51 protein-coding genes and 2 pseudogenes (1 of these 53 only partly in view) are annotated in these 57,282 nt (G+C 60.8%); 33 read left to right on the plus strand and 20 right to left on the minus strand.

Annotated features, from left to right (window positions below):
- Positions 1-109 precede the first annotated feature (109 nt).
- Complete coding sequence (locus PKE98_RS20445; protein WP_271197237.1) at positions 110-580, minus strand: hypothetical protein; 471 nt, start codon at positions 578-580, stop codon at positions 110-112.
- 147 nt (positions 581-727) lie between these two features.
- Positions 728-1,279 (minus strand): TetR/AcrR family transcriptional regulator, encoded by a 552-nt coding sequence (locus PKE98_RS20450; protein WP_271197238.1) that lies wholly within the window; start codon positions 1,277-1,279, stop codon positions 728-730.
- 283 nt (positions 1,280-1,562) lie between these two features.
- Between PKE98_RS20450 and PKE98_RS20455 the strand changes: the two genes are divergently transcribed.
- Positions 1,563-2,342, plus strand: a complete 780-nt coding sequence (locus PKE98_RS20455) for a bestrophin-like domain (RefSeq protein WP_271197239.1) — start codon at positions 1,563-1,565, stop codon at positions 2,340-2,342.
- Between the two features lie 10 nt (positions 2,343-2,352).
- Here PKE98_RS20455 and PKE98_RS20460 read toward each other — a convergent pair whose 3' ends face one another.
- Positions 2,353-2,841 carry a GFA family protein gene (locus PKE98_RS20460; protein ID WP_271197241.1) on the minus strand — a complete coding sequence of 163 codons (489 nt, stop codon included), beginning with the start codon at positions 2,839-2,841 and terminating at the stop codon, positions 2,353-2,355.
- Positions 2,842-3,018: 177 nt separating this feature from the next.
- Here PKE98_RS20460 and PKE98_RS20465 point away from each other — a divergent pair, with 177 nt between their 5' ends.
- The 6 genes from PKE98_RS20465 to PKE98_RS20490 all read left to right on the plus strand — a co-directional run bounded on the left by PKE98_RS20465 (position 3,019) and on the right by PKE98_RS20490 (position 9,478).
- Positions 3,019-5,376, plus strand: a complete 2,358-nt coding sequence (locus PKE98_RS20465) for a DNA polymerase II (RefSeq protein WP_271197242.1) — start codon at positions 3,019-3,021, stop codon at positions 5,374-5,376.
- A 239-nt stretch (positions 5,377-5,615) separates the two neighbouring features.
- On the plus strand, positions 5,616-6,269 hold the full coding sequence (locus PKE98_RS20470; RefSeq protein ID WP_271197243.1) for a hydrolase: 654 nt from the start codon (positions 5,616-5,618) through the stop codon (positions 6,267-6,269).
- Between the two features lie 244 nt (positions 6,270-6,513).
- Positions 6,514-6,792: a hypothetical protein gene (locus tag PKE98_RS20475; RefSeq protein WP_271197244.1), complete on the plus strand. Its 279-nt coding sequence runs from the start codon at positions 6,514-6,516 to the stop codon at positions 6,790-6,792.
- Between the two features lie 102 nt (positions 6,793-6,894).
- The gene (locus PKE98_RS20480; RefSeq protein ID WP_271197245.1) at positions 6,895-7,803 is read left to right on the plus strand and encodes a LysR family transcriptional regulator; all 909 of its coding nucleotides are present in this window, start codon (positions 6,895-6,897) and stop codon (positions 7,801-7,803) included.
- Entirely contained in the window at positions 7,800-8,720 is a 921-nt protein-coding gene (locus PKE98_RS20485) for an ABC transporter ATP-binding protein (protein ID WP_271197246.1), read from the plus strand. Before PKE98_RS20480 ends, PKE98_RS20485 begins: the two co-directional genes overlap by 4 nt.
- Complete coding sequence (locus PKE98_RS20490) at positions 8,717-9,478, plus strand: ABC transporter permease (protein ID WP_271197247.1); 762 nt, start codon at positions 8,717-8,719, stop codon at positions 9,476-9,478. The genes PKE98_RS20485 and PKE98_RS20490 overlap by 4 nt, the downstream gene beginning before the upstream one ends.
- Before the next feature lie 13 nt (positions 9,479-9,491).
- Here PKE98_RS20490 and PKE98_RS20495 read toward each other — a convergent pair whose 3' ends face one another.
- A complete protein-coding gene (locus PKE98_RS20495; protein WP_271197249.1) occupies positions 9,492-9,764 on the minus strand; it encodes a hypothetical protein in 273 nt (90 codons plus the stop codon).
- Between the two features lie 12 nt (positions 9,765-9,776).
- On the opposite strand from PKE98_RS20495, the pseudogene PKE98_RS27240 reads away from it, so the two are divergent.
- The 6 genes and pseudogenes from PKE98_RS27240 to PKE98_RS20520 form a co-directional block, all read left to right on the plus strand.
- Positions 9,777-10,106: pseudogene (locus PKE98_RS27240) on the plus strand (PAS domain-containing protein); the annotation flags it as partial.
- Positions 10,107-10,220: 114 nt separating this feature from the next.
- Positions 10,221-11,366, plus strand: coding sequence for a methyl-accepting chemotaxis protein (locus PKE98_RS20500; RefSeq protein ID WP_373877894.1), 1,146 nt, complete (start codon positions 10,221-10,223; stop codon positions 11,364-11,366).
- 250 nt (positions 11,367-11,616) lie between these two features.
- Entirely contained in the window at positions 11,617-12,534 is a 918-nt protein-coding gene (locus tag PKE98_RS20505; RefSeq protein ID WP_271197251.1) for a LysR family transcriptional regulator, read from the plus strand.
- A gap of 14 nt (positions 12,535-12,548) precedes the next feature.
- Positions 12,549-13,970, plus strand: coding sequence for a mechanosensitive ion channel domain-containing protein (locus tag PKE98_RS20510; RefSeq protein ID WP_271197252.1), 1,422 nt, complete (start codon positions 12,549-12,551; stop codon positions 13,968-13,970).
- A gap of 91 nt (positions 13,971-14,061) precedes the next feature.
- Positions 14,062-14,661 carry a nucleotidyltransferase domain-containing protein gene (locus PKE98_RS20515; RefSeq protein ID WP_271197253.1) on the plus strand — a complete coding sequence of 200 codons (600 nt, stop codon included), beginning with the start codon at positions 14,062-14,064 and terminating at the stop codon, positions 14,659-14,661.
- On the plus strand, positions 14,651-15,073 hold the full coding sequence (locus tag PKE98_RS20520; RefSeq protein WP_271197254.1) for a hypothetical protein: 423 nt from the start codon (positions 14,651-14,653) through the stop codon (positions 15,071-15,073). Before PKE98_RS20515 ends, PKE98_RS20520 begins: the two co-directional genes overlap by 11 nt.
- 77 nt (positions 15,074-15,150) lie before the next feature.
- Here PKE98_RS20520 and PKE98_RS20525 read toward each other — a convergent pair whose 3' ends face one another.
- Positions 15,151-16,167: an alpha/beta hydrolase gene (locus PKE98_RS20525; protein WP_271197255.1), complete on the minus strand. Its 1,017-nt coding sequence runs from the start codon at positions 16,165-16,167 to the stop codon at positions 15,151-15,153.
- A gap of 258 nt (positions 16,168-16,425) precedes the next feature.
- Between PKE98_RS20525 and PKE98_RS20530 the strand changes: the two genes are divergently transcribed.
- The 8 genes and pseudogenes from PKE98_RS20530 to PKE98_RS20565 all read left to right on the plus strand — a co-directional run bounded on the left by PKE98_RS20530 (position 16,426) and on the right by PKE98_RS20565 (position 23,073).
- Positions 16,426-16,638 (plus strand): hypothetical protein, encoded by a 213-nt coding sequence (locus tag PKE98_RS20530; RefSeq protein ID WP_271197256.1) that lies wholly within the window; start codon positions 16,426-16,428, stop codon positions 16,636-16,638.
- Positions 16,619-17,212, plus strand: a complete 594-nt coding sequence (locus PKE98_RS20535) for an MliC family protein (protein WP_271197257.1) — start codon at positions 16,619-16,621, stop codon at positions 17,210-17,212. Before PKE98_RS20530 ends, PKE98_RS20535 begins: the two co-directional genes overlap by 20 nt.
- Positions 17,213-17,287: 75 nt before the next feature.
- Positions 17,288-17,539, plus strand: coding sequence for a helix-turn-helix transcriptional regulator (locus PKE98_RS20540; RefSeq protein ID WP_271197258.1), 252 nt, complete (start codon positions 17,288-17,290; stop codon positions 17,537-17,539).
- Complete coding sequence (locus PKE98_RS20545) at positions 17,536-18,735, plus strand: type II toxin-antitoxin system HipA family toxin (protein WP_271197259.1); 1,200 nt, start codon at positions 17,536-17,538, stop codon at positions 18,733-18,735. Before PKE98_RS20540 ends, PKE98_RS20545 begins: the two co-directional genes overlap by 4 nt.
- A 9-nt stretch (positions 18,736-18,744) precedes the next feature.
- Positions 18,745-18,852, plus strand: a pseudogene (locus PKE98_RS20550) (RrF2 family transcriptional regulator); the annotation flags it as partial.
- 87 nt (positions 18,853-18,939) lie between these two features.
- On the plus strand, positions 18,940-19,449 hold the full coding sequence (locus tag PKE98_RS20555; RefSeq protein ID WP_271197260.1) for a sigma-70 family RNA polymerase sigma factor: 510 nt from the start codon (positions 18,940-18,942) through the stop codon (positions 19,447-19,449).
- 3 nt (positions 19,450-19,452) lie between these two features.
- The gene (locus PKE98_RS20560; protein ID WP_271197261.1) at positions 19,453-20,397 is read left to right on the plus strand and encodes a FecR domain-containing protein; all 945 of its coding nucleotides are present in this window, start codon (positions 19,453-19,455) and stop codon (positions 20,395-20,397) included.
- Between the two features lie 276 nt (positions 20,398-20,673).
- Positions 20,674-23,073, plus strand: a complete 2,400-nt coding sequence (locus tag PKE98_RS20565) for a TonB-dependent siderophore receptor (protein ID WP_271197332.1) — start codon at positions 20,674-20,676, stop codon at positions 23,071-23,073.
- A gap of 70 nt (positions 23,074-23,143) precedes the next feature.
- Here PKE98_RS20565 and PKE98_RS20570 read toward each other — a convergent pair whose 3' ends face one another.
- The 4 genes from PKE98_RS20570 to PKE98_RS20585 all read right to left on the minus strand — a co-directional run bounded on the left by PKE98_RS20570 (position 23,144) and on the right by PKE98_RS20585 (position 24,598).
- Positions 23,144-23,380 (minus strand): hypothetical protein, encoded by a 237-nt coding sequence (locus tag PKE98_RS20570; RefSeq protein ID WP_271197262.1) that lies wholly within the window; start codon positions 23,378-23,380, stop codon positions 23,144-23,146.
- A 134-nt stretch (positions 23,381-23,514) separates the two neighbouring features.
- Positions 23,515-23,859 carry a type II toxin-antitoxin system RelE/ParE family toxin gene (locus PKE98_RS20575; protein WP_271197264.1) on the minus strand — a complete coding sequence of 115 codons (345 nt, stop codon included), beginning with the start codon at positions 23,857-23,859 and terminating at the stop codon, positions 23,515-23,517.
- Positions 23,859-24,134 (minus strand): type II toxin-antitoxin system Phd/YefM family antitoxin, encoded by a 276-nt coding sequence (locus tag PKE98_RS20580; protein ID WP_271197265.1) that lies wholly within the window; start codon positions 24,132-24,134, stop codon positions 23,859-23,861. The genes PKE98_RS20575 and PKE98_RS20580 overlap by 1 nt, the downstream gene beginning before the upstream one ends.
- A 95-nt stretch (positions 24,135-24,229) precedes the next feature.
- Entirely contained in the window at positions 24,230-24,598 is a 369-nt protein-coding gene (locus PKE98_RS20585) for a hypothetical protein (RefSeq protein ID WP_271197266.1), read from the minus strand.
- A 42-nt stretch (positions 24,599-24,640) separates the two neighbouring features.
- On the opposite strand from PKE98_RS20585, the gene PKE98_RS20590 reads away from it, so the two are divergent.
- Positions 24,641-24,889, plus strand: coding sequence for a hypothetical protein (locus PKE98_RS20590; RefSeq protein ID WP_271197267.1), 249 nt, complete (start codon positions 24,641-24,643; stop codon positions 24,887-24,889).
- A 457-nt stretch (positions 24,890-25,346) separates the two neighbouring features.
- The gene (locus tag PKE98_RS20595; protein ID WP_271197268.1) at positions 25,347-26,033 is read left to right on the plus strand and encodes an NYN domain-containing protein; all 687 of its coding nucleotides are present in this window, start codon (positions 25,347-25,349) and stop codon (positions 26,031-26,033) included.
- 13 nt (positions 26,034-26,046) lie between these two features.
- On the opposite strand, the gene PKE98_RS20600 is transcribed toward PKE98_RS20595, so the two are convergent.
- Entirely contained in the window at positions 26,047-27,006 is a 960-nt protein-coding gene (locus PKE98_RS20600; protein WP_271197269.1) for a GlxA family transcriptional regulator, read from the minus strand.
- A gap of 105 nt (positions 27,007-27,111) precedes the next feature.
- Here PKE98_RS20600 and PKE98_RS20605 point away from each other — a divergent pair, with 105 nt between their 5' ends.
- Both PKE98_RS20605 and PKE98_RS20610 read left to right on the plus strand, forming a co-directional pair.
- Positions 27,112-27,651: an acyl-CoA thioesterase gene (locus tag PKE98_RS20605; protein WP_271197270.1), complete on the plus strand. Its 540-nt coding sequence runs from the start codon at positions 27,112-27,114 to the stop codon at positions 27,649-27,651.
- 148 nt (positions 27,652-27,799) lie between these two features.
- A complete protein-coding gene (locus tag PKE98_RS20610) occupies positions 27,800-28,873 on the plus strand; it encodes an NAD(P)-dependent alcohol dehydrogenase (protein ID WP_271197271.1) in 1,074 nt (357 codons plus the stop codon).
- 38 nt (positions 28,874-28,911) lie between these two features.
- Here the strand turns inward: PKE98_RS20610 and PKE98_RS20615 are convergent, their stop codons facing one another.
- The 3 genes from PKE98_RS20615 to PKE98_RS20625 are packed head-to-tail and all read right to left on the minus strand — an operon-like array spanning position 28,912 to position 32,113.
- Positions 28,912-29,733 (minus strand): SDR family NAD(P)-dependent oxidoreductase, encoded by an 822-nt coding sequence (locus PKE98_RS20615; protein WP_271197272.1) that lies wholly within the window; start codon positions 29,731-29,733, stop codon positions 28,912-28,914.
- Positions 29,730-30,635, minus strand: coding sequence for an alpha/beta fold hydrolase (locus PKE98_RS20620; protein ID WP_271197273.1), 906 nt, complete (start codon positions 30,633-30,635; stop codon positions 29,730-29,732). The genes PKE98_RS20615 and PKE98_RS20620 overlap by 4 nt, the downstream gene beginning before the upstream one ends.
- Positions 30,632-32,113, minus strand: coding sequence for a flavin-containing monooxygenase (locus tag PKE98_RS20625; RefSeq protein WP_271197274.1), 1,482 nt, complete (start codon positions 32,111-32,113; stop codon positions 30,632-30,634). The genes PKE98_RS20620 and PKE98_RS20625 overlap by 4 nt, the downstream gene beginning before the upstream one ends.
- Before the next feature lie 83 nt (positions 32,114-32,196).
- Between PKE98_RS20625 and PKE98_RS20630 the strand changes: the two genes are divergently transcribed.
- A complete protein-coding gene (locus PKE98_RS20630; protein WP_271197275.1) occupies positions 32,197-32,868 on the plus strand; it encodes a TetR/AcrR family transcriptional regulator in 672 nt (223 codons plus the stop codon).
- 170 nt (positions 32,869-33,038) lie between these two features.
- Positions 33,039-33,923, plus strand: coding sequence for a LysR family transcriptional regulator (locus PKE98_RS20635; protein WP_271197276.1), 885 nt, complete (start codon positions 33,039-33,041; stop codon positions 33,921-33,923).
- 37 nt (positions 33,924-33,960) lie between these two features.
- Here the strand turns inward: PKE98_RS20635 and PKE98_RS20640 are convergent, their stop codons facing one another.
- From PKE98_RS20640 to PKE98_RS20650, 3 genes are all read right to left on the minus strand, one after another.
- Positions 33,961-35,061 (minus strand): alkene reductase, encoded by a 1,101-nt coding sequence (locus PKE98_RS20640; RefSeq protein ID WP_271197277.1) that lies wholly within the window; start codon positions 35,059-35,061, stop codon positions 33,961-33,963.
- Positions 35,062-35,206: 145 nt separating this feature from the next.
- A complete protein-coding gene (gene phnX, locus PKE98_RS20645) occupies positions 35,207-36,034 on the minus strand; it encodes a phosphonoacetaldehyde hydrolase (protein ID WP_271197278.1) in 828 nt (275 codons plus the stop codon).
- Positions 36,035-36,060: 26 nt separating this feature from the next.
- Positions 36,061-37,164, minus strand: coding sequence for a 2-aminoethylphosphonate--pyruvate transaminase (locus PKE98_RS20650; RefSeq protein ID WP_271197279.1), 1,104 nt, complete (start codon positions 37,162-37,164; stop codon positions 36,061-36,063).
- A gap of 106 nt (positions 37,165-37,270) precedes the next feature.
- On the opposite strand from PKE98_RS20650, the gene PKE98_RS20655 reads away from it, so the two are divergent.
- Positions 37,271-38,131 (plus strand): LysR substrate-binding domain-containing protein, encoded by an 861-nt coding sequence (locus PKE98_RS20655; protein ID WP_271197280.1) that lies wholly within the window; start codon positions 37,271-37,273, stop codon positions 38,129-38,131.
- A 48-nt stretch (positions 38,132-38,179) separates the two neighbouring features.
- On the opposite strand, the gene PKE98_RS20660 is transcribed toward PKE98_RS20655, so the two are convergent.
- From PKE98_RS20660 to PKE98_RS20670, 3 genes are read right to left on the minus strand one after another with little or no spacing between them, the layout of a single operon-like run.
- A complete protein-coding gene (locus PKE98_RS20660) occupies positions 38,180-39,199 on the minus strand; it encodes a putative 2-aminoethylphosphonate ABC transporter substrate-binding protein (protein ID WP_271197281.1) in 1,020 nt (339 codons plus the stop codon).
- 41 nt (positions 39,200-39,240) lie between these two features.
- Positions 39,241-40,953 carry a putative 2-aminoethylphosphonate ABC transporter permease subunit gene (locus PKE98_RS20665; RefSeq protein WP_271197282.1) on the minus strand — a complete coding sequence of 571 codons (1,713 nt, stop codon included), beginning with the start codon at positions 40,951-40,953 and terminating at the stop codon, positions 39,241-39,243.
- Positions 40,950-42,035 carry a putative 2-aminoethylphosphonate ABC transporter ATP-binding protein gene (locus PKE98_RS20670; protein WP_271197283.1) on the minus strand — a complete coding sequence of 362 codons (1,086 nt, stop codon included), beginning with the start codon at positions 42,033-42,035 and terminating at the stop codon, positions 40,950-40,952. The genes PKE98_RS20665 and PKE98_RS20670 overlap by 4 nt, the downstream gene beginning before the upstream one ends.
- A gap of 507 nt (positions 42,036-42,542) precedes the next feature.
- Here PKE98_RS20670 and PKE98_RS20675 point away from each other — a divergent pair.
- Complete coding sequence (locus tag PKE98_RS20675; RefSeq protein WP_271197284.1) at positions 42,543-43,379, plus strand: EamA family transporter; 837 nt, start codon at positions 42,543-42,545, stop codon at positions 43,377-43,379.
- Here PKE98_RS20675 and PKE98_RS20680 read toward each other — a convergent pair.
- Complete coding sequence (locus PKE98_RS20680) at positions 43,376-44,233, minus strand: LysR substrate-binding domain-containing protein (protein WP_271197285.1); 858 nt, start codon at positions 44,231-44,233, stop codon at positions 43,376-43,378. The two genes, PKE98_RS20675 and PKE98_RS20680, sit on opposite strands and share 4 nt — an antisense overlap.
- A gap of 451 nt (positions 44,234-44,684) precedes the next feature.
- Between PKE98_RS20680 and PKE98_RS20685 the strand changes: the two genes are divergently transcribed.
- The 4 genes in view from PKE98_RS20685 to PKE98_RS20700 are tightly spaced (at most 15 nt apart) and all read left to right on the plus strand, a layout consistent with a single transcriptional unit that may run on beyond the window.
- Complete coding sequence (locus PKE98_RS20685; protein ID WP_271197286.1) at positions 44,685-46,295, plus strand: ABC transporter transmembrane domain-containing protein; 1,611 nt, start codon at positions 44,685-44,687, stop codon at positions 46,293-46,295.
- Entirely contained in the window at positions 46,285-48,495 is a 2,211-nt protein-coding gene (locus PKE98_RS20690) for an ATP-binding cassette domain-containing protein (RefSeq protein ID WP_271197288.1), read from the plus strand. Before PKE98_RS20685 ends, PKE98_RS20690 begins: the two co-directional genes overlap by 11 nt.
- Positions 48,488-49,834, plus strand: a complete 1,347-nt coding sequence (locus PKE98_RS20695) for an HlyD family type I secretion periplasmic adaptor subunit (RefSeq protein ID WP_271197289.1) — start codon at positions 48,488-48,490, stop codon at positions 49,832-49,834. Before PKE98_RS20690 ends, PKE98_RS20695 begins: the two co-directional genes overlap by 8 nt.
- A 15-nt stretch (positions 49,835-49,849) precedes the next feature.
- On the plus strand, positions 49,850-57,282 hold the 5' portion of the coding sequence (locus tag PKE98_RS20700) for a VCBS domain-containing protein (RefSeq protein WP_271197290.1). Its footprint extends 2,518 nt past the window's final position; only the first 7,433 of its 9,951 coding nucleotides appear in the window; its start codon is at positions 49,850-49,852; its stop codon lies off the right edge, out of view.

Genomic DNA, 57,282 nt, shown 5'->3' on the forward strand with positions numbered 1-57,282 from the left:
GCAAGCTGCTGCACATCGCCTATGGTGTACTCAAATCGGGACAACCCTTCGATGTGCAAAAGGCGCTTGCCCACTGATGGGCAAGACGGTATCTACCCACAGCAAACGCTCAAACGTAAACGCTGATCCCCGCCTTGCTCTGCAACCAGTCGCGGTAAGTTTCCAGCGAGTCGGTCTGCTGGTCGGCGTTAAAGCCGGCTACCGACACCGAGTCGCCCAGGCCCTTGTCGATCAACTTCTGCACCTGGGGGAGCAGGCTCGCCGCATCGTCGCGGCTCATGCTGGCCACATCCGGCAACTCAATGGCGCTGCTGGCGCTGAAGTTGGAGGTCGGCGACTGGCTGGCGCTGGTCTGCTCCACACCGGCCATGGCACTGAATAACCCACCACGCGACTGCGCCACGATGGCGGCAGCGTATTTACGCAGATCGCCGATCGGGTCCTGGCTTTGTTCCGTGCTGGTGTCTGTCGCCGTGCCGGCACTGGTGCCGGTGGCGGCCTTTGTGCTGTCGCTGGAATCGGACTTGGAGATGGAGCTGATATAGCTCAGCAGCGAGAGGTTGCTCGATACGCTGGTCATGGGGGCATTGCCATTGGCTGAGGGGTGTAGCACCGATTGCACATCACGGGCCAACTTCAGTGATGGCTCTATATCGGGGCTTTCAGCCGGCGTGTGCGTGTGTTGGCGGCGCCGCTTTGCCAAATGCGGCAAGCGCTTGCCGCCTCGTCAGGGCAGGCAGCCGAGCAGCAAGGTCTGCGCGTGCGCTTCATCCACCGGCTCGGGGGTGAACAGCAGCCGGTAGACCACCGGCGCCACGAAGCGGTCCATTACCAGGCGGGCAGAGGGGACCTTTTCCCCACGGGCCACGGCGCGGTCGAGCATGATCTGGATAAGGCTTTCGGTGTAGGCATAGCACTGGCAGGGCGAGTCGTTTTCGCCGCTGCCGAGCACATCGCGGATCATCGCCTGGCCGGGCCCCGAGGCCGTTTCCTCGCGGTATTGTTCGCCCCAGGCCAGCAGATCACCGCGCAGGCTGCCGGTGTCCAGTGGCTCGGCGTCCGGGCGCAGACGCTCAACCGCTACGTCGGCCAACAGCGCCGTCAAGTCGCCCCAGCGCCGGTAGATGGTCGAAGGGGTTACGCCCGCTTGCGCGGCAATCAGCGGCACTGTGACCTCATCGCGGTCGCGCTCGGCCAGCAGGGCTTGCACGGCCTGGTGTACAGACTGTTGCACACGGGCGCTGCGCCCGCCCGGGCGAAGGGTTTCTCTGATGGCCATAATCGCCTTAGCTCAACGTACTTGGTTGGGTGGGTCGGAAGTTTTAGCACCGTAAAGGCTAAACATTAGCTTTAGAAGCCTCGAGATGATAGCCGCTTCAGCAACGATCCGTTCCGCGGATTGTTGGCGCAGCGCAGCGCACTCAGCCAGGGCCGGTCTGAGCGCCGATTTCTCTCGGCAGGTTGGCCGTTAGCCGACGCGATGCTGGGCCGTAGGGGATTTCGCAGCCAGGTGCTGTACAGCAGGCTAGCGCCGCTCAATAGGTGCGCGGAATAACCCTGCCATGCAGCTCTACCTTCTCAGTTTTCCCCTTTGGATATTGTTTGTTGTGCTGGTGCTGGGCGGTGCGCTGCTGGCTGCGGGAGCTTCCTGGCTGGCAGGCCGGCATCTGAGGTGCCAGCCCGATGAAAACGATGTAGGCGTGGCAATTTTCCAGATGGTGGGGGCAATTTTCAGTATCACCCTGGCCTTCACTATTTCGGCGGTATACGAAGAATTCGAGAACGCACGTAACAACGTTTCCCAGGAGTCCAACGCCATCGTCACGCTCTTGCGCCTCTCAAAAGAGTTGCCGGAGCCGCAAAGCTCGACGCTACAAGCGGCTCTGCATACCTATACCCAGCAGGTGGTGGAACGTGAATGGCCACTGATGATGAATGGCCAGCCCAGCGACGAGGTCAGCAAGGCGCTTCACCAGCTGTGGAATTTGCAGCGCGACCTGCCTGAAAACAACCATACCCAGCAGGTACTGGAGCAACGGGTGTACGAGAACCTGCAAAACCTGACCGGCCACCGTCGTATCCGCATATTCGATAGCCGCGAGCAGCTAGCCCCGATGATGTGGGGGCTGCTGCTGGGTGGGGGCTTTATTACCGTGGCGTTTGCGATATCGCTGCGCACGGGTAACAACCGCAGTCAGGCGCTGATGGTCGGTTCCCTGGCCGCTGCAATCTGTTTTTGTCTGCTGCTAGTGATGGCCCTGGACAGCCCGTTCAGCGGTAGCCTGCAGGTCACGCCAGACGCTTTCGACGAGGCCTTGAAGCTGTTTCAGGACGACCTCTGAAGCCACCGTTTCAGCATTCCAACCCCAATCGCTGGTGCCACTGGGCAATGGATTCCTGTGGATAACCTTCGAACGTCTTGTCACCTTTGCGCTTATCCATCTCTACCCAGCTGGCCTTGGAATCAAGCAACAGGTGGGTGTGCTCAGGTGGCACTGGCAACTCGCTGTCAATGGCGCTGGCAAACGGGTGAATCAACTCCGGCCACTCCGGGCTATACAGCCACAGGGCGCTGCCACACTGGCTGCAAAAATGCCGTTCGGCGCTGCTGGTATGGGCGCGAGCGCCGCCAGCCGCTTTGATTTTGGCGTGGTAGATGTTGATGTGCTTGCGCCCGCGTACTTTCATGCTGCGTGCGTCGCCGCTGAGGTTGATGGCATAGCCGCCGCCACCTTGGGTTTTGCGGCAAATGGAGCAGTAACAGCGCTGATAAGGGTACGGATGGGCGCTGGTGAGGCTGAAGGCGACGGCGCCGCAGTGGCAGGAACCTTTGAGCTGCATGGGCAATTCTCCTGGAAGGGCTGCAAGGTGCTTTCCGTTTTCTAGACCGCCTAAGGGCTAGTTTGGCCAATACGTCGGTCGGATAACCTCTCATGTGTGAGTAGTTGCCGAGGAAAATCTGTCTGCTATCTGTATATCGATACAGTAGAATCGCCCCATCTTCCTCAAGGCGTTTCCATGGCAGAGCAACCCCTACAGCAGGGCTTTTTATTGTCGCGGCATTGGCGCGACACCCCGGCGGGCACTCAGGTGAGTTTCTGGCTGGCCACCGATGAGGGGCCGCGTCTGCTGCGCTTGCCGTTACAGACTTCGGTGGCCTTTGTGCCCGCCGAACAGCGCTTGCGCGTGGAAGGCATGCTCGGCAAAGAAAAGGACGTGGAACTGCGCGAGCTCGAGCTGCAGGATTTCCACCACCGCCCGGTGCTGGGTCTGTACACCCGCCAGCATCGTCAATTGATGAACATCGACAAGCTGCTGCGCAGTGTCGGCGTGGACGTGTATGAGGCCGATGTGCGGCCGCCCGAGCGCTATCTGATGGAGCGCTTTATCACCGCACCGGTGCTGTTCTCCGGCACCCCGGATGGGCAAGGCGGTTTCGATGACGCCCAATTGAAACCTGCGCCCGATTACCGTCCGCAGCTCAGGCTGTGCTCGCTGGATATCGAAACCACCCGCCATGGCGAGCTGTATTCCATTGCCGTTGAAGGCTGCGGCCAGCGCCAGGTGTATATGCTCGGCCCGGCCAACGCCGATGACAGCCAGGTGGTTTTCGACCTGGAGTATTGCGCCTCCCGCGCTCAGCTATTGGAGCGCCTGAACACCTGGCTGGCCACCCACGACCCGGACGCCATCATTGGCTGGAACCTGGTGCAGTTCGACCTGCGGGTGTTGCTTGAGCACTCGCAAAAACTGCAAGTGCCGCTACGCCTGGGCCGCGATGGCGAGGCCATGGGCTGGCGTGAACATGGCAGCCGCAACAATCATTTTTTTGCCGAGGCCGCCGGCCGGTTGATCATCGACGGCATCGAAGCGTTGCGTTCGGCAACCTGGAGTTTTCCTTCGTTCAGCCTGGAAAATGTGGCGCAAACTTTGCTCGGCGAGGGCAAGGATATTTCCACGCCTTACCAGCGCATGGACGAAATCGACCGCATGTTCGCCGAGGACAAGCCCGCCCTGGCGCGCTACAACCTCAAGGACTGCGAACTGGTCACACGCATCTTCGCCAAGACCGAGCTGCTGAGCTTTTTGCTGGAGCGTGCCAGCGTCACCGGGTTGCCGGCTGACCGCAGTGGCGGCTCGGTGGCGGCCTTCACCCATTTGTATATGCCGCTGATGCACCGTCAGGGCTTCGTGGCGCCTAACCTCGGCGAAAAACCGCCCGAGGCCAGCCCCGGTGGTTTTGTCATGAACTCGCAACCGGGGCTGTATGAGTCGGTGCTGGTGCTGGATTACAAGAGCCTGTACCCCTCGATCATTCGCAGCTTTCTCATCGACCCGGTGGGCTTGGTGCAAGGGCTGCGCGAGCCTGATGAACGTGCCAGCGTCGAGGGCTTTCGTGGGGCGCGCTTTTCCCGCGAGCGGCATTGTTTGCCGGCCATTGTTTCGCGCGTCGCCGAGGGGCGCGAGCAGGCCAAGCGCGAGGGCAACAAGCCGCTGTCGCAGGCGCTGAAAATCATCATGAACGCCTTCTACGGTGTACTGGGTTCCAGTGGTTGCCGGTTCTTCGATCCGCGCCTGGCCTCGTCCATCACCCTGCGTGGCCACCAGATCATGCATAAAACCCGCGAGCTGATCGAGGCTCAGGGCCATACCGTGATCTATGGCGACACCGACTCCACCTTCGTCTGGCTTGGGCGCGAGCACGGTGAAGACGAGGCCGGCGTTATCGGCCGGGGGCTGGTGCAAATGGTCAACGACTTCTGGCGTGAACACCTGCAACGCGAGTTCGGGCTGACCAGCGCGCTGGAGTTGCAGTACGAAACCCACTTCCGCCGCTTTCTGATGCCGACCATCCGTGGTGCGGAGGAGGGCAGCAAGAAGCGCTACGCGGGGTTGATGGGCGAGCAGATGGTCTATAAGGGCCTCGAAAGCGTGCGTACCGACTGGTCGCCGTTGGCTCAGCAGTTCCAACAGGAACTGTATTCGCGCATTTTTCGCCGCCAGCCCTATCAGGCTTATGTGCGCGACTACGTGGCGGCCACCTTGGCCGGCGAGCACGACGATTTACTGGTGTACCGCAAACGCCTGCGCCGCCCGTTGGCCGACTACGAACGCAATGTGCCGCCGCATGTGCGGGCGGCGCGGCTGGCCGATGAATACAACGCTGAGCAGGGGCGGCCCCGGCAATACCAACGCGGTGGCTGGATCAGCTACCTGATCACGCTGGCAGGTCCTCAGCCGCTGGAAGCCATCACCTCGCCCATCGACTACGACCACTACCTCACCCGCCAACTGCAGCCGGTGGCGGATGCGATTCTGCCCTTTGTCGACGACGACTTCGGCACCTTGGTGGGCGGCCAGCTGGATTTGTTCTAACGCAAATCCGTGGGGCGAATATCTGTGCAACGGATATCCGCCACGCTTCATCTGGTTGTCATTTTCTACGCACAAATCGTCCATCCAGGCCCTTTGCATTTGTGCAAAGTGGCCGTGCAACCCTGTCTATTCCGCGCTTTTCAGCAACGGGTCATCATGGCTCCACGGTTTGCAAACAAACCAACGACTGCAAATAAACCCGTTACTCACACCATTAAAACTGAAAAGGAAATTTACCCATGGCAATCGCAAAAGCAGCTCCAGCCAAGACCCTCCTGAACCACGACGATCACACCCTGATCATGATCGATCACCAGTCGCAGATGTCTTTTGCCACCAAGTCGATTGATGCAGTAACCCTGCGCAACAACGCCGCGCTGGTAGCCAACGCAGCTCGTGAATTCAAGGTGTCCACCATCCTTACCACGGTTGCCGCCAAAAGCTTTTCCGGGCCGATCTTCGATGAAATCAAGTCGGCATTTCCCGACCACACCATCATCGACCGCACCAGCATGAACACCTGGGAAGACGAGCGCATTGCGGTAGAAGTGAACGCTGCCGGCAAACAGAAAATCGTCCTGGCCGGCCTCTGGACATCGGTGTGCATCGTTGGCCCGGCACTGTCGGCACTGGACCAGGGCTTTGAGGTGTACTTCATCGCCGACGCCTGTGGCGACGTATCGGTGGAAGCCCATGAAATGGCGATTCAACGCATGATCCAACTGGGCGCCCGCCCCATGACCTCGCTGCAATACCTGCTCGAACTGCAACGCGACTGGGCCCGTGGCGAGACCTACGACGAAACCGTGAAAAACTCCATCGCCTACGGTGGTGCTTACGGCCTGGGCTTGATCTATGCCAAGACCATGTTCAACGCGTCTGAAGGGCATTGATGGAAGGGTAAGCGCACCCCGCCAGTGTTAAACCCACTGGCGGGGATTTTTGTATTTCCACCGTCTTCCTCGCGAAGGCGGGCACCCAAAGCGTTGGATGTTTCGCGACGTTTGGCCGGCCGCCAGATTCTGGATTGCGGCCTGCGCCGCAATGACGGTGAACTGTGCTCTGTCGTTTTACCTGAACTATAGGCTGCCTGTGCCCTCAACCGAACGAGAGCCACAGCGCCAAAAGGACAGGATCATGAAACTGCTATTAAGCATTACCGCCGCCGCTACCCTGCTTGCCGCCGGTTCCACCTGGGCCAGCTGTACGCCCGAAGAAGCCGAGCAGAAGGCCCAGCAACTGGCGGCCAAAGTGCATCAGCTCACCGAACAGAATCCGCAGAAAGCCAAAGAGATCAACGACGAAATCGAGGACATGAACCTCAAGACCAAGTCTGCCGACAAGGCCAGCCACTGCGATATCTACGATAAACGCATGAAAGAACTGGAAACTGCCAAAGACAAAGCCGAGAACTGATCTCGGCCTTTGCATTTGTGCACAGGCCCTTTGCAGCCCTGTCTATTCTCAGACACGGCCAACCGGCAGATGATTGCTCCCACACCACAGGGAGCAACAGCCATGAACCGAATCGACCTTCGCCGCGTAGACCTCAATCTGCTGATCGTTTTCGAAATGATGATGATCGAGCGCAATGTCAGCCGCGCGGCGGAGCGTCTTTTTCTCGGTCAGCCGGCGGTCAGTGCTGCGCTGGGCCGGCTGCGTACCCTGTATAACGACCCCCTTTTCGTGCGTGTCGGCCGCAGCATGGAGCCCACACCGCGCGCCATCGAGCTGGAAACCCTGCTTCGCCCAGCCCTCGACACCATTTCCTCGGCCATAGGGCAGAGCGTTGAATTCGACCCCTGCACCAGCCGTGAAGTATTCCGCATCGGCCTGAGCGATGACGTCGAGCTTGGGCTGTTGCCGCAGCTGATGCGCGTACTCAGTGTGGAAGCGCCCCATGTAACGCTTGTGGTGCGCCGCACCCATTACCTGTCGATCTGCAATCAGCTGTCGGCGGGCGAGGTGTCACTGGGCATTTGCTATGTGGGCGACCTGCCTGCCAACGCTAAATGCAAAACCCTGCGCCGCAGCCGTTCGGTGATGGTGCGCGGCGATGCCGGCACCACGCCGATCACCATGGACGAGTATTGCGAGCGCCCCCATGCCCTGGTGACCTTCGCCGGTGACCTCAGTGGCTTTATCGATGAAGAGCTGGCCAAGCGCGGGCGCAAACGTCAGGTGAAACTGGCGGTGCCGCAGTTCTACGGCTTGAGCCAGTTGCTGCCCGGCACGCAAATGGTGGCCACGGTGCCGGATTATGCCGCCGCCGCGCTGACGTCCAACGGAGGGTTGCGCGTAGACGAACTGCCCTTCGAGGCGCCGGTTTATGATCTGTCCATGGCCTGGGGAGCGACCCAGGATATGGACCCTGCGCAACGCTGGTTGCGCAGCAAAATTACTGAATGCCTGGGTGATGCTGCATGAGTAACGCTATATCCCTGCGGGGATTGGAAAAAACCTACGCCAATGGCCATCAGGCCTTGCGCGGAATTGATCTGGATATCAAACACGGCGAAATCTTCGCCCTGCTGGGCCCCAATGGTGCCGGCAAATCCACCCTCATTGGCGCGGTCTGCGGGCTTGTAAAAGCCACGGGCGGCAGCATTCATATCGATGGCCATGAGCTGCCGCGCCAGTACCGCGAAGCGCGCGCCAAGGTTGGGCTGGTGCCGCAGGAAATGGTCAATGAAGGCTTTGAAAGCGTGTTGTCCAGCGTGCGCTTCAGCCGTGGCCTGTTCGGCAAACCGCCGGCGCCGAAGTTGCTGGAGCAAATCCTTCGCGACCTCTCACTGTGGAACAAACGCGATGACGCCACCATGACGTTGTCCGGCGGTATGCGTCGCCGGGTAATGATTGCCAAGGCCCTGGCCCATGAGCCGCAGGTGCTGTTTCTCGATGAGCCCACGGCGGGTGTCGATGTGGAACTGCGACGCGATATGTGGGCAATGGTGCGTCGCCTGCGCGACCGGGGCGTGACCATCGTGCTTACCACCCATTACCTGGAAGAGGCCGAAGAAATGGCTGACCGCGTGGGCGTCATCAGCGATGGCCGCCTGTTGCTGGTGGAAAACAAAACCGACCTGATGGCCCGCCTGGGGCGTCGTCAATTGCGCCTGCAATTGCAGCAGCCGCTTACCCAATTGCCCGCCGACCTGGCCGGCTTTCCCGTGGAGCTGGTGGACCAGGGCCGCGAGCTGGTGCTGGATGTGGCCCGCGATAACCAGGGCATTGCCGACTTCCTGCGGCGCCTGGCCGCCAACGATATCGACTTCAAAGACCTGCACACATCCGAAAGCTCCCTTGAGGATATCTTTGTGGAACTGCTGAGAAAGCCTGCATGAATTTCTATTCCATCCACGCCATCTTCCGTTTTGAAATGGCCCGCTCGGTGCGCACCCTGATGCAGAGCCTGGCGGCGCCGGTGTTGGCAACAGCGCTGTATTTCGTGGTGTTCGGTTCGGCCATCGGTTCGCGCATGGCCGAAATTGGCAGCATCCCTTACGGCAGCTTTATCGTGCCGGGCCTGACCCTGCTGGCGGTGCTCACCCAGAGCGTTTCCAACGCGGCGTTCGGCATTTACATGCCGCGCTACTCCGGGGCTATTTACGAAATTCTGTCGGCACCCTTGTCGCCCACCGAGATCGTGTTCGGCTATGTCGGCGCGGCAGTGGTCAAGTCGATGGTGCTGGCCGCTGCCATTCTGATTACTGCACGGGTGTTTGTGCCGTATGAAGTGGCGCATCCCTTCTGGGCGTTTTTCATTCTGCTGCTGTGCGCGGTGTCGTTCAGCATGCTCGGCTTTATCGTCGGCCTGTGCGTGGACGGCTGGGACAAGCTGGAAGTGGTGCCATCCCTGGTGATTACCCCGCTGACCTTTCTGGGTGGCAGCTTCTACTCCCTGAATATGCTGCCGCCGACCTGGCAGACCATCAGCCTGTTCAACCCGGTGGTGTACCTGGTAGACGCGTTTCGCTGGGCGTTTTTCGATGTCACCGAATTCAACCCCATGGTGGATGTCGCGTTTCTGCTCGGCTTTTTGCTGGTGTGCATCGTGATCGTTGGGCAGATATTCCGCACCGGTTACCGCTTGCAGCACTGATCTAAGCGCTGTCCTACTGCATCGCCTGAATCGTCTGACTTGCATCAACAAGCACCACCTGAACCGCGTGATACATAGCGCGCCACGTATTCAGGTTGGTGCTTCTCACCATGTGTTCGGCCCGGGTTTTCCCTAGCGAGCGCACGCTCGCTCCTTGTAACTGCCAACCACTGGCCAGGGAGGCCCGCACCCCTAACGCCGTGATGGTCTGCTCTTTTGAGCGGGCCAACACGGCGTTTTTTATTGCCCGCAGTTTGTCGGGCTTGCAGCGTTTTTCTTTCGCCACCGAGGTCTTCCCATGAAAATAAATCTGCCGGTCAGTGGCTGCGAAGTGGAGGTGGGCGCCAACGCCAGCATCTTGTCTACCACCGACCCCAAGGGCCGCATTACCTACGTCAACCCGGCCTTTATCCAGATCAGCGGGTTTGCCGAGCACGAGCTGCTGGGCAGCAGCCATAACATCGTGCGCCACCCGGATATGCCGCCGGCTGCGTTCGAACATATGTGGGCCACGTTGAAGAGCGGGCGCTCGTGGATGGGGATGGTGAAAAACCGCTGCAAAAATGGCGACCACTATTGGGTGAGCGCCTATGCCACGCCGGTACTGCGCAATGGCGCGGTAGTGGAGTATCAATCGGTTCGCAGCGAACCGTTGCCGCAGTGGAAGGCGGCGGCTGAGGACCTGTATCGGCAACTGGAAGCCGGCAAACAGCCTCGCGCGCTACGCCGGTCGGTGTTGTCAGTGCGCCAGCGGCTCAGCCTGACGGGCGCCGCCACCTGCACCGCGGGCTTTGCCTTGTTGGCGGCGAGCGGCGCACTGCCCTGGCTGACGGCAGCTGGTTCTGCCGGTGTGCTGAGCCTGGCGTTGTACCTGACCCTGCGCATGGGCCTGGCGCCATTGGACCGCCTGGCAAAGCGAGCCAGCAACCTGGCGGAGAATCCGCTGAGCCAGGTGCTGTACACCGGCCGGCAGGACCAGTTCGGCCAGATCGATTTCGCCCTGCATATGCTCAGTGCCGAACACCGCGCCGTGGTGGCGCGTATTTCCGATTCCGCCCGGCGCCTGCATAAGGAAGCCAGTGACCTGGTGGCCGCCGTGGCGTGTAGCAACACCGCTACGCTCCAGCACCAGGACGAAACCGCGCAGGTGGCCAGCGCCATCAGCGAAATGGCCAGCTGTGTGCAAGACGTGGCGCGCAGTGCGCAGCTCACGGCCAGTGCCGCCAGCGTGGCCGATCAGGAGGCCGCCAGCGGGCTCAGCCTGGTGGAACGCACCCGGCGGCATATCGTCAGCCTGGCTGAAGAAGTGCAGCAGGCCGACGGCGCCATTCACCAACTGCAACGCCACAGCCAGGAAATCGACCAGGTACTGGCGGTCATCCAGGGCATTGCTGAGCAGACCAATCTGCTGGCCTTGAATGCTGCCATCGAAGCCGCCCGTGCTGGTGATGCCGGGCGTGGGTTCGCCGTGGTGGCCGATCAGGTGCGGGCACTGGCGTCCAGCACTCAGCAGTCCACGGCGCATATCAAAGGCACCATCGACACCCTGCGCGCGGCGACTGAACGCGCGGTGGCGGCCATGCAGAGCAGCCACGTCGAGGCGAAAATCAGCGTCGAGCAAATGGTGCTGGCCGCACGGGCGCTCAGCGACATCAACCAGCGCGTGGGGGAAATCAGCGATATGAACGTGCATATCGCCGCTGCCGTGGAGGAGCAAAGTGCGGTGGGCGACAGCATTCAACGCAACCTCGATGGCATTAACCTGGCGACGCATAACAACGTGCAGGCCAGCCACCGCAGCCATACGGCGGCCGGGCATGTGGCGGGGCTGGCCGAGCACCTGCAGTTGTTGGCTGAGCAGTTTATGGGGCGGGCGCGTAGCGATTAAAAACCAAGTCTTACTTTGTGACTCCATCTTCCCCGCCAAGGCGGGGAGCCAGACTCCCGGCAAAGACTCAATTGTGTGTACGACGCAACATTCTGGATCCCCGCCTGCGCGGGGATGACGGTGGCGCACAGTCCACACAATCCCCGCAAATTCCTTTCCCAGGTGAGCACCAGAATTCTATGCTTGTGCGCTAACCGGCGGTGACGATGAGGGTTTGTCTGTCACCTCGACCTGAGGATAAGGAGCGCCTGTGGATTCCAATGCCGCGAATTTCGACTGGAATGACATTCCGCTGCTGCTGGCCCTGGCCCGTGAAGGCAGCATGAGTGCCGCCGGGCGCACGCTGGGTATCGACCCCTCGACCATGAGCCGGCGCCTGGCGGCGGCCGAAGCAGCCTTGCAGCGTCGACTGTTTATCCGCGACAACGCCGGCTACCACCCCACCGAAGCCGGCACGGTGTTTCTCAACTATGCCGAGCGGGTGCTCGGCGATGTGAAAAGCATGCTGGTGGACACCTGCAGCGAAGCCGACGGCGTGGCCGGCCCGGTGCGCATTACCTCCATCGACTTTCTCTTCAGCCACTGGCTGGTCGACCATATGCCCGCCTTGATGGAGTGCCACCCGCAGCTGCAGCTGCAATTGCTGGTGGCCAATCAGGCGCTGTCGTTCACCCGCCGCGAGGCGGACTTCGCGTTGCGCCTGGCCCGCCCGCAAGACGATGCCGCGCTGGTGATGCGCAAGGTCGGCGATCTGGGCTTTGCCGTGTATGGCGCCGAGCGCTATGCCGACATTCCCCGTGATCTGTGGTGCGACCAGCCTTGGTTGGCTTACGGCGAAGAGTTAGCGGAAATGGCCGAGATGCGCTGGCTGCGGGACATCGCCCCACTGGCGCATTACCCGCTGCGGGTCAGTAGCGTAAGCACCTTGGTCAATGCCTGCGAAACGGGTTTGGGCCTGGCGTTGCTGCCCTGTTTGCTCGGAGATCGCATCGGTCTACGTCGCTTGAGTGAGGATGTGGAAGTGCACCGTGAGGTATGGTTGCTCAGCCACCGCGATGCCGGGCGCATCGGCCGCTTTCAGGCGGTCGGCAACTGGTTGAAAGAGATTTTCGAAAACGATGCCGTGCGCCTGCGCGGCGAGTGCCGCAAGCCCACACCACCGCTGTAACCACAGGACGTCCCATGCTCGAGCTGATCAACAGTCACCTGCTGCTTATCGCCACGGCCTTGTTGCTGGTGGATATCGCTGCCTGGCGCCTGTTGCCGGCCGACGCCAAGCTCTGGCGCGTGGTGCTGCGGGTGGTGTTTTTTCTCACCTACAGCGTGGTGATTGTTGAAGCAGGCCTGAGCCCGTTGCTGCCGCCGCCCTGGTCATCACCCGCGTTGAATATGCTGGGCTCGATTCTGGGCATTGCCTGGTGGTTGCTGCTCGCCCGCACCGCCACGGTGGTGATGGGCGTGGTGCTGATGCCACGCAGCGGCCACACCGGGCGGCTGTTGCAGGACGTACTGGGTGCGCTGATTTTTCTGCTGGCCGCCGTCGCGGCAGCTGCCTATGTGATGCAACTGCCGGTGAAAGGCTTGCTGGCCACATCCGGCGTGGTTGCCATCGTCGTCGGTCTGGCCCTGCAGAGCACCCTGAGCGATGTGTTCTCCGGCATTGTGCTGAACACCACCAAACCTTACCGGCTGGATGACTGGATCAGCATCGACGGGGTCGAAGGCCAGGTGACTGAAATTGACTGGCGGGCTACCTACCTGCGCACCGCTCAGGGCAGCACGGTGGTGATTCCCAACTCGGTGGCGGCCAAGGCCAAGGTCATCAACTTCAACCGCGCCGCCAACACCCAGGGCGTGTCCATCAGCATCAGCGTGCCGGCCGCCGTGCGTCCGCGGGTGGTGATCGAAGCCCTGGAAAAAACCCTGCAAGGCGTCAGTGCCCTGTTACCCAAGCCGCCGGGCAAGGTCTCGATCAAAGGCTCCGATCTGGAGGCGGTGGAATACGAAGCCAGCGGCTTTATCGCCACCGGCCAGAACAGCGCCGAAGTGCGCAACCTGATGTTCGACCTCGCCCACCGCCTGCTCGAAGCGGCCGGTGTGCAGCGCAGTGGCGAAGCGCCGCGCAGCCGGATGCGCAGCGTATTGGACGACGTGAAGATTTTCCGCTCCCTGAGTAGCGAACAGAAGGACGAGCTCAGTCAGAACATGCTCGCCCAGCGTTATATCGCCGGGCAGGTGGTGTTGGAGTTCGACGAGGTCGCCGAGCACCTTATGGTGATAGGCACCGGTGTGGTGTCGGCCGCCGTGCACAACGCCCAGGGCGAATTTGTCGAAGCCGGGCGCATGGGCCCTGGGGAAGTTCTTGGCGAAGAAGGCATCACCAGCGGTGTACCGTCCCACGGGCGCTTTACCACCTTAAGCTCGGCAGTGATTTACCTCATCGACAAAGAGCATATCCAGCACTGCTTGCAAGAGAGCACAGAAGTCTCCAACGCCCTTAAGAAACTGCATGCGTTCCGTACCACTGCCTCCGAGTCGTTGCTGCTGCAGAAGCCGGCAGAGGTGAAGAAGGGCAAGTTTTTGAGTTGGTTGCAGCGCACATGATGGCATCCGCGCGCCGCAGTTGATTGCTTCGTGGTTGATCGGTCCCAAAAAAGGACCTATCGTTCCCTTTTTGGGACCGATTGAGGGCGTCATGTCTATTTCTCTGAGCGAAGCGCTTTTCTCTGCAACTCAGCAGAAGGTTCTGGGCTTGCTGTATGGAAAGCCGGACCAGACGTTCTACACCAACGAGATCGCGCGCTGGGCACAGGTGGGCAAAGGCAGCCTTATGCGTGAGCTGGAGCGCTTGCACAGTGCGGGAATACTGACGCTTAGCCGTCAAGGCAACCAGACGCACTACCAGGCCAACGCGCAATGTCCTATTTACGCTGAGCTTCTGGGAATCGTGCGCAAGACGTTTGGCGTCGCCGAGCAATTGCGTGTAGCGCTGGCACCCTTTGCGGAGCAGGTACAGTGGGCGTTCGTGTATGGCTCCATCGCCAAAGGCAGTGACCATGCAGGTAGTGACATTGACCTTATGTTGATCGGCGAGCACCTCAGCTACAGCGATGTCATGGCGCGTCTGCTTCCCGTGGAAGAACAACTCGGGCGCACCATCAATCCCATGCTCCATACCCTTGCCGAGTGGCAGAGCAAGAAAGCCGTCGGCAACGCGTTTGTCATTCGGGTAGAGCAGCAGGAAAAAATCGATCTGCTAGGTTGCAACCCGGAGGAGGAGCGGGGTGGGAAGTAATGACAATCTGGAGAACCTGGTGCGCAGTGGCGGGCTGAAAGTGGAGCCTGTGGATCGCAGAGAATGTGAAGGACTGGTGCGCTCGGCAGCGCACCGATTGCACGATGCGCATAACAGCGCGCTGTCTTTCGCCAGTCGCTTTGACCTTGCCTATAACGCTGCTCATGCCCTGGCCCTGACGGCAATGCGGCTGCAGGGTTATCGCTCTGATCGCCGCTATCTGGTGTTCGAGTGTCTGGCTCACACGTTAGACATGAGCAGAGGCCAGGTGCGTTTATTCGCGCTCTGCCATAGCCGAAGAAATCTGGCCGAGTACGAGGGTTACATGGACGTCGATGAGGCTCTTTTGGATGAGTTGGTTGCAGCCACTGATGCGTTGCTCGAACGAATTCACGGCGTGATCAAGGGTTAACAAATACCGGTCGCTTTCCAATAAAAAAAGCCGCCAGCGCATACTACGCTGGCGGCTTTTTGTTGCGCCTCTTGGGCTTATTGCAGGTGTTTTTTCAGTTCGCTACCGGCTTGCAGCATTGCCGATTTGGCACCGCTGATATGGGCCAGCGGGTTGAGCAAACCGAAGTCGTGGATCATGCCGTTGTAGCGCGTGGTGGTGACTTCCACGCCGGCGGCATCGAGCTTGCGACCATAGGCTTCGCCTTCGTCACGCAGCACGTCGAATTCGGCGGTCTGGATCAGGGTAGGCGGCAGGCCTTTGAGTTGCTCCAGGCTGGCCCGCAGCGGCGAGGCGTGGATATCGGCACGTTCGGTGGCCGACGTGGTGTAGTTGTCCCAGAACCATTTCATCAACGGCTTGGTCAGGAAGTGACCCTGCGCAAACTGGTTGTAGGAACCGGTCTCCAGATTGGCGTCGGTCACCGGCCACAGCAGGGCCTGGAAGCGCAGTTTCGGCGTGCCTTTCTCTTTGGCCATCAGCGCCACAGCTGCCGTCATATTGCCGCCGACGCTGTTGCCGGCGACCGCCAGACGCGCCCCATCAACGTTGATTTCCTTACCGTGCTCAGCCACCCATTTGGTTGCCGCATACGCCTGGTTGATGGCGGTGGGGTAGTGGGCTTCAGGGGATGGCGTGTAATCGACATACACCGCCACGGCGCCGGAATTGACCACCAGGTCGTGGATCAGGCGAGCGTGGGTTGGGTAGTCGCCCAGCACCCAGCCGCCACCGTGGAAGAACATGAACACCGGCAGGGTACCGGTGGCGCCGGCCGGGCGAACGATGGTCAGCTTGATGCTCTGGCCGTCAGCGTTGATGACTTTGTCTTGTACCTGGGTATCAGAGAAATCGAACTTCACCGAAGCCTGGGCGCCTGTCAGTACAGCGCGGGCATCTTTGGGCGTCATCTGCTCAAGTGGTTTGCCACCACCGGCTTCCAGGGCCTGCAAAAAGGCTTGGGTGTCTTGTTCCACGCCCGGGCTACCTGCGGCGAAGGCGGCGTTAAAGGACAGGGTCATAGCGGCAGCGATCAGCGTTTTTTGCAGTTTCATGGTGAAGCTCCTTGAAGGTTTGAATGACTGAATTAGGTGTGCATCAGGTTTGGTCTGCGCTGTGTGTCAGACCGTGAGCAAATGATGGCGTGGGGCACGCAACGGCGGAATAGACAGGGCTGCACGGCCACTTTGCAGAACTGCACAGGCCCGATGGCCCGGGCAATTGCTCAGGCTGGCGTGACAGCGAGGGAGAAGAAACTACGGTATAGGTGTCGAACGCCTGTTGCCGTCGGCCAGACTCGTGGGGGACCTGCAATGCGCACAATCGTCAGCCGTGAACCCTGGTGGGCAAAACCACCGCTACCGGGGCAGGAAGAAATGCAGTTGGAATGGGGCTACCTGATTCTGTACAGCGACGGCGTGTTCGAGTTTGAACACCAGCGCCCCAGTGACCAGGAGATCCGTAACCGCAAAGGTTGTCGTGTACACCACTCGGAGATTGAACCCAATGCCAAATCGATTTTTTAGTCTGACCGTTGCGGGCCTGCTCTGCCCGCTGTTCAGCGGACTGACGCAGGCCGCGTCGTTCGACTGCAGCAAAGCCGCTGCCGGCAGCATCGAGGAGCTGGTGTGCAAAACCCCGGCACTCAGCGCCCAGGACGACCAACTGGCCAAGGTGTACAAGCAAGCGCAGGCCAAGGCCAAAAACGAAAAACCGCCCACCTTGAAAGCTGAGCAACGCGGCTGGCTTAAAGGCCGTGACGAATGCTGGAAGGCTGACGACAAACCTCAATGCGTGGCCGACGAATACCAGCGCCGCATTGCCGAGCTGCAAGCCCGCTACCAACTGGTGGCAGGCAAGGGCCCGGTGCGCTTTGTCTGCGACAACCAGCCCGCCAAGCAAGTGATCGCCACCTTCTACGCCACCGAACCGCCGACCCTGATCGCCGAGTTGGGCGACAGCACCTCGTTGATGTACGCGCAGCCCGCCGCCAGTGGCAGCAAATACCAGGGCCGCAATGAGTCGTTGTGGGAACACGAGGGCGGGGCGACAGTGGTGTGGGGGTATGAGGCGCCAGAGATGAAGTGCGTGCGCCGGTAGAGCGAAAAGTAACTTTGACGCATCGCAATGTCTCGTATAAGTTACTTTTAATTTAACAAGTCACGAATACGAGACATGTCGCCCGATCTTCTCACGCAGCGCATTGGCGCGCAGATTCGCAAAAAACGGCTGGCACGCGGCTACACCCAAGCTGCGCTCGCCAGCCTTGCAGGGTTGCCTCGACAAAAAATAGTGGCGATAGAACGTGGTGACGAGTCGGTCAACGTTGGTGCGTACGCCCGCGCTTTATCGGCGCTGGATTGTGAGGTGCAATTAACGCCTGCGGTGATGCCAACGCTGGATGACGTGCAGGGGTTGTTCGAATGAAGCTCTCGGCCCTCAACGTGGGTTGCCCGCAGGGCGACAGTGGTCGGCTATATTTTCACGACGAAAACTATCTGTTTCGTTATCAGGATGGCGGCGCTGCCAATACCGCAATCAGTTTGTTGATGCCGGTTCGGGTAGGCGAGTACCGGCACCGAGAATTGCACCCTGTGTTTCAGATGAACCTGCCTGAAGGCTATGTGCTGGAGCAGCTACGCAATCGCCTGGCTAAAACCGTTGATGTCGATCCGATGCTTTTGCTTGCCTTATCTGGGGGCAATGCGCCGATTGGACGGGTATTTGTACATTCCGAACAGCTTGAGAATTGGCTTAACCCACAGCCGTTTACAGGTGAAACCCTGGAAAGCGTGTTGCGTTGGGATGGCACCGAGGACCTGTTTGCCGAGCTGGTTGACCGCTACATTCTGCGAGCGGGTATTTCCGGGGTTCAGCCCAAAGTCCTGGTGCCGGAAAGACCGGACGTCGATGAACAGAAGTTCACTTCGAAAACCTCAGACCTGATCATCAAGAGTGGCCGAGACGAATTCCCCGGCTTGGCTATCAATGAGTTTCTTTGCATGTCTATTGCCAAAGAAGCAGGCATGCCGGTGCCGGAGTTCTATCTGTCGGATAACGCCAAGTTGTTTGTGATGCGCCGCTTTGATCGTGACGACGCACTCAATCCGCTGGGGTTCGAGGACATGGCAGTGCTGATGGGGCTTTCTGCTGAAAAGAAATACAGCAAGAGTTACTCGGCGATCGCCAAAGCCGTACGCCTGTACTGCCCTCCAGAGCAGATAAACATTTCCCTCAGGCAGTTGTTCGACAGCGTCGCCCTCAGTTGCATCGTCGGCAATGGTGATGCGCACTTGAAGAACTTTGGCCTGCTCTATTCCGAGCCTGGCCAACACGATGCTCGACTGGCACCGGCTTACGACATCGTTAACACCACGGCGTATATCGAGCAGGATGTGCTGGCGCTAGATCTGGTTGGTAATAAAAGCCTGTTCGCCTCACGCCAAGGACTGCTGGACTTTGCCGTAACCTGTGAAGTTGCAAACCCGGTCGAACGGATTCGCCACTTGCTGGCTGCCTACAAGACAGTTATCGGGCGTTTCCCCGAACTCTGTCAGCAAGTGCCTCATGTGGTGAGCGCGTTGAATAGGTCGGCTGAACCTTTTATGCGTAGTTTCGCTTGAGCCGATCGGGACCTTGCCCGTCGCTTCGGTCGCAAAGCCCCGCCGGAGTTTGGCGAGCAGGTGATGCGCTGGTGGGATAGCGAGCGGGACGGCAAGGGTGGAACGCCAACTTCCTGAGGCCATTGCGAGGGGCCGGCTTGCCAAAATGACACGGCTACTTGAAGATGCGATTAATTATCAAATGAAAGTCTTTGGTTTTAACGCATGTCATCCGCCGACCTCTCACTGCAAACCGCCGTGCATTCGCTTTACGAGAATCACCATAACTGGCTGTGCGGCTGGCTGAAAAAACGACTGGGCTGCAGCGAGAACGCGGCCGACTTGGCGCAGGACACCTTCATTCGCGTGCTCACCCTGCGCAAGGCCTCTGAGCTACGCGAGCCGCGCGCCTATCTCAGCAGCATCGCCCGCAGCCTGATGATCGATATGTTCCGCCGCCGAGCGCTGGAACAGGCGTATCTGGAAACCCTCGCCGCCATTCCCGAGCCTGTGGATATCTCGCCGGAAACCCGCGCGCTGATCCTCGAAACCTTGCTGGAAATCGACCGTCTGCTCGACGGCCTCGGTAGCCGCACCCGCGAGATTTTCCTGCTCTCGCAACTCGACGGCTTGAGTTACGTGGACATTGGCCGGCGCCTGAGTGTGTCGGTCAACACCGTGAAAAAACACGCCGTGCGCGCGCTCACCCACTGCCTGTTGCTGCTGGAAGACTGAGCCGTGAGCAGCCTGGATCACGCCACCCTGGAAGCCGCCGCGCGCTGGTATGTCGACCTGCGTTGCGACAGCCCGAATGATGCGCTGCGCGAAGCCCATCGCCGTTGGCTGGAGCGCGACCCACGGCATGCACAGGCCTGGGAGCGGCTTGGGCGTTTGCAAGGCAAGTTGGAACAGATCAACCCCGCCGTAGCGCGCCCAACCCTGGCCAGTGCGCGAGCCAAGCGCCGTGACGTGCTTAAGGTGCTGTCGCTGCTGCTGGCCTCCGGCGCTGCCGGCACCCTGGCCTGGAACACCACGGGGTTGCCGACCTTGATGGCGGATCAACGCACAGGTACGGGTGAGCGTCGCCAGCTGCGTCTGGAGGATGGCAGCGAGCTGCACCTCAATACCGCTACAGCGGTGGATATCCGCTTTAGCCCGCAGGTGCGCGACGTGCGCCTGCTAAGCGGTGAAATACTGATTGAAACAGCCCGCGACGCACTGGCGCGGCCCCTTGTCGTGCACACACCGGAGGGCAGCATTCGGGCCTTGGGCACGCGCTTTGTCGTGCGGCGCGAGGCGGGCCAAACACGGGTCAGCGTGCAGGAGCATGCGGTTGAAGTGCGCTCGGCAGGCTTGCCAGGCAAGGCAGTACGTGTGGAGGCGGGCCAGCAGTTGAGTTTTAACGATGAGCGCTTGGGTGATGTGTTGCTGGCCACTCCCCATATCGACGCCTGGAGCCGCGACATGCTGGTGGTCAGCGACTGGGCGCTGGAAGATTTTATCGCTGAGCTACAGCGCTATCGTCCCGGCCATCTGGGGTGCGATGGCAGCGTTGGGCGCTTGCGTATATCCGGTGCCTTTCACCTGGGCGATACCGACACCATCCTCGATAACCTGACCGCTACCTTGCCGGTGCGGATTCGCCGGTTTAGTCGGTATTGGGCGAGTGTTGAAGCGGTTTAATGCCTCGGTCCGCCGATTTATATCCGCCTCATTATTCTGGGTTCCCGCCTGCGCGGGAATGACGGCGCAAGCCAGGGCACCCCGGTGATTCCTGAGAAGGCAAAACTTTTTTTGCCGGGGGTGTTGTTGATTTCAATTCTTATTCGACTTGGTAGGTAGAGGCGCACAGACGCCGCCAACCACTGCCATAGGGCGAAAGGAAACCGCATGTCCCCTCGCATTACCGCTAGCCGCGCCGCTGCGCCGGCTTTCCGTCTGTCTTTGCTGCACGCCGCCATGCTTGGCGCCGCCTTGCTCGGGCCCGTGGGCGCCGTCACCCTGGCCACGCCCGCCTGGGCGCAGACGGCGCCAGAGTATGAGTTCACCATTCCCGCAGGCGCCCTGGAAACGGCCCTGGCGCAGTTTGCTGCCACCGCCGGCGTCACTGTTTCGTTCGAGCCGGCATTGGCCCGCGGCCAACAAACGGCCGGGCTACGTGGCCGTTTTGCACCCGACAGCGCCCTGCGCCAACTGCTGGCCGGCACCCGCCTGCAGGCCATGCAGCAGGCCAACGGCAGCTACTCGCTGAGCCAGATTGCCGATGGCGACAGCCTGCGCCTGGGCGCTACCGATATTTCCGGTAACAGCGAGTCGGCGTACGGTCCTGTGGACGGGTACGTCGCCACCCGCACCGCCACCGCCACCAAAACCGACACGCCCATTCTCGAAGTGCCGCAAACCATCAACGTTGTCACCGCCGACCAGATCGCCGCCCAGGGCGCGCGCAATATCACCCAGGCGCTGCGCTACACGCCGGGCTTGGGCGTCAACGGTTATACCGACCGCAACAACATCGCCGACGAAATCACCAGCCGGGGGTTTGCACCCACACCGCTGTACTTCGACGGTGGTTACCTGCCTTACGCCGGCAGCCTCGGCGGCGCGCCGCAGATCGACCCCTACACCCTTGAACGTGTGGAGGTGCTCAAGGGGCCGTCCTCTGTTTTGTACGGTCAGAACCAACCGGGCGGCATCGTCAATATGGTGTCCAAGCGGCCGACCACCGAGCAGCGCAGTCAGGTGAAACTGGGCCTGGGCAGCTACCACCGCGTGAACGGCGCCATCGACACCAGTGGCCCGCTCGATGACGCCAAGGCGTTCAGCTACCGCCTCGTGGCCGTGGCGAAAAAAGGCAACGACCAGCTCGACCACACCAACAGCCAGCGCAAGCTGCTGGCGCCGAGTTTCACCTGGGCGCCGAACGATGCCACTGCCGTCACGCTTTACGCCCAGGCCCAACGCGACGACGGCCTGGCCGACTACCAATCGATGCCCATGATCGGCTCGCTCAAGCGCGGCCCCAACGGCCAACGCATCGACCGGGATTCGTTCTTCGGCGACTCGCAGTACAACGACTACATGCGCAACCAGTATGTGTTCGGCTACGAACTCAGCCACGCCTTCAACGACAACCTGACCTATCGCCAAAGCGCCCGCTACATCGATGTGCAAGACCGCTACAAGGGCCTGTACCTGCGCAGTTTCGTGACCGATAGCGGCGGCGTGACCGATTACACCCAGGTCAACCGCACCAAGGTCGATTGGCGCCAGCACAACACCGCCTACACCCTGGATAACAACTTCGAATATAAATTCGCCACCGGCGCGCTGGAGCACACCAGCCTCGTGGGCCTCGACTACCGTCACTTCCAGCGTCAATACAGCGGGTACAACGCCTATAACGTGCCGGTCGACTTGTACAACCCCGACAACTCCAGCACGGCTGCCTACAAACCCACGCTGGCCACCCAATGGGACGACACCGTGCGCCAGACCGGCCTGTACGCCCAGGACCAGATCAAACTCAACAACTGGATTCTCACCATCGGCGGGCGCCACGACTGGGCCGAAGTGCAGAACAAAGACCTGCTTGCCGAAACCCGCACCACGCAAAAAGACAAGAAATTCACCGGCCGCGTCGGCCTGACCTACGTCACCGAATTCGGCCTGGCGCCCTATATCAGCTACGCCGAATCCTTTATGCCCAGCGTCGGCACCGGCGCGCCGCAACGCGGCGGCAAAAGCTTCGAGCCCACCGAAGGTGAGCAATACGAAGTGGGGGTGAAATACCAGCCGTATGAAAAGACCGTGATGACCGCCTCGGTCTACCAGGTGAAACAGAAGAACGTACGCACCATGGACATGCTCTACCCGGATTATGAAATCCAGTCCGGCGAAGTGCGCTCGCGCGGGGTAGAGCTGGAAGTGAAATCCAGCCTCGACAACATCGATGTATTGGCCGCCGCCAGCTACATGGATTCCTTCTACACCAAAGGCAACTGGGGTGAAGAGGGCAACCGCTCCGAAGCTCAGGCGCCGGTTTCGGCCACGTTGTGGATCGACTACCACTTCAGCCAGGCGGTGATCGACGGCCTCACCTTTGGTGCGGGCGCGCGCTACACAGGCGGTAAACCGGGCGACATGTACAACACCTTCGACGTGCCCTCGTTCGTGGTGTACGACGCCACCCTCAGCTACGACCTGGGGCGCCTGGACCGCAGCCTGGCCGGCCTGCAAACCAGCCTGAACATTCAGAACATCTTCGACCGCGAGTACGTCTCCGAGTGTAACTACAGCTTTGGCTGCTACTACGGCCAGGCCCGCGTCGCATCGTTAGACATGACCTACGACTGGTAAACCCCAGCCACAAAAAAACGCCCGCGTTCCTTCAACAGAACGCGGGCGTTTTTGTTTGCGGGCTGCGGGTTCAGGCGTCTTTCGCCGTTACCTGCACCTCGGCGATTTTCAGCACCTCGGCCTGCTCCAGCACTTCGGCATCGCTCGCTTCTGCGTCCGGCATCAACAGGCTGTTCTCGGCGTCGCCATGGTGAAGTTCGATGAGATGACGCACCGCATTGGCCTGCGACAGCCGAGGTTGGTTGAGCTCGATAACGTGGGTGCGGGGTTCGGCGTCGTATTTGTAGTGGATGGTGAAGTGGGGCATGGAGGCTTCCTCTGCGCGTGAACGGATAATATTTTGACCTAGCGGTCAGAAAAATCGTTCAAGAGCAATTTGTCCTGCTGAAATGCAGCACACCCAGCTGATCCGCAAGCTGAGACGGCAGAAGAGGCAGCTGTTTACAGGCTGCTGAGCAATCGGCGAGTGAGTAAGGTGGAGATATCGCGGCGACCGTCAGCAATAACGGAAATAACGACGTGATTACCGATAGTTTGGTAAATCGCTCGATAGGGTTTGAAGAAAACTTGGCGGAATTCTTTAACACCAAGCGCTAACAGTTCCTTTGGGTAGCCGCCCCTATCCGGAAAGCGCGCGAGTGTTTCTACCACGTCTGTCAAACCGTCCAACACGTAGTTAGCGCTGCTGACAGAGTCGACTTCGCAAATGTATTCGTAAATCGTCTCGAGATCTCGCTCGGCACCGTTGGTAAGCACAACTTCGAACGCTGCTGGTACGGGTGCCATTAGGCGTCAGACCTCTTGGCTCGAAGGCGTGCAACCACCTCTGCTACGGGCTTGAACTTGCCGGCAGCAAAATCTTGGTTACCTAGCGCGAGAAGTTTCAAAAGCGCTAGGGCTTCCTGGGTTTCCTCATAAGACGCTACATCCTGCAGAACCGCCTTGGCCTCACCGTTCTGAGTAATAACCATGGGCTCGCGGGTTTCTGCCAAATTAGTCAGCACCTCTGCGGCGTTTGCCTTGAGATAACTAATAGGTTTGACCTGAGATGAGTAGCGCATGGAGGGCTCCAGAATGATGTGAGGACCGAATATGGTCTTTTTATGGTTGGGTTGCAAGGGAGTGGTCCAGGTCCGGGAGAAGGACTGATGGATGGCTATTTTTCATTGGGCTGGCTGTGGTCAGGGCTGGTCTGCCCGATCTCAGGTGCAACCTCGCCGCTTACCAGCCACAACGCGTGTTGCGGAAAGAGCTCTACCAACACATCTATTTCATCCGCGCTAACCCTCACGGCACCCTTGCTCACATTCCTCCAGCGCTCGTAATCCCCGCCTTGTTCACTGGCTTTCTTAGGGCCGATTGTCTTTAACAGTGCGCGTGCTCTATCAGCGGAGCCTTTCATATAGAAATTTATTCCTGAGTAGCAATTGCTCAGATTTTGGCTGTGAGTAGCAATTGCTCTTGAGTAATAGATGCCCATTTTAAGCGGCAAATGTCGAGCATAGTGGCCCAAACCCAATGCCACCGGAAGCGCTCGCCCACGAAAACCCGTACAGGAGTAACGAGCATGAATGAAAAAGCGACAGGCCCCGAGTTCGACTATTGCGGCGTCGGCACCTTTGCCGCGATGACAGGTATTGCGGTCGAGAAGGTGGCCAACTGGCTTGAAATCGGCATGTTGCCGAGCGTGACGGTGGGCGAATTACGGATGGTGAATCTGGACCGCATCCGTCGCGATCTGCTTAAGGGTAAGAGTGGGTTTACCGAAGGGGATTACTCGGACAAAGACCCCCGTGGCAGTTTTCGCTTTAGTTAGGGGAGTAGTGCGAAAACGACAAGATCAGTGGAAGCAGCATTGATCGCTCGTTTAACAGGTTGCAACGCCAGTATCGGGCTTCGGATTCGCTCGCTGCGCCATCAGCGTTTTTTTACTAGGCGAGTGCGTTGCTTGCCTGTGTCACCGACTCAAGCGGCTCGTGGTCGCTATAGTTGAGTGAAAAATCGTAAAGTTGTACGACGCTGTAGTGAGCGCTTTGTAGGGTGGCTCATCCATTCGCGCACTTATCGCATTTAGCGCAGCATGTAGGCGCTGTAGCGCGCACGGTGTTCCTTTTTGAGAGTGACCTTGCGATTAAGCAGGCTTGAACAAGACGATTGTTTAAGGAATACTTTGCGCACGACTCAACCCTTGGCGAGCCGATTAAGTTCAGCTTCAGCCTTGGGTGAAAAAACCGGCCTAAAGCCGGTTTTTTCGTTTCCAGGGATTAGGAATTGTGCGAACAGCTTTCTTTGTCGACGGCTACAACCTCTATTACGGTGTGCTTCATGGCTCGCCTCATAAATGGCTGGACCTGCCAGCGTTATTAAATTCGGTCCTTGCCATTCAAGATCCGGCAGCCACGCTGTCGTCGGTCAACTATTATTCCGCACCGGTCATTGCTCGGCTCGCCACGCGCGGGCAGGCATCCAACGATGCACAGAGCCGCTACCTTCGCGCTTTGCAGGCGCGAGGTGTGGCAATCACGTTGGGTGCGCACCGACTTGCCAAGGGCTTTGCTCCCCGATTTGTAGAAGGGCAACAGGCATCGCGTCTGGACCAGATTGCTATCTGGCAGCTCGATGAGAAGGAAACAGACGTCAACCTTGCGTTGGGCATGTATCGCGCGGCCAGTCGCTCAGATCAGTTGCAGATTGAGCACATTGTGTTGGTGTCCGGTGATTCGGACCTTGCCCCAGCGTTGGCTGCAATACGCGCGGATTTTCCCCATATTCGTCTAGGCGTAATTCTTCCTCACCGCGCAAAAGCTGAGCGATTGCAGCGAGAGCCGCCCGGGTCGCTTAAACAGCACGCCGATTGGCTGCGTCGTTATATTTCAGACGCCGAACTAGCCGCGCATCAACTACCCGTGAAAGTGCCTTTACCCAGCAAGCCCGCAATCGTAAAACCAGATTACTGGTAGCAGTCCCTTTCCTTCACCCCACCCGCACTTGAAACCGTTTGCGATACGCCGCCGGCAACAGCCCCACGCGCTGCTGAAACAGCCGGCGAAACGAGTTGCTGTCTTCGTACCCGACCTTGTAGGTAATGCTGTCCAGGCTCATGCGCGTGTTTTCCAGCAGGTGCTTAGCTTTTTCCAGGCGTAGGGTCTGCAGGTAGGTTATGGGCGTGGAGCCGGTGGCTTCCTTGAAGCGGCGTTTGAAGTTGCGCTCGCCAAAGCCGAATTGCCGGGCCAGTTCGTCGATCAACAGCGGCTCGGCGAAGTGGTCGTCGAGCCAGTTCTGCACCCGCAGAATCTCGCCGTCGCCATGGTTTTTGGGCAGCGACCACATCACGTACACCGACTGCTCGCTGCGCACGGCGTCCACCAGCAGGTATTTGCTGCACTGCTGGGCAAGCTCCAGCGAGGCAAACCGGCGGACCAGATGCAGGAGCAAATCCATGGCCGCACTGGCGCCGCCAGACGTGATAACGCGGTTGTCTTCGCAGAGGATCTGCGCCTCATCGAGCAGCGCCAGCTCGTAGCGCCGACGGAACAGATCGGCGAAGGCCCAATGGGTAGTGGCGCGAATGCCGTTGAGCAAGCCCGCTTCGGCCAGCACAAATGCCGCCGTGCACATCGAGGCCAGCACGGCGCCCTGGGCGTGCTGGCGGTTTAACCAAGCGGCGTAGGCAGGGAAGGCGGGCAGGGCTTGTTTTAGCGTGAACAGAAAGCCCGGGATCAGTACCAGGTCGGTATGGGTAATGGCATCCATGGCGCACTGCACCTGCATGACTTGGCCGGCCTGTGAGCTCACGTCACTGCCGTCCAACGAGGCGACTGTCACTTCAAAAAACGGGGTGTCGGCAAATTGGTTGGCCGCACTGAGCACTTCCAGCGCCATGTTGGCGCTGGCGGCCGAGCAGTGTTCGGCCAAAAGCAACGTAACGTGCATAACAGCCCTATTGCGTATTTCGCATGTAAAAAGTCATTTGTGCATCTACTGTAGCGCAATGCCGCGCCCTAAGATGCCCGCCAACTCACACTGATTGGCGTACTTATGAATCTCTGGTTTCGACTTGTCCTGATGCTGCTGCGCCGCCCTTGGCGCAAACCGGTAGAGCCGATGGCCACCACAGTCGTGCGCATGCGCGTCTGGCCGCTGGACCTGGACCTCAATCGCCATGTCACCAATGGCCGCTACTTCACCCTGGCCGATATCGGTCGCATGGATTACGTGCTGCGAAGTGGCGCGTTTCGCGTGGCGCTCAAGCACAAAGCCGTGCCGATTGTGGGCGACACCTGGGGCAAGTTCCGCCGGGAGCTGCGTCTGTTCGAGCGCTTTGAAATCCACACGCGCATGCTGGGGTGGGATCACAAGTGGAGTTTTATGGAGCACCGTTTCGTCAAAGACGGCCGTGTGCTCGGTGTGGTGGTGATGCGCGGTCTGTTTCGCTCGCCCAAAGGCGGTGTTGCACCCGGCGAATTTGCCCGGCACCTGGGGTTGGAGGAAGCGTCTGTGGAAATGCCTGGGTGGCTAACCGGCTGGTCGCAAAGCTGTGACGAGATGAGCGCAGCGCTACGGGCAGAGGAGCGCTAGCAGATGCTGCCCTCGCTGAGTGGATAACTCGCTAACCGACGCACGGGCGGCTTTGCCTGGGCGGTGGTCCGATCGGTTTGATTTCGATCAATGTCCCAGCAAGTCTGTAGGGACAATCTGAAGCACATTTCGCTTTGGAGTCGATGCCATGCCGCTTATGAAAGCCGCCGTCTTTGTTGAAAAGAACCGCATCATCCTGGCCGATAAACCGATTCCGGATATCGGCCCCCTCGACGCCCTGATCCGTATTACCACCACCACGCTGTGCGGCACCGATGTGCATATTTTGCGTGGCGAATACCCAGTCGAAAAAGGCCTGACCATTGGCCATGAGCCGGTGGGTGTCATCGAGAAACTCGGCTCGCAGGTCAAAGGGTTTAGCGAGGGCCAGCGAGTGATTGCCGGCGCAATCACCCCCAGTGGCCACAGCTTTGCCTGCCTCTGCGGATGTGCCTCGCAGGACGGCCCCGACACCCCGCACGGCTTTCGCGCCACCGGCGGCTGGAAGTTCGGCAACCTGATCGACGGCAGCCAGGCCGAGTACCTGCGGGTGCCGGATGCCATGGCCAATCTCTGTGCCATTCCTGACCACCTGAGCGACGAGCAGGTGCTGATGTGCCCGGACATCATGTCTACCGGCTTTAGCGGCGCCGAGCGCGGTGACGTAAAAATAGGCGACACCGTGGTGGTGTTTGCCCTCGGCCCTATTGGCCTGTGCGCCGTGGCCGGTGCGCGACTCAAGGGCGCTACCTCCATTATTGGCGTCGACACGGTGCCGGCGCGTATGAACGTTGCTCGCAGCATGGGCGCGACCCATGTGGTGGACTTCAAGCAAGTTGATGTCGTGGCGCACATCATGGCCATCACCGGCGGGCGTGGTGCTGATGTGGCCATTGAAGCGCTAGGCACCCAGGCCACTTTCGAGTGGGCTCTGCGGGTGTTGCGCCCCGGTGGCACGCTGTCGAGTCTGGGCGTTTACTCCAGCGATCTGACCATCCCGGTCACCGCCTTCGCTGCCGGCCTGGGTGACTACAGCATCGTTAGCACCCTGTGCCCTGGCGGCAAGGAACGCATGCGCCGGCTAATGGAAGTGGTGTCCAGCGGCAGCGTAGATCTTAAGCCGCTGGTGACCCATCGCTTCAAGCTGGACGATATCGAAGCTGCCTATGAGTTGTTCGCACACCAGCGCGACGGCGTGTTGAAAGTGGCGATTACCCCCTGAGCCGGAGGCCAGCGAGGTTTGACTTCGATTGGCCAAAATCAGCGGGGGCGAGCAGGCATCAACCGCTCGATAACAGACCAGTAGCTCACTGGTAGCAGGCGCTCGATAAGGGAGAGCACCAGCGCGTCAGTGCCGACAATCACGCGCCCCTTATCACCTTCGATGCCGCGCACAATAATCTGCGCGGCCTTTGCCGGCGGCATCCGCAGAATCTTGTTGGCCGCTTTTTTCTGCCGTGCCAGTTCCGCCGGGTCAATGCCCTCGGGCGCCCGCGCATTGGTGGCGATGGACGTGGCAATGCCGCCCGGATGCACAACGGTTACCCCGATCGGCGTATTGGCCAGCTCGTGGCGCAAGCTGTTGGAAAAACCTCGCACGGCAAACTTGCTCGCGCTGTAGGCCGCTTGGCCGGGTGGCGATACCAGGCCGAACAGGCTGGAGATATTGACGATGCGGCAAGGAGCACGGTTGCCGCGCAGAATCGGCAGGAAGGCGCGGGTGCTGTCTACCACGGCCCGGAAGTTGATGTTTATGACCCAGTCGAAAACCTCTTCGGTCACCTGCTCGAATGTGCCCCCGGCGGCTACGCCCGCATTGTTGATAAGCAGGTGCACGGTCGCATGTTCTTTCAACACCTCGCTGGGCAAATCACGGATGGCCTGACGGTCCACCAGATCGACGACATGGATACTGAATGTGCGGCCACGCTGTGGAAGCTGGGCCAGGGTCTGGCGCAGGCCTGCTTCATCGCGGTCGACCAGTGCCAAGTGGCAACCACGCTCCGCCAGCACGATGGCCAGGGCTCTGCCGATACCGCTTGCCGCGCCGGTGAGCACGGCAACCTGATTGTCGATGTTCATTGTTGTTGTCCGATGTGGTGAAGGATCAGCGCCGCCAGGCGCTGCGCTTGAGGGGCATTGATCTCGTGGCGCATGCCGGCAATCACTTCATGCCTGGCATTAGGTATTACCTGCGCAGTGGCCACGCCGCCACTGGGGTGGACCATTCGATCCTGATCACCGTGCACGACCAGGCAGGGCACCTGAATGCTGCGCAGATGTGGCGTGCGGTCACCGGACTTGAGAATGGCACCGATCTGGCGAAACAGCGCACGCGCATCGGCCCGCTCGCCGTTGCGCAGCCAAGCCTGGCTGGCGTAGTTCTCCCAGAGCGCTTGCGCACCGGGGGCTGTGCCCTCGCCGATGTGGGTCATGGTGCTGCGGTAGCTTTCTACCGCTTGCGCCTGGTTGCGCGGCGCCTTGGCCCGCGCCATGCGCCAGAGCGTTGAGAGTGCCGGTTGGCCGACTTTGCGATGACCGGTGGTTGAGAATATGGAAACCAGCGACGCTGCCTTTTGCGGGTGCCGATAGGCCAGGGTCTGAGCAATCATCCCGCCCATGGACATGCCCACCAGGTGCGCCTGGCCGATGCCCAGGTGATCGAGCAGCAGGGCAGTGTCGTCCGCCATGTCCTCCAGGCTGTAGCTGCCTGCCGGCGCCTTGCCGGTGAGCTGTTGCCATTTGCTCGGGTGTGGGGTCGCTGCGCGCGCGGAGCGGCCGGCGTCGCGGTTATCGAAGCAAACCACTCGATAACCCGCTGTCACCAGTTGCTCGATCAGTACCGCCGGCCAATACACCATCTGCACGCCCAGGCCGGCGATCAGCAGTACTACCGGCGCTGATTCATCGCCATGGCTGGCGTAACAAAGACGCAGCCCATTGGGCAGGGTGGCGAACTGCTCGATGTGGGTAGCCAGGCTCATGGGTTCACCGCCTTGGCTTGGAACTGCAAGGCCGGATGATCGACCTCGCCGTTGCGCAGTATTTTCACGTCGGCCGCGTAGTTCCACGACATGGTCCACGGGTAGGCCTTGCCTTGCCGTGGCAGCTCGGACACCGACCGTTGCACATACCCGGCGCCGAAGTTCAGCAGCGGTTCGGTTTCCATCGTCGGGTCGGCTTTGGGCGTGCACACCGCATACCCGCGTTCGTCCATGTAGCTGAGCAAGCGCGTGAAGTGCTCGCAGAGCAGCCCGATTTTCAGCGTCCAGGAGGAGGAGGTGTAACCGACGGCGATGGCGAAGTTCGGCACGTCGCTCAGCAGCATGCCCTTGTAGGTCACGCGCTCGCTCAGGCGCACCTCCTGGCCATCGATTTTTGGCCGTATACCGCCTAACGGCAGCAGATTCAGCCCGGTCGCGGTAATAACCAGATCGGCCTCGATATGCTCGCCGCAGCGCAGTTGAATACCGCTGGCCGTGAAACGCTCGATCTGGTCGGTGATGATTGAGGCCTTGCCGTTTCCCAGCACCTGAAACAGATCACCACCCGGCACCGCACACATTCTCTGCTCCCACGGGTTGTAGGGCGGGTTGAAGTGCACGTCCACGGGGTAATTGGCCGGCAGCATTTTCGTGTTCATCTTGCGGATCAGCCGGCGGGCGGCATTGGGGTAGCGCTGGCAGAACGAGAACACCCACCGCTGCTTGGCGATGTTGAAACGACGTGCCATGGAATGGGCGATCTTGTCGCCCAGCAACGGGCGTATCCGCCGGGCGATAGGGTCTTTCGAGGGCACCGGCAACACATAGGTTGGGGTGCGCTGCAGCATGGTGACATGCGCCGCTTTGTCGGTCATGGCCGGCACCAGGGTGACAGCCGTAGCGCCGCTGCCGATCACCACCACGCGTTTGCCGCTGTAGTCGAGATTTTCCGGCCAGTGTTGCGGGTGCACGACCTGCCCCTGGAACAACGCCAGGTCGGGGAAATCCGGGGTAAAGCCTTGGTCGTAGCGGTAGTACCCGGCAGCGTTGAACAACCAGCGCGCTTCGATACTCAGCTCTTGGCCGGTGACCTCCTCGCGCAGAGTGACCTCCCAGCATTGCCGGGCTGTCAGCCAGTTGGTATCTACCACGCGGTGCTGAAAGCGGATCTTCTGTTCGATGCCATTCTCACGGGCTGTTTCGGCAATGTAGGCCTTGATGGACGGGCCATCTGCGATGGCTTTCTCACCCACCCAGGGTTTGAAGTCATAGCCAAAGGTATACAGGTCGGAGTCGGAGCGAATGCCCGGGTACTTGAACAGGTCCCAGGTGCCGCCCAGATCGGCTCGCGCTTCAATGATGGTGTACGTCAGGGTAGGGCAGCGCTTGTGCAGGTGGTACGCGGCGCCAATGCCCGAAACACCTGCACCGATTATCAGGACATCAACAGGGGTAAGGCTCTGGCGTTCGCGGGTCATCGGTTTTTTCTCTTATTGTGACAACGGTCGTTTTCACTACTTTGAGTGTGGCAACAGGTGTTGTCAATCTGTACGATCCGCCCATGACTGATAATCCAACACCCCCAATCGAAAGCACGGGTTCCAGAACCTATTCCGGTATCGCCGTGAGCGAGCGTGCGGCCAATCGCCGGCAGCGTTTCGTTGAAACAGGTATCGAGCTGTTCGGTACGGTCGGGTACCACGCCACCACCATGCGCACGCTGATCGCGGCCACTGGGCTTACCAATCGCTACTTCTACGAGTCGTTCGAAACGCTGGAAGACCTGCTGGTGGCCTGTTACGAAGAACTGATTGGTGACTACCGTGCCCGTTTGAACGGGGTGATGAACGGCGCGCCAGGCGGCGTTGAGGCGCGTACACGCGCTGGCCTGGCGTGCTTCTTTGAGGCCATGTCGGACCCCAGGTTTGCGAAAATTACCCACAGTGAAGTGCTCGGTGTCAGCCCGCGCGTGGATGCGTTGTATCTTCAATCGGCGAGTGATTTTGCGGCGCTGATGATGGAATTTCTCACTAGTGACGGGGTGCCAATCGCTTCACACGACCCACGGGAGATGCAATTGGTTGGAACCGCTCTGGCAGGTTCGGTCATGCACACGGGGATGCTCTGGGTACGCAGCCACTATGAACTGCCTATCGAGTTGGTAGTGGAGGCAACGCTCAAGGTCATTCTGGGGACGGTGAGCCAACTGCGTGTGGCGCCCGGCACATCGTAAAAATGCACGGTTGGTTATATCGCCGACGCTTTCCAGATTGCGGCACGCAACGTGCCGTCAGCGTTAGGCGTGCTGCCGCTGTTGGTTAAGTCAGTTGAGCAATGATGTCGCGGTTTCAGATAACGTAGAGTCGGGCGCAAAGCGCACCCATTCTCCGGGGAAACCGAATAATGCTCTTCGAAAATCTGGCGCTGTTTTTGTTAATTGTCGAGAAAGGCGGCATGTCGGCGGCAGGCCGCGAGGTGGGGCTTTCGCCGACCTCTGTGTCAGAGCGCCTGGGAGCGCTGGAGAAGCATTACGGGGCGACGCTGCTCACCCGTACCACCCGCTCGATAAGCCTCACCGACGAGGGCCGGCTGCTGGTGGAGGGCGCGCGGCGATTGCTCGCGGACGCGGAAAACATCGAGAGCGCTATCAAGCTGGGTACCGAGCGCATTTCCGGCCTTATAAGGCTGAGTGCACCGGTGGACCTGGGACGAAACCGTATCGTGCCTATCCTCGATCAGTTTCTCGCAGCCAACCCCAACATCAGCCTGGACCTGAATTTGACGGATGGTTTTCTCGATCTGGCCGGGCAAGGCATCGACTTTGCCATTCGTTATGGCGCGCTGGCTGACAGCACGCTGCGTGTACGAAAACTCAGTGAGGGACGCCGTGTTGTGTGTGCTTCGCCGGCTTATCTGCAAGCGCATGGCACGCCGCAACATCCATCAGAACTGGCCCAGCAGCAGTGCATCCTGATGCGCTTCGGCGCCAACATTCACCGGGAATGGCAGTTCCGCGCGGGCGGTCGTGCGTTCAAGGTGCGGGTGGCGGGCAGGCGTATCGCCAATGACGGCGACCAAGTACGGCAGTGGTGTCTGGCTGGCCACGGTATCTGCATCAAGTCGTACATTGATGTGCACGAGGACTTGCAAGCAGGGCGCCTGGTGGAAGTACTGCAGGCCTACTCGTTACAGGGGGTGGACCTGCAAATTGTCTATCCCTCCGGCCATGCGGTGCCCCGTCGGGTGAAATTGCTGATGGACGAAATCGCCTCGAAGCTGGCTATGTGAGCTCGCTTGGAGGCGATTGCAATCTGACCCGTAGCGCTTATGCCTGCTCGGACCAGGCCGGGAAGTCGGAGTACCCTCGCTCGGTGCCGCCAAACAACTCGGCACCTTCCAGCCCGGCCAGCGGGTAGCCCTTCTCCAGCCGCAGTGGCAGATCCGGGTTGGCAACAAACTTGCGGCCGAAGGCGACAAAGTCCGCATAGCCTTTATTCAATACCCAATCTGCCAGTTCGAGATCGTATTTGCCGGCCACCACAATGGCGTTGCGAAAGCGCTCGCGCACAGCCTGGCGAAACTCCTCAGGAAATTTAGGCGCGTCATCCCAATCGGCTTCCACCAGGTGCAGGTAGGCGATGCCTCGTTCCTGCAAGTAGGTCGCTGCTTCGAGAATCGTTGGCAGAATGTCCGGGCACGCCATGCCTCGCGCCGTCAGAAATGGAGCCACGCGAATCGCCGTGCGCTCGGCCCCCACTTCATCAATCACCGCATCCATGACTTCTTTCAGAAAACGCAGACGGTTCTCGCGCGAGCCGCCGTACTCATCGGTACGCACGTTGGACGTTGTGCGCAGGAACTGGTCGATCAGATAGCCGTTGGCTCCGTGCACTTCCACGCCATCGAAGCCCGCCGTCATGGCATTACGGGCGGCGTTGCGGTAGTCGTTGACGATGCCGTGTATTTCATCGCGGCCAAGGGCCCGCGGCGTTGGGCACGGGACCATGCTGCCCTCGCCGGTCGCCGGATCGACTTTCCAGATGCTGCCCTCGAACGGGATGGCAGAAGGCGCAACCGGCAGCTCGCCGTTATGAAAGTCCGGGTGCGACATGCGCCCCACGTGCCAGAGCTGCAAGAAAATACGACCGCCAGCGGCATGCACCGCATCGGTCACCAGGCGCCAGCCGGCAACCTGCTCCTGGCTGTAAATACCGGGCGTGAAGGAATAGCCCTTGCCCTGCGGGGAGATCTGCGTGGCCTCGGTGACAATAAATGCTGCCGATGCACGCTGCGCGTAATACGCCGCGTTCATGGCGTTCGGTACATCGCCCGGCTGAGTGCTGCGCGAGCGGGTCATGGGTGCCATGACAATACGGTTAGGGGTGTGCAGTTTTCCAACTGAACCTTGGGTAAATAATGTGGACATCAGCCTCTCCTGTTAGCGCGTCAGTGAACCTCGTGGGCACAGGATAGCGTTGCGCAGATTTCCAACAATCGAGCCAAAGCGGGAAACACATTACGGTTAAACCGGATAATCCGATGGGCCGCGCCTGCGCGGCCCACCCGCGGGTTCAGTACGCTTGCGGCATCTCGCCGGCTGCCAAACGTCGATCAATATCGGCGATGACTTGCGGCAGATCGTTGATGGTGTCGATCAGGTAGTGCGGACGCGAGCCGGCGAACAAGCCATGAATGCGCTCACGTTCAACCGCCAGTTTTTCCGGGTCCAAGGCCATAAATTGCTCGTAGGTCAGGCCCAGGGCATTGCCGGAGCACACCAGCGCTACGGTCCACATGCCGGCGCTACGCCCCTCCAGAATGCCGGGTACGGTGTCGTCCACCTTCACGCAGCTGGCCACGTCGTTGATGCCCAGGGCAATCACGTTTGCCAGCGCCTGGGCAGGATAGGGCCGGCCATTGGGTACTTCGTCAGTGGCCACCACGTGGTCAGCCACGTAGCCGTTTTGCTTGGCCAGTTCGACCACCTTGGCCATGACCACGGCGGGGTAGCCCGAGCAGGAACCGATTTTCAAACCCTGCTCGCGCAGGCCGGTAATGGTCGCCAGCGCGCCGGGAATCAGCGCCGAATGGGTGGCGATTTTTTCGATTTGCAGCGGCATAAAGCGGTTGTAGATCGCGGTGACATCGTCGTCGCTGGGCGTGCGGCCAAAGGCTTTCTGGTAGCGGGCGCTGATGGCCGGAATGTCGCAGAGCGTGCGGATATGGTCCCACTTGCCCATGCCCATCGGGCCGCGGGCTTCTTCGATGGAAACCTGGACGTCGAATTCGGCAAAGGCCTCGACGAAAATCTGCGTGGGCGCGAACGAGCCGAAGTCAACGACCGTGCCGGCCCAATCAAGGATCACTGCCTGGGTTTTGCTTGGGGAGTTGTAGTTCATAACGGGCTTCCGAAAGGGAGGAGAATTTACAGCGCCTGCATATCGCGCAGGGCTTGTCCGATGGCGTCTACGGCGGCCTGCATGCCGTGGCTGTCGACGCAGCCGATGCAGCCCACACGGAAGGTTTCCACTTGGGTCAATTTGCCGGGGTAGAGAATGAAACCCTTGGCTTTAACGCGTTCGTAGAAGTCCCTGAACGCGTAATTCGGGCTGTCAGGGGCGTGGAAGGTGACGATGATCGGCGCCTGGATGGCCGCCGGAATGAAGCTGCGCAGCCCCAGTTGTTGCATGCCCTCGAGCAAGGTGTCGCAGTTCTGTTGGTAGCGCTTGTGCCGCGCCGGCAGCCCGCCTTCTTCGGCGTATTGCAGCAGGGCTTCATGCAAGGCAGCTACCACGTGGGTGGGCGGTGTAAAGCGCCACTGACCGGTTTTGGCCATGTACACGTGCTGGTCGTGCAGGTCCATTGCCAACGAGCGGCTGTTGCCCTGTGCCTGGTCGAGCGCCTCTTTGCTGGCAAATACAAAGCCCATGCCGGGCACGCCTTCCAGGCATTTGCCGGAGGCTGCGATCAGCGCCTCGAACGGCACTTCACGGGCATCGATAGACAACGCGCCAAAGGAGCTCATGGCATCGATGATCAGGCGCTTGCCGTGCTTGGCCACCACCTCGGCGATAGCGTTCAGTGGGTTGAGAATGCCGGTGCTGGTTTCGCAGTGAATGAGGGCCACGTGGGTGATGGCGGCGTCTTCACGCAGCAAACGGTCAACGTCCTCGCCAGTGGTGGGTTGGTCTTCAGCGGTTTCAAAGGTGCTGAACGCAAGCCCCAGCACGCTGCAGATCTTTGCCAGGCGCTGGCCATACGCACCGTTGACCAGCACCAACACTTTGCCGTTTCGCGGCACCAGGGTGCCAATGGCGGCTTCTACGGCAAAAGTGCCGCTGCCTTGCAACGGAATGCAGTAATGGCTGGCTTCGCCATGAATGATGGCCAGCAATTGCTCGCGCACGCTGGCGGTCATCTGGTTGAAGTCGCGGTCCCACGAGCCCCAGTCCATCATCATCGCTTGGCGGGTGCGGGCTGAAGTGGTGAGGGGGCCTGGGGTCAGCAGGATCGGCGCTACTGGGTTCATAGAAGGTGTCTCGCAACGGTGGCTAAGAGTGGCGAGGCACAGGTTGCAATTTGCCTATGCATCAATCAAATTGTTTGTTGTTATCCGAACTATAAGTCAGGCCGATATGAATTTATTCCAGTTGCGCGCCTTTGATGCGGTGGCCCGCGAGGGCAGTTTCACTCGCGCTGCCGCGCGCCTTTTTATCAGCCAGCCGGCGGTGACCGGGCACGTGAAAATGCTGGAGGAGCACTACCAGATCACCCTGTTGCGGCGTACCGCCAGACGCGTGGAACTCACCGAAGAGGGTATTCGCCTGGCCGCCATTACCCGCGCCATGTTCGGGTTGGTCGAAGAAGCGCAGGTGCTGCTGGAAGCCAACCGGCAATTACTGACCGGGCGCCTGGAGGTGGCCGCCGACGGGCCGCACCGGGTGATGCCGATGATTGCCAGCCTGCGTGCCAAATACCCCGGGGTGGTGGTTAACCTGCGTTTGGGCAATGCGCAGGAAACCCTCGCCGCGCTGCTTTCAGAGCACGCCGATGTGGCGGTAATGACCGAAGTGGAGCCGCGCAAGGGGCTGCACTTGCAGGAAATGACGCCCTCGCAGATCTGCGCATTGGTTCCCGCAGGCCATCGTCTGGCGGGCAAACGCATCGACCTGAAGCAGTTGGACCAGCAGATCATGGTGCTGCGCGAACCGAGCTCGATCACCCGGCGTACCTTCAATCAGGCATGCGAGCTGGCGGGTGTGAACCCTCGGGTGTTGCTGGAGCTGGACAGCCGCGAAGCCGTGACCGAAGCCGTGGCCGCTGACCTGGGCATTGGCATTGTGTCGTCGGTGGAGTTGAGCCACGACCCGCGCGTGGTGGCGGTGCCGCTGGTGGGGGAGGGCCTGACCAACCGCCATATGATCGGCTGCCTGGAGCGGCGTACCGAGTCGCGCCTGATTGCAGCGTTTATGGGCCTGGTCGGTGATGCCGGGTAGCGCAGCAGGTCGGCGGGGTGCCGCCGTGCTGCGCTAGGCGTTCAGGCGTTACTTCTTCTCGGACTTGCCGTCGTAGCGGGCGCGCCACTTCTCCAACACAGCGGCACGTTGAGCACCGGCCTTGTCGAAGTCGACCGTGATCAGGCGGTCATAGTAAGCCTCAGGCATTTCGGCGAGTTTGACGTTGAACTCCGGACGAGCCAATGCCGCCGCATTGGGTTGGTAGAGCAAAAACGCCTGCTCACTGACGGCAAAGTCTTCGAGCTTTTTCGCCGCCTCCAGGTTCTTGCTGCCTTTGATCAAGGCCACCGAGTTGATATCCAACCCCAGGCCTTCGGTTGGCAAGACGATTTCCAGGGGCGCGCCTTGACGCTTGAGGGTAACAGCGCGGAAATCCAGGGAAATGCCAATGGGGTACTCACCCATCGCCGCCTGCGTGCACGGTTTGGAGCCAGAGTGGGTGTACTGGCCAATGTTGGCGTGCAGCTTGTCCATAAAGGCCCAGCCTTTTTCCTCGCCCATGATCTGCAGCCAGGCATTCACGGCCGAGTAACCGGTGCCGGAGGAAGCGGGGTTAGGCATGACGATCTTGCCTTGGTAAACCGGCTTGGTCAGATCTTCCCAACTGGTTGGAATGGGCAGGTTTTGTTTTTTGGCCTCGGCGGCGTTTACGCAAATCGCCGTGGCTTCCACGCCGTTACCCACCCAGAGCGGGGGCGTACGGGTGTCGCGGAATTTCGCGTCAATCTTGTCCAGCCCAGCCGGCGCATAAGCCTCCAGCATGCCTTCCTTGCCCATCAAGGCCACGCTGGAGGCGTACAGCCCCCAGATCACGTCGGCGCGGGGGTTGTCTTTTTCCGCCAGCAGCTTGGCGGTAATGATGCCGGTGGAGTCGCGTACCCATTTGATTTCAATGTCGGGGTACTTGGCCTCGAAGGCCTTTTTGTAGCCGGCCAGTTGTTCGTTTTCCATCGCCGTGTACACGGTCAATTCGGTATCAGCCATGACAGTGCTGATCACGCCGAAACTGAGCACGGTGGCGGCGAGCGTTTTCCAAGCTTTAGTCATCGTAAGCCTCATGCAAGGTTTGAGTTAAAGGAACGGCAGGTTTAAACGCGCGCGGATCGCCAATGCTGGGTGTGCACCAGCAAGCCACGGGAAATCAGGTACAGCGCCACCGACACCAGCGCCGAGGTGAGCAGAATCAAGGAGGCCAGGGCGGCAGCAGCGCCGACGTTGCCGGAGTCATCCAGGTTCAGCACGGCAACGGCGGCCAGCACGGTGTCGGGGCTGTAGAGGAAGATCAGCGCCGATACCGAGGTCATCGAGGAGACGAACAGGTAGCGAAACACCTCGAGCAGCGCCGGCAGGCAAATGGGCACGGTGACCCGCCAATAGGTGGTGGCCAACGGCACTTTCAGCGACAGCGAGGCGGCTTCAATTTCGTCGTTCAGTTGCCGCAACGCGGTGGTGGCAGTCATTTGTGCCGGGGTGAGAAAACGCATCACGCAGCACAGCACCATCAAGGCGATGCCCCCGTACATACCGCCCAGTGGGTTGCCCGGGTGGTTGAAGAAAAACACATAGCCCAGGCCCATTACCAAGCCCGGCACCGCCATGGGCAGCATGCACAACAGGCGCAGCAGCCCGTCAAACCAGCCGCCACGGGTTTTCTCCATCAGGTAGGCGCAGGTAAAGATGATCGGCGTACCGATCAGCGCCGTCAGGCCCGCCAGCGTCAGGCTGTTGCGATACGCCAGCCAGCCCACGCCGCCGCTGGTTTCGAAGTCATAGTGACGCAGCGAGAACGACAGGTCGTAAGGCCAGAAGTTGATCAGCGATGCACCGACGGCCACCAGCACCAGGCTCAACAACGCCAAGGCGATGGCGCCTGCGGCCAGCAACAAAACGGTGTCACGTACCCGGTTACGCGGCGCTACGTAGGTGGCCGCCTGGCTGCTCACCTGGCTGCCACGCAGGCGGCGCATCCATGCATCGACGGCAAAACTGATTAACGCCGGTACCAGCAGAATGCTGCCAATCAACGCGCCTTCGGAAAACTTCTGCTGCCCGACCACCGACTTGTAGGCCTCCATGGCCAACACCTGGTAGTCGCCGCCAATTACCACCGGAATACCGAAGTTGGTGATGGTCTGGGTAAACACCAGGCAGCTCGCGGCAAACACCGCATAGCGGGTGCCCGGCCAGGTGACGTTTACAAAGGTTTTCCAGTGGTTGGCGCCCATGCTGACCGACGCGTCGTAGAGACGGGCGTCTGCCAGGCCCAGGGCTGAGACCAGAATCATCAGGGCCATGGGGAAGTTGTAAAACGCCTGACCCAACAAGATGCCGGAGAACCCATAAATGCCGTCGGGGAACCAGGACTTGAGCATGCCTTGGTTGCCGAACAGGTAGATCAAGGCAATGGCCGACAGCATGGAAGGCGCCATCAATGGCAGCAGGGAAATACTGCGCAACAGGCGTTTTCCCGGAATCCAGCTGCGCTGCATGGCGTACGCGAACACATAGGCCAGGGGCACCACCAGCGCCACAGTACTCAATGAGACTTTTACGCTGTTGCCCAGCAGCCATAAAAAACGCGAGCTGGAAACAAACTGCCAGACACCCGCCAGGCCGTTTTGCACCTCCACCACCTTGCCGAGCATGGCGATCAGTGGCAGCGCCAGGCCCACTACCAGCAACACCACCATCAGCAGCTTTACGCCGCGCGCAAACAGCGCGTCGAGCAAAGCGGCCTGGGCGCGGCGTGGCGCTGGCTGCGCCGGTTGGGCCACTGAGCGCGCGTAGGGCAGGCTACTCATACCGCGCCCCCCGGGAAGGCTTGCATGCCGTGAGGTGGGAAAGTTAACCAGACCCGCTCGGCGTCAAGCGGAGCAGCACCGAGGTCGGCGCTGATGTCGGCCACCAATGGCTGGCCTTGCAACTGCTCCAGCTCCACCGTCAACCGATACCGGTTGCCCATAAACAGCTTGTGTTTGACCTGCGCCGCCACACTGTTTGAGGCCTGCGCCTGGTTGTCGATGCGCAGCACTTCCGGCCGGCAAAACAGGCGCCCCGGGCCGCCAGCCACGGCTTTATCCAACTGCAAAGACAACGGCCCCAGGTGCACGCGACCGTCGCTCACGCTTTGGTAGTCCAGCCAGTTGGCGTGGCCTACAAAGTTGGCCACAAAGGGCGTGGCCGGGTAGCGGTAAATGTTCTCCGGTGTATCGAACTGCTCGATGCGGCCCTGGTTCATCACGGCGATACGGTCGGCCATCACCATGGCCTCGTCCTGATCGTGGGTGACCATCACGGTGGTGATGCCAAGCTGCTGCTGCAACGAGCGCAGCTCCTGGCGCAGGTGCTCGCGCACCTTGGCATCCAGCGCGGACATGGGCTCATCCAGAAGCAGCAGCGAGGGCGAGGGCGCCAGGGCTCGGGCCAAACCGACCCGCTGCTGCTGGCCGCCAGACAATTGCCCCGGGTACTTGGTTGCGCTGGCCGTAAGCCCCACCAGCTCCAGCATCTGCGCCACTCGCTCGCGAATCTGCGAGCGCAGCAAATTGCGCGTGCTCAGGCCGTAGCCAATGTTTTGTTCAATGGTGAGGTTGGGGAAGAGGGCGTAAGACTGAAACAGAATGCCGTAATCGCGCTCCTGCGGGTGGGCCCGGGAAATGTCCCTGGGGCCGATCAACAACCGTCCGGCGTCCTGTCTTTCCAGGCCGGCGATAATGCGCAGCAGCGTGGTTTTGCCGCACCCCGACGGGCCTAGCAAACAGACCAGCTCGCCAGCGGCAACCTCAAGGGAAACATCGCTGAGTACGCTCAGGTTGCCGAAGGATTTACCAATGCCCTGTACCGAAAGCGGCATGGTTGAAATATGACCAGGGATAGAAGCCATGAAGTGTTCCTATGCAATGCCAGCCGCCAACAACAAAAGACGGCACGTGGTAAACGACCAATAACTAACAAGTTGCGGGGCAGATAGGTTCTCAGCGAGCGCGGGCACTCTTACGGTGCGGTGTGCGGTCTCTCGCTGGGTTTTGATGTATCACGCAGAAAATTCAGCGGCAAAGCGAAAACCGGAAAAAAACCGAGAAAACGCCCTGAAAGGACGCCGAAAGTTCCGCGGTAATCGCCGTATTAGATATACAAAACAATCACTTAGTGGCGCGAACGCACCTACCGCGCTGGCGGGCGCCGCTGCGCAAAATTGGCTATATGTTCATAGTTTTTTGTTTGCTCATGGGTAAAAACACAGGTTTTGAGCAGGGTCGGCTGCAGGATGGGCAAGGCAACAAAGCGGCGGCTATTTATAAGTCTGGCTGATGTTGGGGTTGCCAATAACCGATTGGATTGATGGGCGCAGGCTTGGCATGCTGGCCACCTTCTTTTAGTGAGCCCGCCCATGTCCGCTGCCAACCTGGCCACCTTGCTCGTATTGATTTCGGCGTTTATGCACGCCAGTTGGAACGCGGTAGTGAAGTCCAGCAGCGATCGGTTGGCGTCCATGGCCATGGTCGACACCGTAGCCTTTTGTGTGGCGCTGGTGCTGCTGCCTTTCGTTTCGCCCCCCTCGCCAGAGGTGTGGGGCGTGATCGCGCTCTCCACGCTGGTCAATCTGTTCTATCGCTACTTTCTTATTCGCGCTTACCAGTTCGGCGATTTCGGTCAGGTTTACCCGCTAGTGCGCGGCCTGCCGCCTTTATTGGTGGTGGTGTTTGCCGCGCTATGGCTGGGTGAGACATTACCGCTGCTGGGGCTCGTCGGCGTGGGGGTGTTGTCGCTCGGCGTACTGAGCCTGCTGCACTTCAACCAGCATTGGAAAGCACCGCGCAACGCACTGGCGGCGGGAATATGCGTGGCGCTGTACACGGTCATTGATGCCCATGGCGTGCGCAATTCGGCGGGCGTGTTGCAGTACCTGGTTTATTTCACGCTGGTACTGAGTGTGCCCATTCCGCTGTTCGCTGCCTGGCAACGTGGCCCCGAGCTGACCCGGCACGTACGTGAGCATTGGCGTTTGTCAGTGTTCGGTGGCCTGACCTATTGCGCCGCGTATGGGTTGGTGCTGTGGGCGATGACCCTGGACCACGTGGCGAAAATTGCCGCGCTGCGCGAGAGCAGCGTCATCATCGGGGCGGTGATTGCCACACTGCTGTTCAAAGAACCCTTCGGGCGGCGCCGCCTGATTGCGGCGGTAACCGTCACCCTGGGTATTGTGCTGATCAAGTGGGCGGCTTAGCCGAAACGGCGCTGCGCCACCTGCACAAACTCACTGATCAACCGGGCACCGCGACGCTCTTTCAGGCAGTACAAAAACTCATCCAGGAGCGTTGCCTGGTGAATCGTCACAATCCGCAGCTCCTGGCTGTCAGGCACCTCATGGCGGGCAATGATACTCACGCCAATATTGCGCAGTACCGCCTCGCGGATGGCTTCGCGGCTGCCGATCTCAATGATGTTTTCCAGCTTCAGTTGCGCGCGCACCAGCATGTCTTCCGTCAGTTGCCGGGTGTGGGAGCCGTGCTCACGCATCAACACGCAATGGCCCTCAAGCGCGCTCAGCTGGATGCGGCTCTGGTTCGCCAACGGATGGCTACGATGCACCACCAACACCAGTGGGTCTTGGCCCAACGGCAAGCAGAAAAGCCGTGAGTCGGTAAGGCGTTGGGAGGACGTCACCACGTCCACGCGGTATTCATCCAGGGCTTCGATCATCTGCTGCGAATTACCCAACTCCAGACTGACCTGACCGCCGTGCTGTTCGCGGAAGGCCTTTACCAAGTCGAGGATGTAATACGGCGCCGTGGCACCGATACGCAGCTTGCCGGCATTGCCGCTGGCGTTATTCAGAAAAAACTCGATGTTCAAGCTGTGCGACAGCATGGGCTTGATCAGCGGCAACAAGCGCGTGCCGGTTTCACTCAAGGTCAGGCGCCTGCCACCGCGATAAAACAGCTCCACCGCAAATTGGCTTTCCAATTGGCGGATCTGATTGGTCACGGTCGGTTGGCTCAACCCCAGTTTTTTGGCTGCCAGGGTAACGCTGCCCAATTGGGCAACCATGTAGAACGCTTTGAGCTCTGACTCCAGCATTGTGTGTTCTCTGACCTTGGGGAAGCCCGACGTCACAGGGCGGACGTCGGCAGATGCCAGGCATGTTAAATCGTCTACCAATATCGCGCAGCAAGCGCCCATCGCACGTTGGCAGCAGATTCTCCCGTGACAATCCACTGTATCCCTGGCCTGCGCTAAGGTTTAACTAGCTTTGCAGTCAGTGATTCCGAGGGGGCCGAGACCGTCGAGCAGCTTGAGTACTTGCAAGCCCGCCAGGTTCGCTACGCTCAAGGTTGACTGTTTGCCAAGGCGCTGCCGATCGACGGGTACCGGCAGTATTGTCAGCAGGAAGGCGCAGGCCTGCTGCTGGCGCCGCCTGTAACGACGGGCCTCTAGTATTTTGTATCACTGGGGTGGTGGACGATTGGCTACCCGTTTTTTTCATCGGGTCGCTTGCGATCCGCAACCGAATCAAGGACGGCTTTAGCGCATGGTAAATGATGCAGTGCGTGGGCAGCGCTCGGGGTTGGGGCGGCTGGATGTTGTAGCGGTTTCGCTGGTTATTCATGTGCTGGCATTGGCGTTGCCTCTGGCTCTATTACAGATATACGACCGCATTCTGCCAAGCCAGTCCTTCGGTACGGCGGTGGTGCTGGTGGCGGGCGTGGGCGCGGCCATTGTGCTGGAGGCCATGCTTCGTTACGGACGCACAGCGCTGTTCGCTCACGTGGCCGCGCGCTATGAAAGTGAGACAACGGTGCGCATCTTCGACCGTCTGCTAAAGGCCGATATCGATGCGGTGGAGCGCCTGGGCACGGCCTCGATCATCGATGGGGTTCGCTCCGTGGCCCAGGTTCGGGACATCTGGTCGGGAAGTGCCGCAGCAGCGTTCTACGAGGTGCCCTTCGTGGTGGTTTACATCGGCCTTATCGCCTACATAGGTGGCTGGCTGGCGCTGATCCCGACGACCCTGTTCTTTGTCGCGTTGGCGCTGACATTGCTGGTTAAAGGTAAAACCGAGGCGGCCCTCCAGCGCGTCGAGGGTGTGGACCGCAAGCGTCGGGATCTTATGTGGGCAGCCTTTGCCGGGGTGGTTGAAGTCAAGTCCAGAGGTGCGGAGCCTGCAGTCAGCGGGGTCTACAACATCATCAATGGGCAGTACATGGATGCCGCCGCACGATTGGAGGCGCTCGGTGCCTGGGTGAGAGAGAACGCCGCATTACTGGGTCAGTTGTCGACGGTGCTGATCGTGATTTTTGGTGCCATCAGCGTGATTGAGGGCCAGCTCACCACCGGCGCGCTTTCGGCGTGCACCCTGCTGGCCGGTCGCTCCATTGGCCCTGCCATGCTTGGCCTGGGTTACCTCACCCGCCTGTCTCAAGCACGTAACGCACAGGCCAAAATCGATGAGTTGCTCGACCTGCCGATTGGCAAGGGCGCTAGCGCGGACACCAGTGCGGTGATCACCGATGGGGCTTTCACGCTGAAGGGCGCTGATGGCCAGGGGGAAATTCTCAACGTAGCTGCCGGCGACCGCGTGCACGTCAGCAGTGCCGACGCCACGTACACCTCCAAATTGCTCGCCATGATCGCCGGCACCTGCCCCGAAGAGGGCGTGCAGGTGGCAATCGATGGCCATCCGCTAACGTCTTTTTCGCCGGCGGCGCTGCGCCAGGGCGTGAGCCTGGTGCCGCGTCATCCTGCGTTATTGCCAGGAACGGTGCTGAACAACCTGACCCTGTTCGATTCACGCTACAACCAACTGGCCCGCGATTACGCCGAGGCCTTGGGGCTGCTGCCCTTCCTTGCACGTTTTCACCATGGCGTGCTCACCGAAATAGGTGGGTTGGGGACTGAACAATTCGATGAGGGCGTCTATCAGCGTATTGCGCTGATCCGAGCTCTGGTCCGCCAGCCACGCGTGCTACTGCTCGATTACGCCGGCACCGGCCTTGACCTGGACGGGCAGAAGCGGCTGGTGGACTTGCTCCACAGCCTGGGCCGGCGAACCACCGTGCTGATCGCCAGTAACAAGCCGACGCTGATAGCAAGCTGCGACCGCAGCGTAAACCTGGATAGGGGGACTGCGCGTGTCCGCTGAACGCTCATTGCAAGCCTTGCAACGCCTGCGCGACTACTGGAGCGAGGAACAACGTATGCAGCGCATCTCGGCGCTGCTGGGAGAGGAACGTCTACGCCAGTCGGAATTGGCCCGCTGCGTGGCGCCGCTGTTGATCGCCCTCGACTGGTACGGCGCGCCGCGCACGCTTATCCCGAGTCTGCCTGCCGAAGGCGCTGGCTTCGAGATCGGTGATTTGCGCACCTTGCTGGCCGATATCGGTTTTCGCTCCGACTACATTGCGCCAGTAGCCCAAGACGCGCTCCTGGACCAACTGCCGCTGGGCACGCTGGCGCTGGCGGGCACGACTTGCCAGGTTTATCTGGGCCGCTTCGAGGAACAGCACTGGTGGCACAACGGCACTGAACTGCTCGCTGACTGGCGGCCGCCAGCCGATGCGCGTTATCTGCTCGTGCAGCACAACGCTGATTTCACCCCGATCGACGCGCCACACGCCGATTGGCTGCAACGCCTGCTCGGCAAGGCGCAGCGTGAGCTGGTCGGTCTGGGTGTGGTCAGTCTGGTCACCAATGTGCTGGCCTTGTCGGTCTCGCTCTTCACCATGACGGTTTACAACACCGTCATTCCAGGTGGCGCCATGAGTACCCTGACCACGCTCGGGCTTGGCGCAATCATTGCCGTTTTTGGCGGTTGGGGGCTGCGGTTGGGGCGGGCCATGGTGCTGGCCCGGCTCGGCGGTTGGGCCGGGGCGCAGATTGGTAGTGCCGCCTTTCGCAAAACGCTGGGTTTGCCGCTGGAGTACTCGGCACGCCTGAGCTTGAACAACAGCATCAGCCGGATGCGCTCGATGGAAAGCGTGCGTCAGTATTTAAGCGGTGATGCCGGCGTGGCCCTGATCGACTACCCCTTTGTGTTGTTGTTCTTGCTCGTCATCGCACTGCTGGGCGGCTGGCTCGTGGTTGTGCCTGTAGTCGGGCTGCTGTTGTTTGGGTTTGCCGCATGGCTGGTGCAGCCCTATGTGCAGCGCAAGGCACGCAAGGCCGGCCGCGCCAACAACCGTCTGATCGAGGAGTACGCCAGCGGCATTCAGCGCCTGCGGGCCTTGCAGGGCATCAGTGGTAACCACCACTGGCTGCGCCGCGTGCGCGACATCGCCGGCCAGGCAGCCTTGGCAAACCGCGAGCTGACGTTGGCCCATGCCCTGTTGCAAAGCGTCGGGCAAGCGCTGGGCATGTTGACGGTTCTGGCAACCATGGCTGCGGGTATTGCGTTGGTGCTGACGCAAGGCATGAGCGCAGGCGGTCTTATCGCCACCATGATGCTGATCTGGCGCGTAACCACGCCGGCGCAGCAATTTTTCTCGCTCAGCCAGCGCATGCGCCAGATCCGTGACTCCCGTCTTGAGCTGGAGCGCCTGATGCAATCTACCGGTGAGGTGCAAACGGCTGGCATCTATTCGCAACCGCAATCCATGGTCGCGCAGATTGCGGCCGACCGCGTTTTTTACCGCTATGCCCCCGATCAGGAAAGCGCGCTCAATGGTGTAGTGCTGGATGTACCGCCCGGTCAGCGGGTGGTCATCGTCGGTCCCAACGGCGCGGGCAAAAGCACACTTTTGCAATGCCTGGCCGGTGTGCGCACGCCGCAAAGCGGCCGCGTATTGTTGGCTGGGCGCGATATCCGCCAATTTGCCCCCTCCGATTACCGAAGCTGGGTCGGCTTTGTGCCGCAAGCCCTGCAAAACCTGCCGCTGCCGGTGGGTGACTTCGTGCGCCTGTCGCACCCCACGGCAAGTGATGCCCAAATAGCCGATTGTTTTGCCAAGGTGGCCGGTGCTGCGTGGTGGCAGTTACTGGGTTGCCAATCGGCCGGACAGGCCTTGGCCATGGAACTGGACACCTGGCGCGAAGACGCCCAAGCCCTGCGCGTGCGCTTTGTTGTCAGCCTGGTGGAAGCAACGCTGGATGCCCCGTCTTTGCTGCTGCTGGACGACCCGTTGCGCGACGCCGACCCGCTGCTTGACGGCCTGTTCAAACAGCTGCTGGACGCATTGCGCGGCACCACCACGGTGCTGATTGCCACGCACCGCGTGGACCTGATTGAAAGTGCCGATCTGATTGCGATCCTCGACCAGGGCAACCTGGTCCATTTCGGCGCGGTTGCACAAGAGCGCCATGTGCCCGCGCCGGCTCAAAATGCCAAGGAAATCACCCATGGATAAAACGCCTTTCCCACCACAGATCCTCACGGTGACTGGCGCCGATCAACGGGCGGGGGCGACCATCGTCAACCTGTTGAACGATGGCCAAAGCTCCCGCCGTCTGCGTCATCTGCTGATGGCTATCGTCGGCCTGGTCGCTGTGTTTGTGCTCTGGTCGTTGGTGGCGCAAGTGGATGAACTGGCCAAAGCGCGCGGCGAGATTCAACCGGTTTCGCGCATCCAGCTCCTGCAGTCCAAGGAGGGCGGCATTCTTTCCGAATTGCTGGTCAATACCGACGATCGTGTTGAAGCCGGGCAAGTGATTGCCCGTTTTGCCACCACTGACGTGGCCAAGGAACGCGCTCAGGCTGAAGTGCGTCGTGCCGGTCTGCAGATTGATCGGGAGCTGTGGGGGGCGATCATCGAGGCCCGGCAGCCCGATCTGGGCGCGTTCACCGGCCAGGCCGAGCTGGTGCAGGAAGCGCAAGATCGCTTTGCCGATGAAAAGCGGCTGAACGTCTCGCTACTGAGCGCCAAGCGCAGTGCACTGGAAGAACACAAGGCCGCGTTGACCGGCGCGCAAAGTGAGTTGCCGACCTTGCAGCGTGAGCTGCACCTGGCCCGCGATGTGGAGTCGCGTTACAACGAGGGCTTTCGGCGCCAGATCATCTCCTCGGTGCGTATGGCCGAGGCCCAGGAGCACACCGCCAACGTGGAGCGCACAGTGGCGCAGTTGCAGGCACGTATTGCCGAACTGCACAAGGCGGTGAGCACCGCCGAGTCGGAGCTGACCCAGGCCGAGGATGAAATCGTACAAAAGGCCAGTGCCATTCGCGCCGGGCTGCTGGAAAAAATCCGTGAGCTGGATGCCGAAGTCGCCGCGTTGGATGACCGTCAAGGGCGCACGGAAGTGGTGGCGCCGGTTGCCGGCTTTATCAAGCAATTGCCCGATACCCGGGTAGGCGCCGTAATTCCCCCTGGCGGCACGGTAGCCGAATTGGTGCCCAGCGAAGGCGGCGTGATGATGGAAGTGCTGCTGTCACCGCGCGATATCGGTTTTGTGCGCGTGGGGCAGACGGCGCTGGTCAAGGTCGATGCATTCGACTTCAGCCGGTTTGGCTCGGTCAGTGGCACCGTCAGCACCATTTCGCCGTCGGCGTTTCGCCAGGAGCAGACCGGCGCCACCTATTACAAAGTGGTTGTGCAACTGGACAAGCCTTACGTGGGGTCGCAAAGCACCCGCCAGCTGATCCCGGGTATGACCGGCGAGGCCGACATCGTGACCGGCAGCAAGTCCGTGTTCCAGTACCTCGCCAAACCCGTATTTCTTGGTGCCGATACGGCGTTCCACGAACGCTAGGCAGGAGAGGTTCGCATGGCCAAAGATTTTAGCGATTCCAAGGACGGCGTTCGCCCAGGCATGAACGCCGATGAAGCCGGCCAGCGCCTGCGCGCTCGCGACAAGAGCCTGGGGCAGCCCGACAGGGCCGACGAGAACAGTGCCGTCGGCTGGACCGAAGACGAGATCGGCCAGACCTTTCTGGACCTGCCGGCAACCGGCACGGGAGCAGGCGCAGCAGCCGAACACAGTGGCCCGCTCGCTAGCGAGGCAAGTGATGCGGCGCGCATCCCTTCCACAGCGAAAGCCGCAGAAGGGCTAAAGCACGAGGATAGTGAGACGCGAGCACCCGTTGAGGATGACATTCACCCGACGCCGCAAGACATAGCCCATGACAGGAAACCCGAGGAGAGCCCCCTGCTGCACGTCACGGGGCTGAGCGAAATTCGACCAGGCGCAGCGTCGGCGAATGTGGCGCAACTTTCGGAGCCAGGCGCTGGCAAACCTGATTCCATCCACGGTGGGGGCGAAGGCATTGCCCCGTTGCAGGTCACCGGCAGTGTCAACGCCGAACTGATTGAGGACAGCCGACAGGCCGCAGTAGGGCGTCTGGTGGCCACCGGCGGCGAGCGCGGGGTGCCATACCATTGGCAGGTGATGGCGCCGGACGGGGTCTACGGTCAACTGTCCGTAGACAGCAGCGGCAACTGGCTCTACGCGTTGAACAATGACAGCCCGCTGGTGCAGGCCCTGGGCGAGGGCGAGCATGTCAATGAGTCGTTTCTTCTGCGTGTGACTGCCGGCGGCGTGCCACCGCAGGATTTGCGCATCGTCGTGGACGTGCAGGGCACCAATGATCGCCCGCAGATTTTGCAAACCTCCTGGCTCAGTGGCGCCGTGCAGGAAGACCTGCACAGCAACGCCGATGGTTGGCTCAGAGCCAGTGATGTCGATGCCAACGACCAACTTCGCTGGACGCTGGGCTCCTCTCACGGCCGTTACGGCGAGCTGAGCGTGGATGCCGTTACCGGGCAATGGCATTACACACTCGACAACGGCCGCGCGCCGACTCAGGCCCTTTCCCAGGGCCAGCAAGCCAGTGAATCTTTCCTGGCCACCGTAACCGATGAGCACGGCGCCACAAGCAGTGCGCGTATCACCATCACCGTGGCTGGCAGCAACGACGGGCCGGTGATCGGGCAATTTCACGCGGCCCAGGCCACCGAAGATGGCGTCACGGTGTTGGGGCGAATTCCGGCGGACGATGTCGATGCGCTCGACCATCTGCGGTTCAGCACCTCGGCCCAGGTAGTGGGGTTCACCCTGCATGAGGATGGCAGTTACAGCTTTGACCCCAGTGACGCCAGTTACCAGCATCTGGCACAAGGCGCTGCGCAGCAGATGGTGGTTCCGGTAACGGTGACCGACGACCACGGCGCCAGCGCTACCCGCGACTTGACCATTATTTTGACCGGCAGCAATGACCTGCCGGTATTTACCGCGATAGCGCCGCGCAACGCGGTTGAACAAGGCCCTGTGCTGCACGGGCAACTGGTTGCCGCCGATGTTGATGCCGGCGATGTGCTGACCTTTGCCACGCCGGTCTCCGTTGCCGGCTTTGTTCTCAATGGCAATGGCAGCTATAGCTTCGACCCTGGCGACCCTGCCTATCAGTCCTTGCCAGACGGCGCGCAGCGGGTGCTGACGATTGCCTTGCAGGTGACGGATAACCATGGCGGCACCGCCCTGCAGAACCTGGTCATCAACCTGACAGGCACCAACCAGGGCGCAATCATCGGCGGTGTTAGCAGTGGCTCGGTGGTGGAAGACCGCGTTGTCGCCGGCACGCAACAGTTGGTGACCGGCGGCCGGCTCAGCATTCTTGACCCAGACGCTGGCGAGTCGGCGTTCGTGTCGCACCAAGGCCACGATGTGCTGCAAGGCCACTACGGCACCCTGGACCTCGATACTCAGGGACGGTGGCACTATCACGCCGATAACGCTCAGCAGGGTGTGCAGCAGTTGGGTCAGGGGCAGACCCTGACTGAGCATTTCCAGATTGCCAGCCTGGATGGCACCCCGCACACAATCGATATCACCCTGGTGGGCACCAACGATTTACCCGTGGTGGGCGCCACCTCGGTAAGCAGCGGAGCGCTGGTTGAAGACGCGCAACCGCACACCCTCGCTGGCCAGTTGCAGGCGACGGATGCCGACGCCACTAGTCAACTCAGCTGGAGTTTGCTGCCCTACTCAAGCCAATACGGCACCTTGGCCATCGACCCGAATACGGGGGCATGGACTTACACCCTCGACAACAGCCGAGCGGCCACTCAGGCGCTGGCCGAGGGCGAGCAGGTAATTGAACGCTTTACCGCGCAGGTTACGGACGAGCACGGAGCTGTTGCGCGGCAGGACGTTGTGATCACGCTCACCGGCAGCAACGACAACCCGGTGTTGCAACAGGTAACCACTCAGTACCTTACCGAGAACGGCGTGGCGGTACACGGGCAGTTGGCCGCCCATGATGTGGACCGTGGCGATACCCTCACGTATGGCTCGTCGGCGCCGGTTGCCGGCTTCAGCCTGAACGCCGACGGTAGTTGGTCATTCGACCCCACAAACCTCGCTTACCAGCCGCTCCCCGCTGGTGCTACCCAGACGATCAGCATTCCCCTGAGTGTGAGCGATGAGCACGGCGGCACTGGCACCCAGGTGCTGACACTAGTCATCACGGGCACCAACCAGGGCGCGCTGATTACCGGCGTGCACAGCGGGCACGTCACAGAGGATGCGGTAGTCGCCGGCAGTCACTGGCTGGAAACCAGCGGCAGCCTGATGGTGGTCGACCCCGATCGCGGCGAGTCACAGTTCACCCCGCACCTGGCCGCAGATGCCTTGGTGGGTGCCTACGGTACGTTGACCATCGATGCGGCAGGTACCTGGCACTACCGGGCCGACAATGAGCAGCCTGCTATCCAGCGGTTGGCCGAGGGCGGGAGTGCCGTCGACTACTTCACCGTCACCAGCGCCGATGGCACGGCGCAGCAGATCAGCGTCACGCTGCACGGTGTCAATGATGCGCCCGTGATCAGCCAGGTTTCCGTGGTGGCCGGTGGTGTGCAGGAAGACGCGCCGCGTACCAGCGTGATCGGCCAATTGCTGGCCAGTGATGTGGATACGGGCGCGCATCTGACCTGGAGTCTGACTGCCGGTGACGGCACCTACGGTTCCCTGGCACTGGATGCCGCCACCGGCGTGTGGACGTACATGCTGGACAACAGCCGGGCGGCCACACAAGGGTTACTCGGTGGGCAGCAGGCCCATGAAACCTTTCTGGTGACGGTCAGCGACGGCCTCGGTGGTACCGCCCAGCAGCAGGTGAATGTGGTTGTAACCGGCAGCAACGACCTGCCCGTGATCAGCGGCAGCAGCGCCGGCGCCGTACGTGAGGACGCGCCCGTACACACCGTCGGCGGCACTCTCAGCGCGGTGGATGCTGACAGTGGCGATACCCTGCGCTGGTCGGTAGTCAACGCTGACGGTGCCTATGGGCACTTCAGCGTCGACCCGCACACCGGCCAGTGGAGCTATGCCCTGGACAACGCCCGGGCAGCCACCAATGCGCTGCCCGAGGGCGCACGCGTGGAGGAAATCTTTGTGGTGCAGGCCACCGATTCCTCGGGCCAACCGGTCAGCCAACGGGTGACCATCGACATCACCGGCAGCAACGACCTGCCGGTGCTCGGGGGCTCCCATCAAGCTGCGCTGGTGGAGGATGCGACCAAACACCAGGCCACCGGCAGCCTGACCCATAGTGATCCGGATAAAGGCGATACCTTCCATTGGAGTGCGGTGGGCAGCAACCAGGGCCAGTACGGTGATTTTAGTTTCGACCTGAATACCGGTAAGTGGAGTTACACCCTGGACAACGCCCGGCCGGCCACCGACGCCCTGGGCAAAGGGCAGCAGGTGCAGGAGGTGTTTCACCTGGCGGGCACCGACTCCTCAGGCACCCCGGTGTTTCAGGATGTGGTGGTACGCATCACCGGTAGCAACGACCTGCCGGTGATCAGCGGAACCACTCAGGGCACCGTGACAGAAGACGCGCCTACTCATACCGCTGCCGGCACCCTGACGCACCATGACCCGGACAATGGCGACTCGTTCAGTTGGGCGCTGGTTAACGGCCATGGCACCTATGGCACCTTGAACTTCGATACCGCAACCGGCCAATGGCTGTATACGCTCGACAACAGCCGCGCCGAGACCCAGGCCCTTGGCGAGGGCGAACAGCAGGTGGAGCAGTTCACCGTGCGTGGGCAGGATGCATCAGGCACGCCGGTGTTGCAGGTGATCGCTGTGCAGGTCCACGGCAGCAATGACAACCCGGTCATCGCCGGCGTGCACCAGGGCAGCGTGGTCGAAGACGTGGCGATGATTGCCAGCGGCGCGTTGTCCTTCAGCGACGTGGACAACGGGGACACGCTCGGCGGCTGGCAAGTGCGCGCACCGCAGGGCAGCTACGGCACCCTGGCCATCGATGAACATGGCAATTGGACCTACCACCTGGATGCCGCTCTCTCGCAACCGATCCGCGCCGGCGATACGGTGCAGGACAGTTTTACCGTGCGCGTCAGCGATAACCACGGCGGCTTTGCCGATCAGCAGGTCACGCTGTTGATCACCGGCACCAACGACGCGCCGGCCATTGACCCACGTTCACCCGCACTCACCGGGCAGGTCACCGAAGACAAAGCGGGCGCCACCACTACCCAAGGCACCATCCCCAGCGGCGATCCGGATATCGGCGATAGCCACCGCTGGCAGATTACCGGCGGTACACGCAGCGGCTCTATCGAAGGTAGCTACGGCACCCTCAGCCTTGATCAGAATGGGCACTGGGTCTACACCCTTGATCACGCCAGGGCCGATTCGCTCGCTGAAGGCCAGACGGTAACGGAGCGGTTCCCGATCAGCGTTACCGACGCCGCGGGCGAACGCAGCAGCGCGTATGTGCAGGTGCAAGTGCACGGTGCCAACGATGGCCCGCACATTGGCGGCGCGAGCACCGGGGTGGTTACCGAGGACGTGGCCACCAGCGCCAGCGGCCGGTTGCTCTCCGGCGATGTGGACCGGCTCGACACCGCCCATTGGCAAGTGCTCGGCGATAGCCACGGCCAATTCGGCTCCCTGACTGTCGATAGCAGCGGCACCTGGCATTACCAATTGGACAACGCGTCCTCGCGGGTGCAGACGCTGGGCGACAACGACAGCGCCAGCGAAGTCTTTCGCGTGCAGGTCAGCGACCCCCATGGCGCCGTGGATATCCGTGAAGTGACCGTGCGGGTGCTTGGCCATAACGACGTGCCCTTCATCACCGGCGTGGATGCCGGGAAGGTTATCGAAGACACGGTGCTGAAAGTGTCCGGCCAACTGCTGGCGCACGACACCGACAACAATGATCAACCCGCCTTCCAGCCGGCGCATTACGCCGGCACATACGGCCAGTTTGTAATGGTGCCGGACGGACACTGGAGCTATGAACTCTTTGCGGGCCCGCAAGCCACTGTGCAGGCACTGAGCGAGGGTGAGACCGCCACCGAAAGCTTCACGGTTGCGGCTGTCGATCAGCACGGCGGCATTACCTATCGCCCGGTTACCGTGACGGTCCACGGCGGCAACGATGCGCCCGTCATCAGTGGGGTCAGCACTGGTGTGGCGATTGCCGCACTTAGCGAAACGGCAAGCGGGCGCTTGATCGGCACAGACATGGATCGCGCCGACACCACCACCTGGCAGTTACTCGACGGCCACGGCCAATACGGAACCCTGAGCCTGGACAGCCTGGGGCGCTGGACCTACGTACTTGAGCCGACCGACGCCGATACCCGTGCCCTGCAAGCAGGCGACCAGGTTACCGATACCTTCCGCGTGCAACTGCTGGACGACAAAGGCGGCACTGCCGAGCAGGTGGTCACCGTGACGGTGGTGGGCACCGACGTGCCGCCCACCAACCCCGGTACGCCCGGCGCAGGCGGGGGCGGGGGCGGGGGCGGGGGCGCGCCGGTAGCCACGCTGCCGGCCGTGAGCGTCGCCACTACCGAAGACGTTTCCACCGTGCGCACCGGCCTGCTGCAAGGCGCGCTGCCGAGCGGGCCCATCACCTGGCAGGTGGTGCCGGCCAACGGCGCTTTCGGCCAGCTCAGTCTCGGCGCCAACGGCCAGTGGCTCTATACGTTGAACAACGACGCACCGCAGGTTCAAGGCCTCAATGAAGGGCAAACCGTGCAGGAACGTTTCGCCGTGCACGGCGTGGATGCCGCCGGCAACCAGGTGCAGACGCAATTTAACGTGACCATCAACGGCAGCAACGATATCCCCCGTATCGTTGGCGTGGACACCGGCTCCGCCGTTGAAGACAAACAGCCCCAGGCCCACGGCAGCCTGACGGTGTTAGACCCGGATATGGGGGATGTCGCCAGTTGGAATGTGCAGCAGCCCCAAGGCGCCCTGGGTGTTTTTAGCGTCGACGCCAATGGCGACTGGCAGTATCAACTTGATAACGCCGAGGCTCAGCGCCTGAACGCTGGGGACTCGCTGATTGAGCGCTTCCAGGTGGTCGCCGAAGATGGCCATGGCGGTCGCGAGACCCACGAGGTTGTGGTGACTGTCCATGGCACCGCCGATGCGCCGATCATTCCCAGCATCACTCAAGGAACCGCAAAACCGGGTGCCAGCGAGACATTAAGCGGCCAGGTATTGGCCCACGATGCCGATGCCGGTGATTCCCAGGTATTTGCGCTGGTGTCACAACCCCACGGCCAGTTCGGTACGTTGAGTCTGGACGCGAATGGCAACTGGCAGTATCAGCTCGACCCGGCGTCGGCTAACGACGCGTTGCGCGCCCTGGCCGAGGGCGAACAAGCCGTCGACAGCTTTACCGTTCAGGTACGCGATAGCACTGGCAACATCAGTCAGCAGCAGATTCAGTTGCAGATCAGCGGCAGCAACGATGCGCCATCAATCAGCGGCGCCAGCACTGGTGCGGTGTTCGACCCGGTAACGCTGCAAACCAGCGGCCAGCTCATCGTCAGCGATCCGGATACCGGAGACGCCGCGGTGATTGCCGCCCAGTCGGTGGACGGTGCCCATGGCCATTTCGACATGGATGACAGCGGCCACTGGACCTACCGCCTCGACAGCCAGGACTCTGCGGTACGCGCGCTGAACGAGGGCGAACAACTGACGGAAACCTTCCATGTGCGCGCCACCGATCAGCATGGCGCGCAGGTGGGCCGCGACGTTGTGATAACCGTCCACGGCAGCAACGATATTCCGCTGGTAACGGGCGATACCCAAGGCAGCACCGAGGAAGATGGCAAGGTTCGCGCTCAAGGCGTTCTGTCCGTTAGCGACCCGGATACAGGCGACCACACCGAGTGGGTCAACATGAACACCGCCAGCGC

The organism is Pseudomonas turukhanskensis (genome assembly GCF_027922365.1).
GTDB lineage: Bacteria > Pseudomonadota > Gammaproteobacteria > Pseudomonadales > Pseudomonadaceae > Aquipseudomonas > Aquipseudomonas turukhanskensis.

Excerpts from the sequence above, each read along its gene's own strand:
- PKE98_RS20535 (WP_271197257.1), top strand. The coding sequence starts at position 16,619 with ATGCCAAATCGATTTTTTAGTCTGACCGTTGCGGGCCTGCTCTGCCCG.
- PKE98_RS20640 (WP_271197277.1), bottom strand. The coding sequence starts at position 35,061 with ATGTCCACATTATTTACCCAAGGTTCAGTTGGAAAACTGCACACCCCT.
- PKE98_RS20685 (WP_271197286.1), top strand. The coding sequence starts at position 44,685 with ATGGTAAATGATGCAGTGCGTGGGCAGCGCTCGGGGTTGGGGCGGCTG.
- PKE98_RS20465 (WP_271197242.1), top strand. The coding sequence starts at position 3,019 with ATGGCAGAGCAACCCCTACAGCAGGGCTTTTTATTGTCGCGGCATTGG.
- PKE98_RS20620 (WP_271197273.1), bottom strand. The coding sequence starts at position 30,635 with ATGAGCCTGGCTACCCACATCGAGCAGTTCGCCACCCTGCCCAATGGG.
- PKE98_RS20590 (WP_271197267.1), top strand. The coding sequence starts at position 24,641 with ATGAATGAAAAAGCGACAGGCCCCGAGTTCGACTATTGCGGCGTCGGC.
- PKE98_RS20610 (WP_271197271.1), top strand. The coding sequence starts at position 27,800 with ATGCCGCTTATGAAAGCCGCCGTCTTTGTTGAAAAGAACCGCATCATC.
- PKE98_RS20695 (WP_271197289.1), top strand. The coding sequence starts at position 48,488 with ATGGATAAAACGCCTTTCCCACCACAGATCCTCACGGTGACTGGCGCC.
- PKE98_RS20655 (WP_271197280.1), top strand. The coding sequence starts at position 37,271 with ATGAATTTATTCCAGTTGCGCGCCTTTGATGCGGTGGCCCGCGAGGGC.
- PKE98_RS20665 (WP_271197282.1), bottom strand. The coding sequence starts at position 40,953 with ATGAGTAGCCTGCCCTACGCGCGCTCAGTGGCCCAACCGGCGCAGCCA.
- PKE98_RS20680 (WP_271197285.1), bottom strand. The coding sequence starts at position 44,233 with ATGCTGGAGTCAGAGCTCAAAGCGTTCTACATGGTTGCCCAATTGGGC.
- PKE98_RS20460 (WP_271197241.1), bottom strand. The coding sequence starts at position 2,841 with ATGCAGCTCAAAGGTTCCTGCCACTGCGGCGCCGTCGCCTTCAGCCTC.
- PKE98_RS20490 (WP_271197247.1), top strand. The coding sequence starts at position 8,717 with ATGAATTTCTATTCCATCCACGCCATCTTCCGTTTTGAAATGGCCCGC.
- PKE98_RS20445 (WP_271197237.1), bottom strand. The coding sequence starts at position 580 with ATGACCAGCGTATCGAGCAACCTCTCGCTGCTGAGCTATATCAGCTCC.
- PKE98_RS20545 (WP_271197259.1), top strand. The coding sequence starts at position 17,536 with ATGAAGCTCTCGGCCCTCAACGTGGGTTGCCCGCAGGGCGACAGTGGT.
- PKE98_RS20525 (WP_271197255.1), bottom strand. The coding sequence starts at position 16,167 with ATGAAACTGCAAAAAACGCTGATCGCTGCCGCTATGACCCTGTCCTTT.
- PKE98_RS20455 (WP_271197239.1), top strand. The coding sequence starts at position 1,563 with ATGCAGCTCTACCTTCTCAGTTTTCCCCTTTGGATATTGTTTGTTGTG.
- phnX (WP_271197278.1), bottom strand. The coding sequence starts at position 36,034 with ATGAACTACAACTCCCCAAGCAAAACCCAGGCAGTGATCCTTGATTGG.
- PKE98_RS20580 (WP_271197265.1), bottom strand. The coding sequence starts at position 24,134 with ATGCGCTACTCATCTCAGGTCAAACCTATTAGTTATCTCAAGGCAAAC.
- PKE98_RS20475 (WP_271197244.1), top strand. The coding sequence starts at position 6,514 with ATGAAACTGCTATTAAGCATTACCGCCGCCGCTACCCTGCTTGCCGCC.
- PKE98_RS20675 (WP_271197284.1), top strand. The coding sequence starts at position 42,543 with ATGTCCGCTGCCAACCTGGCCACCTTGCTCGTATTGATTTCGGCGTTT.
- PKE98_RS20540 (WP_271197258.1), top strand. The coding sequence starts at position 17,288 with ATGTCGCCCGATCTTCTCACGCAGCGCATTGGCGCGCAGATTCGCAAA.
- PKE98_RS20485 (WP_271197246.1), top strand. The coding sequence starts at position 7,800 with ATGAGTAACGCTATATCCCTGCGGGGATTGGAAAAAACCTACGCCAAT.
- PKE98_RS20555 (WP_271197260.1), top strand. The coding sequence starts at position 18,940 with ATGTCATCCGCCGACCTCTCACTGCAAACCGCCGTGCATTCGCTTTAC.
- PKE98_RS20615 (WP_271197272.1), bottom strand. The coding sequence starts at position 29,733 with ATGAACATCGACAATCAGGTTGCCGTGCTCACCGGCGCGGCAAGCGGT.
- PKE98_RS20630 (WP_271197275.1), top strand. The coding sequence starts at position 32,197 with ATGACTGATAATCCAACACCCCCAATCGAAAGCACGGGTTCCAGAACC.
- PKE98_RS20480 (WP_271197245.1), top strand. The coding sequence starts at position 6,895 with ATGAACCGAATCGACCTTCGCCGCGTAGACCTCAATCTGCTGATCGTT.
- PKE98_RS20530 (WP_271197256.1), top strand. The coding sequence starts at position 16,426 with ATGCGCACAATCGTCAGCCGTGAACCCTGGTGGGCAAAACCACCGCTA.
- PKE98_RS20670 (WP_271197283.1), bottom strand. The coding sequence starts at position 42,035 with ATGGCTTCTATCCCTGGTCATATTTCAACCATGCCGCTTTCGGTACAG.
- PKE98_RS20565 (WP_271197332.1), top strand. The coding sequence starts at position 20,674 with ATGCTTGGCGCCGCCTTGCTCGGGCCCGTGGGCGCCGTCACCCTGGCC.
- PKE98_RS20605 (WP_271197270.1), top strand. The coding sequence starts at position 27,112 with ATGAATCTCTGGTTTCGACTTGTCCTGATGCTGCTGCGCCGCCCTTGG.
- PKE98_RS20515 (WP_271197253.1), top strand. The coding sequence starts at position 14,062 with ATGTCTATTTCTCTGAGCGAAGCGCTTTTCTCTGCAACTCAGCAGAAG.
- PKE98_RS20570 (WP_271197262.1), bottom strand. The coding sequence starts at position 23,380 with ATGCCCCACTTCACCATCCACTACAAATACGACGCCGAACCCCGCACC.
- PKE98_RS20650 (WP_271197279.1), bottom strand. The coding sequence starts at position 37,164 with ATGAACCCAGTAGCGCCGATCCTGCTGACCCCAGGCCCCCTCACCACT.
- PKE98_RS20660 (WP_271197281.1), bottom strand. The coding sequence starts at position 39,199 with ATGACTAAAGCTTGGAAAACGCTCGCCGCCACCGTGCTCAGTTTCGGC.
- PKE98_RS20510 (WP_271197252.1), top strand. The coding sequence starts at position 12,549 with ATGCTCGAGCTGATCAACAGTCACCTGCTGCTTATCGCCACGGCCTTG.
- PKE98_RS20625 (WP_271197274.1), bottom strand. The coding sequence starts at position 32,113 with ATGACCCGCGAACGCCAGAGCCTTACCCCTGTTGATGTCCTGATAATC.
- PKE98_RS20470 (WP_271197243.1), top strand. The coding sequence starts at position 5,616 with ATGGCAATCGCAAAAGCAGCTCCAGCCAAGACCCTCCTGAACCACGAC.
- PKE98_RS20600 (WP_271197269.1), bottom strand. The coding sequence starts at position 27,006 with ATGCACGTTACGTTGCTTTTGGCCGAACACTGCTCGGCCGCCAGCGCC.
- PKE98_RS20450 (WP_271197238.1), bottom strand. The coding sequence starts at position 1,279 with ATGGCCATCAGAGAAACCCTTCGCCCGGGCGGGCGCAGCGCCCGTGTG.
- PKE98_RS20635 (WP_271197276.1), top strand. The coding sequence starts at position 33,039 with ATGCTCTTCGAAAATCTGGCGCTGTTTTTGTTAATTGTCGAGAAAGGC.
- PKE98_RS20575 (WP_271197264.1), bottom strand. The coding sequence starts at position 23,859 with ATGGCACCCGTACCAGCAGCGTTCGAAGTTGTGCTTACCAACGGTGCC.